The sequence below is a fragment of the Marinobacterium profundum genome (genome assembly GCF_001528745.1).
Classification (GTDB): Bacteria; Pseudomonadota; Gammaproteobacteria; order Pseudomonadales; family Balneatricaceae; genus Marinobacterium_A; species Marinobacterium_A profundum.
The window spans coordinates 1-56,495 of the sequence record NZ_BCNS01000111.1 but is presented as its reverse complement, the minus strand read 5'-3'; the positions used below and the strand labels follow the sequence as shown (position 1 = coordinate 56,495).

General features: G+C 57.5%; 56 protein-coding genes and 1 tRNA gene (1 of these 57 running past the window's edge). 43 read left to right on the top strand and 14 right to left on the bottom strand.

The genetic code is table 11. The annotated features are described in order from the left end of the window. From MPRO_RS11850 to prpF, 6 genes are all read left to right on the top strand, one after another. Nucleotides 1–114: the final stretch of an alpha/beta fold hydrolase gene (locus tag MPRO_RS11850; RefSeq protein WP_067292367.1), read on the top strand. The gene continues 759 nt to the left of window position 1, outside the view; only the last 114 of its 873 coding nucleotides appear in the window; its start codon lies off the left edge, out of view; its stop codon occupies nt 112–114. A gap of 185 nt (nt 115–299) precedes the next feature. Further along, complete coding sequence (locus MPRO_RS11845) at nt 300–980, top strand: GntR family transcriptional regulator (RefSeq protein ID WP_102136302.1); 681 nt, start codon at nt 300–302, stop codon at nt 978–980. Nucleotides 981–1,104: 124 nt separating this feature from the next. Next, nucleotides 1,105–1,998 (top strand): methylisocitrate lyase, encoded by an 894-nt coding sequence (gene prpB, locus MPRO_RS11840; protein ID WP_067292361.1) that lies wholly within the window; start codon nt 1,105–1,107, stop codon nt 1,996–1,998. A gap of 101 nt (nt 1,999–2,099) precedes the next feature. Continuing rightward, a complete protein-coding gene (gene prpC, locus MPRO_RS11835) occupies nt 2,100–3,233 on the top strand; it encodes a bifunctional 2-methylcitrate synthase/citrate synthase (protein ID WP_067292357.1) in 1,134 nt (377 codons plus the stop codon). Nucleotides 3,234–3,359: 126 nt separating this feature from the next. Then, nucleotides 3,360–5,954, top strand: coding sequence for a Fe/S-dependent 2-methylisocitrate dehydratase AcnD (gene acnD / locus MPRO_RS11830; RefSeq protein ID WP_067292354.1), 2,595 nt, complete (start codon nt 3,360–3,362; stop codon nt 5,952–5,954). A 95-nt stretch (nt 5,955–6,049) separates the two neighbouring features. Further along, entirely contained in the window at nt 6,050–7,240 is a 1,191-nt protein-coding gene (prpF, locus tag MPRO_RS11825) for a 2-methylaconitate cis-trans isomerase PrpF (protein WP_067292351.1), read from the top strand. 121 nt (nt 7,241–7,361) lie between these two features. Here prpF and ppsR read toward each other — a convergent pair whose 3' ends face one another. Further along, a complete protein-coding gene (ppsR, locus tag MPRO_RS11820; RefSeq protein WP_067292347.1) occupies nt 7,362–8,171 on the bottom strand; it encodes a posphoenolpyruvate synthetase regulatory kinase/phosphorylase PpsR in 810 nt (269 codons plus the stop codon). Between the two features lie 244 nt (nt 8,172–8,415). Between ppsR and ppsA the strand changes: the two genes are divergently transcribed. Next, a complete protein-coding gene (gene ppsA / locus MPRO_RS11815) occupies nt 8,416–10,770 on the top strand; it encodes a phosphoenolpyruvate synthase (RefSeq protein ID WP_067292385.1) in 2,355 nt (784 codons plus the stop codon). A 258-nt stretch (nt 10,771–11,028) separates the two neighbouring features. On the opposite strand, the gene MPRO_RS11810 is transcribed toward ppsA, so the two are convergent. Further along, nucleotides 11,029–12,006 (bottom strand): LysR family transcriptional regulator, encoded by a 978-nt coding sequence (locus MPRO_RS11810; protein WP_067292344.1) that lies wholly within the window; start codon nt 12,004–12,006, stop codon nt 11,029–11,031. Nucleotides 12,007–12,129: 123 nt separating this feature from the next. On the opposite strand from MPRO_RS11810, the gene ydiJ reads away from it, so the two are divergent. Next, nucleotides 12,130–15,201, top strand: a complete 3,072-nt coding sequence (gene ydiJ / locus MPRO_RS11805; protein ID WP_067292341.1) for a D-2-hydroxyglutarate dehydrogenase YdiJ — start codon at nt 12,130–12,132, stop codon at nt 15,199–15,201. Between the two features lie 132 nt (nt 15,202–15,333). On the opposite strand, the gene MPRO_RS11800 is transcribed toward ydiJ, so the two are convergent. After that, entirely contained in the window at nt 15,334–16,107 is a 774-nt protein-coding gene (locus MPRO_RS11800) for a ferredoxin--NADP reductase (protein WP_067292337.1), read from the bottom strand. A gap of 117 nt (nt 16,108–16,224) precedes the next feature. Here MPRO_RS11800 and MPRO_RS11795 point away from each other — a divergent pair, with 117 nt between their 5' ends. After that, nucleotides 16,225–17,103, top strand: coding sequence for a LysR family transcriptional regulator (locus MPRO_RS11795; protein WP_067292333.1), 879 nt, complete (start codon nt 16,225–16,227; stop codon nt 17,101–17,103). Between the two features lie 83 nt (nt 17,104–17,186). After that, the gene (chrA, locus tag MPRO_RS11790) at nt 17,187–18,350 is read left to right on the top strand and encodes a chromate efflux transporter (protein WP_067292330.1); all 1,164 of its coding nucleotides are present in this window, start codon (nt 17,187–17,189) and stop codon (nt 18,348–18,350) included. A gap of 9 nt (nt 18,351–18,359) precedes the next feature. On the opposite strand, the gene MPRO_RS11785 is transcribed toward chrA, so the two are convergent. Beyond that, nucleotides 18,360–18,833, bottom strand: a complete 474-nt coding sequence (locus MPRO_RS11785; RefSeq protein ID WP_067292327.1) for a YaiI/YqxD family protein — start codon at nt 18,831–18,833, stop codon at nt 18,360–18,362. Nucleotides 18,834–18,990: 157 nt separating this feature from the next. Between MPRO_RS11785 and MPRO_RS11780 the strand changes: the two genes are divergently transcribed. Both MPRO_RS11780 and MPRO_RS11775 read left to right on the top strand, forming a co-directional pair. Further along, on the top strand, nt 18,991–19,482 hold the full coding sequence (locus MPRO_RS11780) for a putative 4-hydroxy-4-methyl-2-oxoglutarate aldolase (RefSeq protein ID WP_067292323.1): 492 nt from the start codon (nt 18,991–18,993) through the stop codon (nt 19,480–19,482). 202 nt (nt 19,483–19,684) lie between these two features. Next, nucleotides 19,685–20,710: an NAD(P)/FAD-dependent oxidoreductase gene (locus tag MPRO_RS11775; RefSeq protein WP_067292319.1), complete on the top strand. Its 1,026-nt coding sequence runs from the start codon at nt 19,685–19,687 to the stop codon at nt 20,708–20,710. Between the two features lies 1 nt (nt 20,711). Here MPRO_RS11775 and MPRO_RS11770 read toward each other — a convergent pair whose 3' ends face one another. Further along, complete coding sequence (locus MPRO_RS11770) at nt 20,712–21,140, bottom strand: RrF2 family transcriptional regulator (protein ID WP_067292381.1); 429 nt, start codon at nt 21,138–21,140, stop codon at nt 20,712–20,714. 119 nt (nt 21,141–21,259) lie between these two features. On the opposite strand from MPRO_RS11770, the gene MPRO_RS11765 reads away from it, so the two are divergent. After that, nucleotides 21,260–21,916, top strand: coding sequence for an HAD family hydrolase (locus MPRO_RS11765; protein WP_067292316.1), 657 nt, complete (start codon nt 21,260–21,262; stop codon nt 21,914–21,916). A gap of 12 nt (nt 21,917–21,928) precedes the next feature. Next, a complete protein-coding gene (locus tag MPRO_RS11760) occupies nt 21,929–22,936 on the top strand; it encodes a S49 family peptidase (protein ID WP_067292312.1) in 1,008 nt (335 codons plus the stop codon). 64 nt (nt 22,937–23,000) lie between these two features. Here the strand turns inward: MPRO_RS11760 and MPRO_RS11755 are convergent, their stop codons facing one another. Next, on the bottom strand, nt 23,001–23,579 hold the full coding sequence (locus MPRO_RS11755; RefSeq protein WP_067292309.1) for a Maf family protein: 579 nt from the start codon (nt 23,577–23,579) through the stop codon (nt 23,001–23,003). A 126-nt stretch (nt 23,580–23,705) separates the two neighbouring features. Here MPRO_RS11755 and MPRO_RS11750 point away from each other — a divergent pair, with 126 nt between their 5' ends. The 19 genes from MPRO_RS11750 (at nt 23,706) to MPRO_RS11660 (ending at nt 38,539) form a co-directional block, all read left to right on the top strand. Further along, complete coding sequence (locus MPRO_RS11750) at nt 23,706–24,230, top strand: YceD family protein (protein ID WP_067292307.1); 525 nt, start codon at nt 23,706–23,708, stop codon at nt 24,228–24,230. 18 nt (nt 24,231–24,248) lie between these two features. After that, on the top strand, nt 24,249–24,431 hold the full coding sequence (rpmF, locus tag MPRO_RS11745) for a 50S ribosomal protein L32 (protein WP_067292304.1): 183 nt from the start codon (nt 24,249–24,251) through the stop codon (nt 24,429–24,431). A gap of 2 nt (nt 24,432–24,433) precedes the next feature. Further along, nucleotides 24,434–25,450 (top strand): phosphate acyltransferase PlsX, encoded by a 1,017-nt coding sequence (gene plsX, locus MPRO_RS11740; protein WP_082708692.1) that lies wholly within the window; start codon nt 24,434–24,436, stop codon nt 25,448–25,450. 144 nt (nt 25,451–25,594) lie between these two features. After that, nucleotides 25,595–26,527, top strand: coding sequence for an ACP S-malonyltransferase (gene fabD / locus MPRO_RS11735; RefSeq protein ID WP_067292300.1), 933 nt, complete (start codon nt 25,595–25,597; stop codon nt 26,525–26,527). Nucleotides 26,528–26,547: 20 nt separating this feature from the next. After that, entirely contained in the window at nt 26,548–27,291 is a 744-nt protein-coding gene (gene fabG / locus MPRO_RS11730; RefSeq protein ID WP_067292297.1) for a 3-oxoacyl-ACP reductase FabG, read from the top strand. 167 nt (nt 27,292–27,458) lie between these two features. Continuing rightward, complete coding sequence (gene acpP, locus MPRO_RS11725) at nt 27,459–27,692, top strand: acyl carrier protein (RefSeq protein ID WP_067292294.1); 234 nt, start codon at nt 27,459–27,461, stop codon at nt 27,690–27,692. Nucleotides 27,693–27,782: 90 nt separating this feature from the next. Next, on the top strand, nt 27,783–29,021 hold the full coding sequence (gene fabF, locus MPRO_RS11720; protein WP_067292291.1) for a beta-ketoacyl-ACP synthase II: 1,239 nt from the start codon (nt 27,783–27,785) through the stop codon (nt 29,019–29,021). A gap of 54 nt (nt 29,022–29,075) precedes the next feature. Continuing rightward, nucleotides 29,076–29,921: an aminodeoxychorismate lyase gene (gene pabC, locus MPRO_RS11715; RefSeq protein WP_082708690.1), complete on the top strand. Its 846-nt coding sequence runs from the start codon at nt 29,076–29,078 to the stop codon at nt 29,919–29,921. Beyond that, a complete protein-coding gene (gene mltG, locus MPRO_RS11710; RefSeq protein WP_067292288.1) occupies nt 29,915–30,949 on the top strand; it encodes an endolytic transglycosylase MltG in 1,035 nt (344 codons plus the stop codon). Before pabC ends, mltG begins: the two co-directional genes overlap by 7 nt. Nucleotides 30,950–30,952: 3 nt before the next feature. Next, a complete protein-coding gene (gene tmk / locus MPRO_RS11705; RefSeq protein ID WP_082708688.1) occupies nt 30,953–31,594 on the top strand; it encodes a dTMP kinase in 642 nt (213 codons plus the stop codon). Continuing rightward, nucleotides 31,587–32,597 carry a DNA polymerase III subunit delta' gene (locus MPRO_RS11700; protein ID WP_067292281.1) on the top strand — a complete coding sequence of 337 codons (1,011 nt, stop codon included), beginning with the start codon at nt 31,587–31,589 and terminating at the stop codon, nt 32,595–32,597. The genes tmk and MPRO_RS11700 overlap by 8 nt, the downstream gene beginning before the upstream one ends. Before the next feature lie 22 nt (nt 32,598–32,619). Further along, nucleotides 32,620–32,970, top strand: a complete 351-nt coding sequence (locus tag MPRO_RS11695; RefSeq protein WP_067292278.1) for a PilZ domain-containing protein — start codon at nt 32,620–32,622, stop codon at nt 32,968–32,970. 29 nt (nt 32,971–32,999) lie between these two features. Continuing rightward, entirely contained in the window at nt 33,000–33,794 is a 795-nt protein-coding gene (locus MPRO_RS11690) for a TatD family hydrolase (RefSeq protein WP_067292275.1), read from the top strand. A gap of 199 nt (nt 33,795–33,993) precedes the next feature. After that, nucleotides 33,994–35,094, top strand: a complete 1,101-nt coding sequence (locus MPRO_RS11685) for a malate dehydrogenase (RefSeq protein WP_067292271.1) — start codon at nt 33,994–33,996, stop codon at nt 35,092–35,094. A gap of 208 nt (nt 35,095–35,302) precedes the next feature. Beyond that, nucleotides 35,303–35,953: a class I SAM-dependent methyltransferase gene (locus MPRO_RS11680; protein WP_067292268.1), complete on the top strand. Its 651-nt coding sequence runs from the start codon at nt 35,303–35,305 to the stop codon at nt 35,951–35,953. A gap of 111 nt (nt 35,954–36,064) precedes the next feature. Then, the gene (locus MPRO_RS11675; RefSeq protein WP_067292265.1) at nt 36,065–37,099 is read left to right on the top strand and encodes an MBL fold metallo-hydrolase; all 1,035 of its coding nucleotides are present in this window, start codon (nt 36,065–36,067) and stop codon (nt 37,097–37,099) included. A gap of 162 nt (nt 37,100–37,261) precedes the next feature. Further along, entirely contained in the window at nt 37,262–37,495 is a 234-nt protein-coding gene (locus MPRO_RS11670; protein WP_067292262.1) for a DUF1223 domain-containing protein, read from the top strand. 145 nt (nt 37,496–37,640) lie between these two features. Continuing rightward, nucleotides 37,641–38,075 (top strand): DUF1223 domain-containing protein, encoded by a 435-nt coding sequence (locus MPRO_RS11665; protein WP_067292258.1) that lies wholly within the window; start codon nt 37,641–37,643, stop codon nt 38,073–38,075. A 44-nt stretch (nt 38,076–38,119) separates the two neighbouring features. After that, a complete protein-coding gene (locus MPRO_RS11660; protein WP_067292250.1) occupies nt 38,120–38,539 on the top strand; it encodes a secondary thiamine-phosphate synthase enzyme YjbQ in 420 nt (139 codons plus the stop codon). A gap of 22 nt (nt 38,540–38,561) precedes the next feature. Here MPRO_RS11660 and MPRO_RS11655 read toward each other — a convergent pair whose 3' ends face one another. From MPRO_RS11655 to MPRO_RS11630, 6 genes are all read right to left on the bottom strand, one after another. Beyond that, nucleotides 38,562–39,491, bottom strand: a complete 930-nt coding sequence (locus MPRO_RS11655; protein WP_067292247.1) for an NAD(P)-dependent oxidoreductase — start codon at nt 39,489–39,491, stop codon at nt 38,562–38,564. Nucleotides 39,492–39,499: 8 nt separating this feature from the next. After that, nucleotides 39,500–39,835 carry a TusE/DsrC/DsvC family sulfur relay protein gene (locus MPRO_RS11650; RefSeq protein ID WP_067292245.1) on the bottom strand — a complete coding sequence of 112 codons (336 nt, stop codon included), beginning with the start codon at nt 39,833–39,835 and terminating at the stop codon, nt 39,500–39,502. Between the two features lies 1 nt (nt 39,836). Beyond that, nucleotides 39,837–40,124 carry a sulfurtransferase complex subunit TusB gene (gene tusB, locus MPRO_RS11645; RefSeq protein ID WP_067292241.1) on the bottom strand — a complete coding sequence of 96 codons (288 nt, stop codon included), beginning with the start codon at nt 40,122–40,124 and terminating at the stop codon, nt 39,837–39,839. 2 nt (nt 40,125–40,126) lie between these two features. Further along, nucleotides 40,127–40,492 carry a sulfurtransferase complex subunit TusC gene (gene tusC, locus MPRO_RS11640; protein ID WP_067292238.1) on the bottom strand — a complete coding sequence of 122 codons (366 nt, stop codon included), beginning with the start codon at nt 40,490–40,492 and terminating at the stop codon, nt 40,127–40,129. Between the two features lies 1 nt (nt 40,493). Further along, complete coding sequence (gene tusD, locus MPRO_RS11635) at nt 40,494–40,886, bottom strand: sulfurtransferase complex subunit TusD (RefSeq protein WP_067292234.1); 393 nt, start codon at nt 40,884–40,886, stop codon at nt 40,494–40,496. 181 nt (nt 40,887–41,067) lie between these two features. After that, nucleotides 41,068–41,733 carry a Bax inhibitor-1/YccA family protein gene (locus tag MPRO_RS11630; RefSeq protein ID WP_067292231.1) on the bottom strand — a complete coding sequence of 222 codons (666 nt, stop codon included), beginning with the start codon at nt 41,731–41,733 and terminating at the stop codon, nt 41,068–41,070. A 120-nt stretch (nt 41,734–41,853) separates the two neighbouring features. Between MPRO_RS11630 and MPRO_RS11625 the strand changes: the two genes are divergently transcribed. The 7 genes from MPRO_RS11625 to MPRO_RS11595 all read left to right on the top strand — a co-directional run bounded on the left by MPRO_RS11625 (nt 41,854) and on the right by MPRO_RS11595 (nt 50,253). Further along, nucleotides 41,854–41,941 (top strand) — tRNA-Ser (locus tag MPRO_RS11625). Between the two features lie 42 nt (nt 41,942–41,983). After that, nucleotides 41,984–42,718, top strand: coding sequence for a pseudouridine synthase (locus MPRO_RS11620; protein WP_067292227.1), 735 nt, complete (start codon nt 41,984–41,986; stop codon nt 42,716–42,718). Between the two features lie 267 nt (nt 42,719–42,985). Further along, a complete protein-coding gene (gene mtnN / locus MPRO_RS11615; RefSeq protein WP_067292224.1) occupies nt 42,986–43,741 on the top strand; it encodes a 5'-methylthioadenosine/S-adenosylhomocysteine nucleosidase in 756 nt (251 codons plus the stop codon). Nucleotides 43,742–44,289: 548 nt separating this feature from the next. Further along, nucleotides 44,290–46,167 carry an ABC transporter ATP-binding protein gene (locus MPRO_RS11610; RefSeq protein ID WP_067292221.1) on the top strand — a complete coding sequence of 626 codons (1,878 nt, stop codon included), beginning with the start codon at nt 44,290–44,292 and terminating at the stop codon, nt 46,165–46,167. Continuing rightward, complete coding sequence (locus tag MPRO_RS11605; RefSeq protein ID WP_067292218.1) at nt 46,164–48,080, top strand: ABC transporter substrate-binding protein; 1,917 nt, start codon at nt 46,164–46,166, stop codon at nt 48,078–48,080. The genes MPRO_RS11610 and MPRO_RS11605 overlap by 4 nt, the downstream gene beginning before the upstream one ends. Continuing rightward, complete coding sequence (locus MPRO_RS11600) at nt 48,080–49,081, top strand: ABC transporter permease (RefSeq protein WP_227819874.1); 1,002 nt, start codon at nt 48,080–48,082, stop codon at nt 49,079–49,081. Before MPRO_RS11605 ends, MPRO_RS11600 begins: the two co-directional genes overlap by 1 nt. Further along, a complete protein-coding gene (locus MPRO_RS11595) occupies nt 49,078–50,253 on the top strand; it encodes an ABC transporter permease (RefSeq protein ID WP_067292215.1) in 1,176 nt (391 codons plus the stop codon). Before MPRO_RS11600 ends, MPRO_RS11595 begins: the two co-directional genes overlap by 4 nt. Before the next feature lie 42 nt (nt 50,254–50,295). Here the strand turns inward: MPRO_RS11595 and MPRO_RS11590 are convergent, their stop codons facing one another. Further along, the gene (locus MPRO_RS11590; protein ID WP_067292212.1) at nt 50,296–50,793 is read right to left on the bottom strand and encodes a TlpA disulfide reductase family protein; all 498 of its coding nucleotides are present in this window, start codon (nt 50,791–50,793) and stop codon (nt 50,296–50,298) included. Nucleotides 50,794–50,924: 131 nt separating this feature from the next. On the opposite strand from MPRO_RS11590, the gene MPRO_RS11585 reads away from it, so the two are divergent. Together MPRO_RS11585 and MPRO_RS26085 are read left to right on the top strand one after the other, a co-directional pair. Further along, complete coding sequence (locus tag MPRO_RS11585) at nt 50,925–51,791, top strand: NAD(P)-dependent oxidoreductase (protein WP_067292208.1); 867 nt, start codon at nt 50,925–50,927, stop codon at nt 51,789–51,791. An 89-nt stretch (nt 51,792–51,880) separates the two neighbouring features. Beyond that, nucleotides 51,881–52,039: a hypothetical protein gene (locus MPRO_RS26085; RefSeq protein ID WP_173645508.1), complete on the top strand. Its 159-nt coding sequence runs from the start codon at nt 51,881–51,883 to the stop codon at nt 52,037–52,039. A 387-nt stretch (nt 52,040–52,426) separates the two neighbouring features. Here the strand turns inward: MPRO_RS26085 and MPRO_RS11580 are convergent, their stop codons facing one another. Then, nucleotides 52,427–53,494 carry a 3-deoxy-7-phosphoheptulonate synthase gene (locus tag MPRO_RS11580; RefSeq protein WP_067292205.1) on the bottom strand — a complete coding sequence of 356 codons (1,068 nt, stop codon included), beginning with the start codon at nt 53,492–53,494 and terminating at the stop codon, nt 52,427–52,429. 296 nt (nt 53,495–53,790) lie between these two features. On the opposite strand from MPRO_RS11580, the gene dsbD reads away from it, so the two are divergent. Continuing rightward, on the top strand, nt 53,791–55,656 hold the full coding sequence (gene dsbD / locus MPRO_RS11575) for a protein-disulfide reductase DsbD (protein WP_245635088.1): 1,866 nt from the start codon (nt 53,791–53,793) through the stop codon (nt 55,654–55,656). Nucleotides 55,657–56,495 lie beyond the last annotated feature (839 nt).

Sequence of the window (56,495 nt, the reverse complement as noted above, 5' to 3'; positions counted from 1 at the left end):
CACTACTTTCTGGTGGCCGGCACCGATCATTCGCTGCCGTTTCAGAAGCCTCGCCAGATTGCCGCAAGCATGCAGGCCGAGCTACTGCGTTATATGGAATCTGCTGACACTTAGGCCTGATTTATGGCGTGGCAAGTGGTTTTTAATAGGTATATATACCTATAGTGTCGACACTTTATATCAATTCGACTGTTGACCTCTGTTTTAAGCGGCGTTATGGTGGCGTTACTTAAACATTGTCGACAGTCTTCAGTTCTCGAGTCCCTATGACAGACAAAACGATTGTACGGTCAATTCAGATGGAAACCCGAACACTGGCAGATCGCGTCTGTGAGGAAATTGTCACCGCGATCGTCAAGGGTGAGATGCCACCGGGTTACAAGATCAGCGAGCCTGAGCTGGCTCGTGTTTATGGCATCAGCCGTGGGCCGCTGCGTGAAGCCATGCGGCGCCTCGAAGGTCTGCGGCTGATTGAGCGCAAGCCCCATATTGGTGCCCGGGTGGTTAAGCTGTCAGCCAATGAGCTGGTCGAGATCTACCGGGTGCGCGAAGCCCTTGAAGGCATGGCGTGCCGGCTGGCAGCCGAGTTCATGACCGACGCCGAAATCCAGGGACTGCGGGATCTGCTGGATGCACATGAGCGTTCGGTGGAAGAACTCGAAGGTCGCGCCTACTTTCAGAAGGAGGGCGACTTGGATTTCCATTTCCGCATCGTGCAGGGCAGCAAGAATGCCAAGCTGCTTGAAATTCTCGGCAGCGATCTTTACCACCTGGTACGTATGTACCGCTATCAGTTCAGTGTCTCCAGTTCGCGTCCCAAAAGGGCACTCAAGGAACACCGCCAGATCGTGGATGCGATCGATGCGCGGGATCCCGAACTGGCGGAGTTGCTGATGCGTCGTCACATCAGTGCGGCCCGTCGCAATATCGAAAACAAACTCGAAGCAGTGAACTCAACTGCAGGTGAAAATCATGGCTGACAAATTGACCGCAGACGGTCGCTTTCGCCAGCCAGTGTCCGACAGCAAACCGTAGCTCGGGCATCGCGTTACCTTAAAGTCGAAGACAAACGGGATAACCCGAATCAGAATCTGGGAGAAAAACATGGCTGACAAACTTACCGCTGGCGGACGCTTTCGCAAGGCTCTGGCTGACAACAAGCCGCTGCAGATCGTTGGCACCATCAATGCCTATCACGCCATGATGGCCACCCGCGTCGGACACCAGGCTATTTACCTCTCCGGGGGCGGCGTGGCCAACGCGTCCTACGGTCTGCCGGATCTGGGCATGACCTCACTGAATGACGTGCTGGAAGATGTGCGTCGCATCACCAATGCAGTGGAAACACCGCTGCTGGTGGATATTGATACCGGCTGGGGCGGCGCCTTCAATATTGCCCGCACAGTGCGGGAAATGATCAAGGGCGGCGCGGCGGCGGTGCATATCGAAGATCAGGTGGCGCAAAAGCGCTGCGGTCATCGTCCCAACAAGGAAATTGTATCGCTGGAAGAAATGGTCGATCGCGTCAAGGCGGCGGTGGATGCCCGTACCGATGACGACTTCTTCATTATTGCTCGTACCGATGCCTTCCAGCAGGACGGCCTGAACGCAGCTGTTGAGCGTGCCCAGGCCTGTCTGGAAGCCGGTGCCGATGGCATCTTCGCAGAAGCCGTGCATACGCTGGAAGACTACCGCGCTTTCACCGACGGTATTAAGGGTGCGCACCTGCTGGCCAATATCACCGAGTTTGGTGCCACGCCGCTGTTTAACAAGCAGGAGCTGGCTGATAACGGTGCCAGCATGGTGCTCTACCCGCTGTCTGCCTTCCGGGCGGCCAACAAGGCGGCACTGAATGTGTTCGAACACCTGCTGCACGACGGTGACCAGCGCGCCGTGGTCGACAGCATGCAGACCCGCATGGAGCTGTATGATTTCCTGAACTATCACGATTTCGAACAGAAGCTCGACGCGCTCTTTGCCGAAGGCAAGAACAAGTAATAGTAACGCGGGCGAGTGGGGCTGCGGCCCGCTCGCAGCGCGTTCAATTCTAGTATCCGGACAGCGCTAAAGCGTTGCCCCTAATAATAAGGAGAGACAGGATGGCTGAAGCAAAACAACTGGGCGGCGCCGGTCTTCGTGGGCAGTCTGCCGGCGCAACTGCGCTCTGCACCGTGGGTCAGTCCGGTGCCGGTTTGACCTACCGTGGCTATGATATTAGCGAACTGGCCGACAAGGCGCAGTTTGAAGAAGTAGCCTATCTGCTGCTGTACGGAAAATTGCCTAACCGCGCTGAGCTAGATGCTTACATCACCCGGCTCAAGGGTTATCGTGATCTGCCCCAGGCGCTCAAAGCCGTGCTGGAGCAGATCCCGGCGGATGCTCATCCGATGGATGTAATGCGCACCGGCTGCTCGATGCTGGGTAACCTGGAAACCGAACACAGTTTTGCGCAGCAGCATGATCACATTGATCGCATGCTGGGCTGCTTTCCATCGATCATCTGTTACTGGTACCGCTACAGCCACGATGGCGTGCGCATTGATACCAGCGCGCCTGAGGTCGACTCCATAGGTGGTCATTTCCTGACGCTGCTGCGCGGTGAAAAGCCTAACGCGCTGCACGAGCGCGTCATGAACGTGTCGCTGATTCTGTACGCCGAGCACGAGTTTAATGCCTCGACCTTTGCGGCTCGCGTCTGTGCCTCCACCTTGTCCGATATCCATTCCAGTGTTACGGCGGCCATAGGTACGCTGCGCGGTCCATTGCATGGCGGTGCCAACGAGGCGGCCATGGAAATGATCGAGAACTGGACCTCGGCGGACCAAGCCGAGCGTGAAATCATGGGCAAGCTGGAGCGTAAGGAAAAGATCATGGGTTTTGGCCACGCGATCTACCGTGAGTCCGACCCGCGCAATGCCCTGATCAAAAAATGGTCCAAGCTGCTGGCTGATGAAGTGGGCGATACGGTGCTGTATCCGGTTTCCGAGCGTTGCGAAGCAGTGATGTGGCGCGAGAAGAAACTGTTCTGCAACGCCGACTTCTTCCATGCCTCGGCCTATCACTTCATGGGTATACCGACCAAGCTGTTTACACCGATCTTTGTCTGCTCCCGCGTCAGTGGCTGGACCGCCCACATTATCGAGCAGCGTGCCAACAACCGCATTATCCGCCCCAGCGCCGATTATACAGGCCCTGATCACGCGGACTGGATTGCGATCGAAGATCGCACCTGATATCCCTGGCGCTCGTACTGCGGGCGCCCTGTTCACTTTTATGCTCAGACAGGCAGTCGCCGGCAATAATCCCTGAAGGGTGCTGGCGCTACCTGGCACAGAGCCACTCGATGGAGTCCCGGCGCCATGAACACTCAATACCGCAAACCCCTGCCCGGCACTGATCTGGATTATTTCGACACCCGTGCCGCCGTCGAAGCGATCCAGCCTGGCGCCTACGCTCAACTTCCCTATACCTCCCGCGTGCTGGCTGAAAACCTGGTGCGCCGTTGTGATCCTGCAACCCTGACTGACTCGCTTAAACAGTTTATCGAGCGCAAGCGTGACCTGGACTTTCCCTGGTTCCCGGCCCGCGTGGTGTGTCACGATATTCTGGGTCAGACGGCGCTGGTGGATCTGGCCGGCCTGCGCGATGCCATCGCCGAGCAGGGGGGGGACCCGTCCAAGGTCAATCCCGTGGTGCCGACCCAGCTGATTGTCGATCATTCTCTGGCAGTGGAGCACGGCGGTTTTGAAAAGGACGCCTTTGACAAAAATCGCAGTATCGAAGACCGTCGCAACGAAGACCGTTTCCACTTTATCAACTGGACCAAAAAGGCGTTCAAGAACGTCGACGTGATTCCGCCCGGCAACGGCATCATGCACCAGATCAACCTGGAAAAAATGTCGCCGGTTATCCAGGCCCGTGATGGCGTGGCCTTCCCGGATACCCTGGTGGGTACCGACAGTCACACGCCCCATGTCGATGCCCTGGGCGTTATTGCCATCGGTGTTGGCGGTCTTGAAGCCGAAAGTGTGATGCTCGGCCGTGCCTCCTGGATGCGCCTGCCCGACATCATTGGTGTCGAGCTGACCGGTCGGCGTCAGCCCGGCATTACGGCCACCGATATAGTGCTGGCGGTAACCGAGTTCCTGCGGGCCCAGAAGGTCGTATCGTCCTACCTGGAATTCTTCGGTGAAGGTGTGGCGGCGCTGACTCTTGGCGACCGTGCCACCATCTCCAATATGACGCCGGAATTTGGCGCCTCTGCGGCGATGTTTTATATCGATGAACAGACCATCGACTACCTGCGTATTACCGGCCGTGAAGACGAGCAGGTCAAGCTGGTGGAAAACTACGCCAAAACCACAGGCCTCTGGGCAGACAGCCTGGTGGATGCGCAGTACGAGCGTGTGCTGAAGTTCGATCTGTCCAGCGTAGGCCGCAATATTGCTGGCCCCTCAAACCCCCATGCACGGGTTCCCACCTCCGAGCTTGCCGCCCGCGGTATCTCCGGCACGGTGGAAAATGAGCCGGGCCTGATGCCGGATGGCGCCGTGATCATCGCCGCCATTACCAGCTGCACCAACACCAGTAACCCGCGCAATGTCATTGCCGCAGGGCTCCTGGCGCGCAACGCCAATGCCCGTGGCCTGAGCCGCAAGCCCTGGGTCAAAACCTCCCTGGCGCCGGGCTCCAAGGCGGTGCAGTTGTATCTGGAAGACGCCAAACTGTTGCCGGAGCTGGAGCAGTTGGGCTTTGGTATCGTCGGTTTTGCCTGCACTACCTGTAACGGCATGAGCGGTGCGCTGGATCCCAAGATTCAGCAGGAAGTGATTGACCGCGACCTGTACGCAACGGCGGTACTCTCAGGTAACCGCAATTTCGATGGCCGTATTCATCCCTATGCCAAGCAGGCCTTCCTGGCTTCACCGCCGCTGGTGGTGGCCTACGCCATCGCCGGTACCATCCGCTTTGATATCGAAAAGGATGTGCTGGGCATCGACAAGGATGGCCAGCCGGTGACGCTGAAAGATCTGTGGCCGAGCGACGAAGAAATTGATGCGATTGTGAAGGCAAGCGTCAAGCCGGAACAGTTTCGCCAGGTATACATTCCGATGTTTGCCGTCGAGGAAGACAATGGCGAGCAGGTGACACCGCTGTACGACTGGCGCCCGCAGAGCACCTATATCCGTCGTCCGCCCTACTGGGAAGGCGCCCTGGCCGGTGAGCGTACAATGCGTGGCATGCGCCCGCTGGCAGTGCTGGGTGACAACATCACCACCGACCACCTGTCGCCCTCCAATGCGATCCTGCTGGACAGCGCCGCCGGTGCCTACCTCGACAAGATGGGCCTGCCGGAGGTGGACTTCAACTCCTACGCCACGCACCGCGGTGACCACCTGACGGCGCAGCGTGCAACCTTTGCCAACCCGAAACTGTTTAACGAAATGGTGCAGGAAAACGGCAAGGTGAAGCAGGGCTCCCTGGCCCGTATCGAGCCAGAAGGCAAGGTCTCCCGCATGTGGGAGGCGATCGAAACCTATATGGAGCGCAAACAGCCGCTGATCATTGTGGCCGGTGCAGACTACGGTCAGGGTTCGTCCCGCGACTGGGCGGCCAAGGGTGTGCGCCTGGCCGGGGTTGAGGTGATTGTGGCCGAAGGTTTTGAGCGCATTCACCGTACCAACCTGGTGGGCATGGGCGTGCTGCCGCTGGAATTCATGCCCGGCGAGAATCGTCATAGCTACGCCATTGATGGCACCGAAACCTACGATGTTATTGGCGAGCCCACACCCCGTGCGGCGCTAACGCTGGTGATCAATCGTCGTAACGGTGAACGGGCCGAAGTGCCGGTGCGTTGCCGTCTGGATACCGCCGAAGAGGTGTCGATCTATGCCGCCGGTGGTGTGCTGCAGCGCTTTGCGCAGGACTTCCTTGAATCCACTGTTAGCGCCTGATCGTTACTCAAAGGGTTTGTGGGGCGCGCTTGTGCGCCCCGCAGGCTCGTCAGGATCTTTTTAACCACGGGACCGTTTTCAAAGGAACAGCTGCCATGGCTCATGTTGCTCAAGTAAAAATTGCCGCCACCTATATGCGTGGCGGCACCAGCAAGGGCGTGTTTTTCAATCTTAGCGATCTGCCGACGGTTGCCCAGGTGCCCGGCAAGGCGCGCGATGCGCTGCTGCTGCGGGTAATCGGCAGTCCCGATCCCTACGGCAAGCAGACCGATGGCATGGGGGGCGCGACCTCCAGTACCAGCAAGACTGTTATTCTGTCCAAAAGTACCCAGCCGGATCACGATGTTGATTATTTGTTCGGCCAGGTGTCCATCGACAAGCCCTTCGTCGACTGGAGCGGCAATTGCGGCAATCTCACCGCGGCGGTGGGCTCTTTTGCCATCAGCAGCGATCTGGTTGAGGCCAGCCGTATCCCTGAAAACGGCGTCGCCGTTGTGCGCATCTGGCAGGCCAATATTCGCAAGACCATTATCGCCCATGTACCTATGACCAATGGTGCCGTGCAGGAGACCGGTGATTTCGAGCTCGACGGTGTTACCTTCCCGGCGGCGGAAGTACTTGTCGAATTCATGGATCCGGCTGATGGCGAGGGGGCCATGTTCCCGACCGGCAATCTGGTGGATGATCTGGAAGTGCCAGCCGAGGTGGTCGAGGGTGGTGTAATCAGGGCAACCCTGATCAATGCCGGTATCCCCACCATCTTTGTAAATGCGGCTGATCTTGGCTACAGGGGTACCGAGCTGCAGGATGCGATCAATGGTGACGAACAGGCCCTGGCCCGGTTTGAAACTCTGCGTGCCCATGGTGCGTTGCGCATGGGGCTGATTTCAAGTCTGGAAGAAGCCGCCACGCGCCAGCATACGCCCAAGGTCGCTTTTGTGGCGGGGCCTGCGGCCTATGTGTCTTCCAGCGGCAAGCAGGTCGCGGCAGAGGATGTGGACCTGCTGGTGCGGGCGCTGTCCATGGGCAAGCTGCACCATGCCATGATGGGTACAGCCGCCGTGGCCATAGGTACCGCAGCTGCGGTACCGGGCACCCTGGTCAATCTGGCCGCTGGCGGCGGTGCGCGCAGTGCAGTGCGCTTTGGGCATCCGTCGGGCACGCTGCGCGTTGGTGCACAGGCGACTCAGGTTGCGGCTGACTGGGTGGTGCAAAAAGCCTCCATGAGTCGCAGCGCCCGGGTGCTGATGGAAGGCTGGGTGCGCGTACCGGGCGACGCATTCTGAATATGCGGGTTTCGTATATTTACGCAAAGGCGCTCTGAGGGCCCAGGCAGCAAGGCTTCGCTCGTTAACTATTAACGAACGAGGCCTTTTTTGTGGTCGGGCGCTTCGGGCCCATTTAGAGCTATCGCCCCAGCCGTGCTTCGGAGATGATACGGGTGGCGATTTCTTCCACCGAAAAGGTGGTGGTGTTGATGTAGGGTATCTGTTCCTGGCGAAACAGTCGCTCAATGGTGCGTACTTCCAGGGTGCACTGATCAAGGGAGGCGTAGCGGCTGTTGGCGCGGCGCTCGTGGCGAATGGCCGCCAGCTGAAAGGGGTCTATGGTGAGGCCATACAGCTTGGCACGGTGGGGCTCCAGTGCGTCGGGCAGGCTTTGTAGCGTCATGTCTTCTTCAGTGAAGGGGTAGTTGGCCGCGCGAATGCCGTATTGCATCGCCATATAGAGGCAGCTGGGCGTTTTTCCCGAGCGTGATACGCCCACCAGAATGATATCGGCGCGGTCGTATTGCTGGGTGCGGGCACCGTCATCATTGTCGATGGCGAAATTAACCGATTCTATCCGGTCCTTGTAGCGGTTCATTTCCTGGATGCCGTGGGACTTGCCAACCGTATAGGTAGAGTGCACGCCCAGCTCTTTCTCCAGTGGTTTGATAAAGGTCGCGAAGACATCGATCATCATGCCATTGCACTGCGCAATGCAGGCGCGTATGTCCTCGTTGACGATGGTGTCCAGAATGATGGGTCTAAGCTGATCCTCTTCAATGGCCGCGTTAATCTGCAGCGCCACGGCGTGGGCCTTTTCAAGGGTGTCTATATAGGGCAGCGTGATTTTTTTGAACTCGATGCCATCGAACTGCGACAGCAGGCTGTTGCCCAGAGTTCCGGCGGTAATTCCGGTGCCGTCGGAGATAAAAAATGCGGTACGTTTCATGGCGTGCGTCCAGGTTTTTGAGGCCGCTGGGGGATGGGTCTGGCGGCATGCAAGCCGCTGAATTTTGGCACTATAACAGATTTTCACGTAGTTAAATTACATCCCCCGTGGCGGGGCTTTTCTGGTAAAACTGCAGTATTATTTCGGCTGATTCCGTAGATTGCGCGCGGTTTGGCAGTACTTACGAAGGGCAACAGGAGAACGCATTTTGCAGCATTATGTACAGCGCCTAGACCAGGTTGGCATGGCGGACGTCGACACGGTAGGCGGGAAAAATGCATCTTTGGGTGAAATGATCAGCCAGCTGAGTGCGGCCGGTGTTCGGGTTCCTACGGGGTTTGCCACCACGGCCCAGGCGTATCGTGATTTTTTGGCGTTTGAGGGTCTTTCGCAGCGCATCCAGGATGCGCTCGAAACACTGGATGCCGACGATGTGCAGGCGCTGGCGGTTACCGGCCGCAAGATCCGACAATGGATTCTCGAAGCGCCGCTGCAGCCGGAACTGGAGCGGGCTATCGAAACCGCCTTTGGCGAGATGACCCAGGGGCACGCGGAAATGGCAGTGGCGGTACGTTCATCCGCCACGGCGGAAGATCTGCCGGATGCCTCTTTTGCTGGCCAGCAGGAAACCTTTCTGAATATCCGCGGGCTGGATAACGTCAAGCAAGCTATCCGTGAAGTCTTTGCCTCTCTGTATAACGACCGCGCCATCTCCTACCGCGTGCACCAGGGTTATGATCATATAGATGTTGCTCTGTCCGCCGGTATTCAGCGCATGGTGCGCAGCGAAACCGGTGCTGCGGGCGTTATGTTTACGCTGGATACAGAGTCCGGCTTTCAGCACGCGGTCTTTATCACCTCCGCTTATGGGCTGGGCGAAACAGTGGTGCAGGGCGCGGTGAACCCCGACGAGTTCTACGTATTCAAGCCGACGCTGAGCCAGAAGGTGCCCTCTATCCTGCGCCGTAATCTGGGGTCCAAGGCCCTCAAGATGATTTATACGGCGGATGGTCGTGCCGGCAAGGCGGTGGCAACCGTTGAAGTGCCCCAGGCACAGCGCAATGAATTCTCCATTACCGATGCCGATGTAGAAGGTCTGGCGCGAATTGCGGTGATTATCGAAAATCACTACGGTCGGCCTATGGATATCGAGTGGGCCAAGGACGGTGATGATGGCCAGTTGTATATAGTGCAGGCGCGGCCGGAAACGGTTAAAAGCCGGGCCCAGAGCAATGTGATCGAGCGTTACCTGCTCAAGGAAAAGGGCAAGGTGCTGGCCCAGGGGCGCTCCATTGGGCATCGAATCGGTTCTGGTCCGGTGCGTCTGGTGAGTGATCTGAGTCAGATGCATCTGGTGCAGCAAGGTGATGTGCTGGTCACCGATATGACAGACCCGGACTGGGAGCCGGTTATGAAGCGTGCGGCGGCTATCGTAACCAATCGCGGCGGTCGTACCTGTCATGCCGCAATCATTGCCCGCGAACTTGGCATTCCTGCCATCGTCGGTTGTGGCGATGCCACTGAGCTGCTCGCCGAAGGTCAGTCGGTGACGGTGTCCTGCGCGGAAGGGGATACCGGCTGGGTTTACGAGGGGGAGCTGAGCTTCGAGCATCAGACCAATAGCGTGGTGTCCATGCCGCCGTTGCCATTCGATGTGATGATGAACGTTGGCAATCCGGACCGTGCCTTTGATTTTCAGGCGCTGCCCAACGCGGGTGTTGGCCTGGCGCGGCTGGAATTCATCATCAATCGCATGATCGGTGTACATCCCAAGGCATTATTGAATTTCGACAGTCAGGCGCCGGAGTTGCAGCAGACCATAAAGCGCCGCATCGCTGGCTACGCAGGGCCCGTGGAGTTTTACATCGAAAAATTGGTGGAGGGCATTTCGACCCTGGCGGCGGCTTTCTATCCGAAAAAGGTCATAGTGCGCATGTCGGACTTCAAGTCCAACGAGTACAGTCATCTGATTGGTGGCGCGGAGTTCGAGCCCAGCGAAGAAAATCCGATGCTGGGATTCCGCGGTGCAGCGCGCTATATCTCTGAGTCGTTTCGCGACTGCTTTGAGCTGGAGTGCCGGGCGCTGAAAACCGTGCGCGATACTATGCGTCTGACCAACGTCGAGATCATGATTCCCTTTGTGCGCACGCCAGGTGAGGCGCGTCAGGTGGTGGAGCTGCTGGCCGATAACGGACTGCGCCGGGGCGAAAATGGACTGCGCCTGATCATGATGTGCGAGATTCCCTCGAACGCACTGCTGGCCGACCAGTTCCTGGAGTACTTTGACGGTTTCTCCATCGGTTCCAACGACCTGACCCAGCTGACCCTGGGGCTGGATCGTGATTCTGGCGTGATTGCGCACCTGTTTGACGAACGCAACGAGGCGGTGAAAAAGTTGCTGTCCATGGCAATAGAGGCCTGCCGCCGCCAGGGCAAGTATATAGGTATCTGTGGCCAGGGCCCGTCGGATCATCCGGATCTGGCCCAGTGGCTGATGGAGCAGGGTATCGACAGTGTGTCCCTGAATCCGGATTCGGTGCTGGATACCTGGTTCTTCCTGGCCAATCACCTTAAAGACGCAGCGCAGACTCAGGCGTAACAGCCGGTCAGGCATGTGCGGCTATCGTACCAGCTAGGATAGCCGCGCTTTAATGGCGGGCAACAGTGAGCTGTCAGGCTGTACGGCGTGATCGGTATGGATGTTTGGCAAAATTTTCCGCAATGATTCAGCGGCCTTAGGGCCGTTTTTTTTTGCCAATATATTTTATACCGTTATCTTGTGGTGCTGTCGCAGCCGTACCTTTCTGGCTGTGCAGTTATTCGGCCGCTATCCAGCCTGTTTGCTCGGCGGATCTATTCAGAGTACGCATTCGACATGGGCGGGCAGAGGCATGGCGGCGAAGGTTTGTTGCAGCAGTTGCAGCATGGCGTGGGCGGCGGGGCTGAGGGAGCGGCCACGACGGTGGATAATGTAAAGATCGCGGTAGATGGCCGGTTCCGACAATGGCCTAAAGGCGAGGTGTTCAAAGGAGCGGGTGCCGGCGGCCAGGGCCGGCAATACGGACAGACCGATACCAGCTTCCACCAGTGCAGCCAGGCCTGCGGGGTTGGAGACTTCGATGGCAGGGCGATCGAGTCCCAGGCGGATGGCGTTGCCGGCGGGTGTTTGCGCCAGCTGGGCGCGGATACCGGTATCGGCCGAGAGCATCAGCAGTTCTTCGTCTGCCAATGCCTGCCAGGGTAGCGGTGTTTCAGTGGGGAGCGTGACGCCTGGCGAATCGCACAGAGTGAGTTGTTCAAAACGGTGGCCGCGGCAGAATACCACGCCAAAGCGATCACGCAGAATGGGGGTATAACTCAGGTCGGGCTGATCGGAGTGATTACCCCCCACGCCGAAGTCCACATCGTTTGCCAGTACATGCTGTTCGATGCCGGCGGCGCTGTCGTCGCGCAGCAGAATGCCGATATTGGCATGGCGCGCACGGTAGGCCTGCACCACCGTCGGCAGCAGGCAGGCGATGGTGGAGGGCGATGCGGCTATGCCCACCTGGCCATGCTGATATTCCGCCACGGCCTGCAAGTCAGACAGGGCGGTATCAAAATCCGATAGCAGTCGCTCGGCCACCGGCAGAAAACGTTCACCTTCGGGATTGAGCAGGACCCGTCGGGTCGTGCGATCCAGCAGGATCAGACCGCTTTGTTGTTCCAGCTGTTTAATGGTGGCGGTGAGGGATGACTGGGTCAGGTGCAGGTGCTTGGCGGCCTGGGTAAAACTGCCTTGATGGGCCACTGCGACAAAGGCGCGCAGATGCCGGATCGAAAGATTATTCGCCATTAGTTATTAATCTATAAAATTTTAGCGTTTGAATGATAAATGCTAATTCTGCATCATAGCGTCCATACAGACAATCCCGCGCATCCACGCACCCGGGATGCGATAGCGAGGACCCGCGAGCCCATGATTCCGCACATCAGCCATACCGATACAACGGCTCCGCTCTATCTGGAGTTTATCGAGCAACTGCAGCAGCAGGGATTCGGGGGTGATACCAGCCCGGATTACGCTAACCGGGTGGTGCAGTCCACTGACAACAGCATTTATCAGATATTGCCCCAGGCCGTGGTTTACCCCGCTTCCGTTGAGGATCTGATGCTTATTGCACGGCTGTCCAGCCAGGCGCGTTTTAGCCGCCTGCGCATGAGCCCGCGGGGCGGCGGTACCGGCACTAACGGTCAGTCCCTTAGTGATGGTCTGATTGTCGATACCTCGCGCCACATGAATCGAATCATTGAGATCAATGCTGAAGAGCGCTGGGTACGGGTGCAGGGCGGGGTGGTTAAGGATCAGCTCAATGCAGCTCTCAAACCCTATGGCCTGTTTTTTGCGCCTGAGCTGTCAACCAGTAACCGCGCCACCATTGGCGGCATGATCAACACCGATGCCAGTGGTCAGGGTTCCTGTCTGTACGGCAAAACCCGCGACCATGTGCTGGAGCTGCGCTCGGTGCTGCTCGACGGCAGTTTCTGGGAGTCCAAGCCGCTGAGTGACGCCAAGCTGCAGAAGATACAGGCGCGGGAGGATCTGGTCGGTGCGGTACATCGATTGGTGGATGGAATTTACTCGGATAAAAAGGAGCTGATTGAGGCTCGCTTTCCCAAGCTCAACCGTTGCCTTACCGGCTACGACTTGGCCCATATCCGTGACGAAAAGGGGCGTTTTAACCTGAATTCAGTGCTCTGCGGCTCGGAAGGCTCGCTGGCGTTTATCGCCGAGGCCAAGCTCAATGTGCTGCCTATCCCCAAGTACTCCGCGCTGGTTAACGTCAAGTACGATAGTTTTGAAAGCTCTCTGCGTGATGCCAAGGCACTGATGGCCTGGGGGCCGACATCGCTGGAAACCGTGGATTCGCGGGTACTGAATCTGGCCATGGGCGATATAGTGTGGGATTCGGTGAGTGATTATTTCCCGCACCATGAAGGCGAGCCAACGATTCAGGGTATCAATCTGGTGGAGTATACCGGCGACGATGAGGCGCAGCTGAGGGCTGATGTCGCGGCACTGGTGGCGCACCTGGAGCAGGTCAGTGGTCAGCCGGGCCGGAGTTTCGGTCATACAGTGGTGTTCGGTGCCGCCGAGATCGGCAAGATCTGGGGCATGCGTAAAAAGGCCGTGGGCCTGCTGGGCAATGCCGAAGGCGATCGGCGGCCTATTCCCTTTGTGGAAGATACGGCGGTACCGCCGGAAAATCTGGCGGACTTCATTATGGAGTTTCGTGCCGTGCTGGACGCCCGGGGTCTGACTTACGGCATGTTCGGTCATGTGGATGCGGGTGTGCTGCATGTGCGCCCGGCCATCGACATGAAGGATCCGGCGCAGGAGAGCCTTGTGCGCGAGGTCACCGATGAAGTGGTGCGCCTGACGCAGAAATACAAGGGTCTGCTCTGGGGTGAGCATGGCAAGGGGGTTCGTTCGGAATATTCGCCCGAGTTTTTCGGCGAGCTCTATCCCGAACTGCAGCGCATCAAGGGCGCTTTCGATCCACACAATCAGCTCAACCCCGGCAAGATTGCAACACCGATGATCGATGGCGCCGAGTTGCTTAAAATCGATGGCGTGCCCACCCGCGGCCAGCATGACCGTCAGGTTGGCGAGGCGGTACGCAAGAGTTACGATTCCGCCATGAACTGTAACGGCAATGGTGCCTGCTTCAATTACGATCCCAATGACGCCATGTGTCCGTCCTGGAAGGGCACCCGCGAGCGAATCCACTCACCCAAGGGGCGTGCGTCCCTGGTGCGTGAATGGTTGCGCCTGATGTCCAATCAGGGTGTGGATCTGAATGATGCCAGCGCCCAGGTGCGCCGCTCGTCCTTTATTGGTGGTCTGCCACAGCGTATTCGCAACAGCCTGCGCAAGCGCCGCGGCGAGTATGATTTTTCCAATGAGGTGCATAGCTCAATGATGGGCTGCCTGGCGTGCAAGTCCTGCGTGGGGCAGTGCCCGATCAAGGTCAATGTACCGGACTTTCGCGCGCGCTTTCTGGAGGTTTATTACGGCCGTTACCTGCGTCCGTTGAAGGATTACGTCGTGGGCAGTCTGGAATACATGATTCCGACTCTGGCGCGCTTTCCTGGGCCCTATAACTGGGTCATGGACAACATGCTGGTGAAGCGCTTCTTCAGAAGTCAGATTGGCATGGTTGACAGTCCGGCTATCTCGACGCTGGATCTGCAGTCCAGCCTGCGCCGCCGTGGCATTGAGCTGGCAACGCCTGAACAGGTGGCCGGTCTGTCCGAGGCCCAGCGCAGCAAGGCGGTGGTTATAGTGCAGGATGCCTTCACCAGCTACTTTGAAACGGGGCTGGTACTGGATCTGGTGGATCTGCTCAGCCGGCTCGGTTTTTATGTGCTGGTGGCGCCGTTTCGTCCCAATGGCAAGCCGCTGCATGTGCACGGCTTTATGGGAGCCTTCGAGAAAGCGGCGCAGCACAATGCGCAGATGCTCAATGCGCTTGCCGCCAGCGGTTTGCCACTGGTGGGGATAGATCCCTCCATGACCCTGACCTACCGACAGGAATACGCCTATGCGCTGGCCGCCGACAAGCTGCCACCGGTACGGCTGGTGCAGGAGTGGCTGGTAGAGCAGCAGGCGGTGCTGGAAGCGGCGGCTAAGGGTATGCCGGCGGCGCACTTCAAACTGCTGGCCCACTGTACCGAGAAAACCTCCGCGGCGCCGTCCATTCGCAACTGGCAGCAGATATTTTCGGCCATGGGGCAGCGTCTTGAGCTGCTGGCGGTGGGCTGCTGTGGCATGTCCGGCACCTACGGTCACGAGAGCGCCAATCTTGAAACTTCGCGACGTATCTATGATTTGAGCTGGCGCGAGCCTGTGAACGATGCCCAGAACCACGACCGTCTGCTGGCGACGGGCTATTCGTGCCGTAGTCAGGTGAAGCGGCTGGACGATCAGGAAGTACCGCATCCGGTGCAGGCCCTGCTGGAACAGCTGTGCCAGGCCAGGGTTGATTAGCCGTTAATTTTTAGACGAGCTTGGCTGCGAAGCACCAACGAAAAGGCGCCCGTGTTTTGCACGGGCGCCTTTTTTGCAGGGGATTGTTAAAGTCAGCGTCTTGCGAGGCGCGCGCCGGCTTTTTCTGCAGCCTTATTTTTCAACGAAGGCGCGTTCGATCACGTAGTGGCTCTGTTCGCCATGGCGTGATTCGCTGAAACCCCAGTCATTCAGAATGTCACAGGTTTCCTTCAGCATGCTCGGGCTGCCGCAGATCATGAAGCGGTCATCCTCAAGATTAGGTTGTGGCAGGCCCAGGTCGCTGAACAGCTTGCCGCTGCGCATCAGGTCGGTCAGGCGACCCTGATTACGGAAGGATTCGCGGGTGACCGTTGGGTAGTACAGCAGCTTCTCGCGGATTTCCTCGCCGAAAAATTCGTTGTTCGGCAGTTCTTCCAGTATGGTCTGCTGATAGGCCAGCTCCGATACCGAGCGTACGCCGTGGGTCAGAATCACGCGGTCGTAGCGATCATAGATTTCGGGGTCGCGGATAATGCTCATAAAGGGTGCAAGACCGGTACCTGTGCTGAGCAGATACAGGTTGCGCCCGGGCAGCAGGTGGTCGGCCACCAGAGTGCCAGTCGGCTTGCGGCTGATAAGCACCTCGTCACCCACCTGCAGACGCTGCAGGTGGGAGGTCAGTGGGCCGTCCTGTACCTTGATGCTGAAGAATTCCATTTCGTCTTCGTAGTTGGCACTGGCAATACTGTAGGCGCGCATCAGCGGGCGGCCTTCGAGCTCAAGTCCGATCATGGTGAAATGGCCGTTCTTGAAGCGAAAACCCGGATCACGGGTAGTGGTGAAGCTGAACAGTGTTTCGTTCCAGTGGTGTACGGCGGTAACCGTTTCGCGATTGTGATTGCTCATGCTGCCTTGTCCTTCACCCTGTGGTGATGCTTATAACTTAATGATTGCAAGATTACCTCTATCTATAACCATTTGTAAAAATGGATTTATCAATAACCTTTATCGGTTTTAGCGATTATGAAGTACACCCTGCGTCAACTTCAGGTGTTTCTGGCCGCGGCTCACAGCCAAAACATCACCCGTGCGGCCGAGGAGCTGGCGATGTCGCAGTCTGCCGCCAGCGGTGCTCTGCGTGAGCTCGAAACCCACTTTGATATCCAGCTGTTCGACCGTGTCGGCAAGCGACTGCAGCTGAATGAGCTGGGACGCCTGCTGCAGCCCAGGGTCGAGGCGCTGCTGGCCCAGGCGCTAGAGCTGGAGACGGCGCTGTTGCAGCACGCCGAGGCGGGGCCGCTCAAAGTGGGCGCCACCCTGAGTATCGGTAATTACCTGGCCGTGGAGATCATGGCGCGTTACATGACGGACCATCCCGATGCGAGGGTCACGCTGGATGTCGAGAACACCGCCGCCATCGCCGACAAGGTGCGCAACTTCGAGCTGGATATCGGCCTGGTGGAAGGTGAAGTCCAGCACGCGGATCTCGAAGTCATTCCCTGGCGCGAGGATGAGCTGGTTGTGTTCTGCGGTGCGAGTCATCCGCTTGCCCGTGAAGGTGCGCTCAGTGATACGCAGCTGCTGGCGGTGCCCTGGATACTGCGTGAAGCCGGCTCAGGTACGCGCCAGGCGTTTGATCGTGCGCTCTATGGTCTGATGCCGCAGATGCATATTTTGCTGGAGCTGCAGCACACTGAAGCGATCAAACGGGCGGTGCAGGCAGGGCTTGGCGTTGGTTGCCTGTCCAGGGTGACGCTGGAAGATGCCTTTAGTCGCGGCGATCTGGTACCGCTGGAGGTGCCGGGGCGAGACTTCAGGCGCTTGTTTTACTTTGTCATGCATCGGCAGAAATACCGCAGTGCGGGCCTGGTGCGCTGGATTCAGTTATGTCGCGAGGCCTGAGGGTCTCGGTGGCGCTGACATGAGTTCGTAACACGGGCGTGCTACAAAGCGCCTTTTAGGCAGATCTCGACGGATTCATCTTCATGTGGCAGATTTTTGTGCAGTTCCTGATGCTGGGCTGCGTCAGTTTTGGTGGCCCTGCCGCCCATATTGGTTACTTTCGCCATCACTTTGTACAGCGCCTGGGCTGGATGGATGAGCGCAGTTTTGCCGAGCTGCTGGCGCTGTGCCAGTTTCTGCCGGGGCCGGCGTCCAGTCAGCTGGGCTTCGCCATTGGTTATCAGCGCGCAGGTACATTGGGTGGTTTCTGCGCCTTTTTGGGGTTTACGTTACCCTCAGTGCTGTTGATGCTTTGCCTGGCCGCAGGTGGTGGCTGGCTGCTGGATCAGGCCTGGTTCGATTCTGTACTGCATGCTTTGAAGCTGCTGGCGCTGGTGGTGGTAGCCGATGCTCTTTGGGGCATGGCGCGGTCTTTCTGCAATGGCCGGCTTGTGCTGGCTATCGGGCTGTTCGGCGCCATGGTGGCGTTGCTGCAGCCGGGTATAGGCCCGCAGCTGGCGGTGCTGGTGCTGGCCGCGGCGCTCGGTGCCGTTATGCTGCGAAGCGTGGCTGCGCCCGCTCAGACGGAGGCTAAGGTGCCAGTGCCTGAATCCAAAATACCGCGCAGGCACCGCTGGGCACTGGTGCTCTTTATAGGTCTGCTGGCGTTGTCATGGTGGGCTCGCGAGTCAGCTCTGGCGACGGTTGCGGCAGACTTCTTTCAAACCGGCAGTCTGGTGTTTGGCGGTGGCCACGTGGTGTTGCCCTTATTGCAGGCGCAGCTGGGCGCGGATCTGGCGTCATCGCAGTTTTTGCTCGGTTACGCCGCTGCCCAGGCCGTGCCGGGCCCCATGTTTACCCTGGCGACCTTTCTGGGATACGAGCTTGCGCCGCAAGCGCCAGTGCTGGGGGCGCTGCTGGCAACCCTGGCTGTGTTTCTGCCTGGATTCCTGTTGCTGATTGCCGTGCTGCCCGATTGGCAGCGCTGGGTGGCCAGGCCCGCGCTTGCCGGGGCCGTTGCGGGTGTTAATGCGGTGGTGGTGGGCTTGTTGCTGGCGGCGCTGTATCAGCCGGTGTTTGTCAGTGCCGTCACCGGCGGGCGAGATCTGGCGCTGGCGCTGGCCGGGCTCTATCTGTTGCGCGGCTTGGGGCTGGGGGTCATTGCCCTGGTGCCGCTGGCGATCATCACGGGCCTGCTCCTGCTCTGATAGGGTGTTTTAGGGGCGAGGCGGGTTGCTCCCGGCCGCGGTGGCGCGCGCAAGAAAACGATCGAGCTGGTTGGCAAAGGCCTGTCGGTCGGTGTTGCCCAGGGTTGCAGGCCCGCCGGTCTGAACGCCGGAACTGCGCAGGCTTTCCATAAAGTCCCGCATCGACAGGCGCTGGCGGATGTTTTCCTTGGTATAGAGCTCGCCTCTGGGGTTGAGCGCCCAGGCGTTGTTGTCGATGACCTCGGCCGCCAGCGGAATGTCGGCGGTAATGACCAGATCGCCGGGCTGCAGTTTGCTGACGATGGTGTTATCGGCGACATCAAAACCGCTGGCCACCTGTATTGAATCAATCAAACTGCCGGGTGGTGTGCTCATGAACTGGTTGGCGACCAGTGTCATTCGCGTATGGGTGCGCTGTGCAGCCCGAAACAGAATGTCCTTGATCATTTTGGGACAGGCGTCGGCGTCGACCCAGATATGCATAGTAAGTTTCCTGTCAGCGGTGAAGAATTGAGCCAGTATGGTCGTCATTATCCGACGTTATCCTGCCTTGGTGGTAGTGCATTTATCCGCTTGATCACCGATCATGGCGTTTTGCTGTAGTCGCTGAGCGGCCGATATATACCCCAAGGAGTTTCTGATGGACGATCTTTTGCCCGAGCTGTGTGACCATTTTGAAGAGCTGGTACAGGTAGTTGAGCCCATGTTCGGCAGCTTTGGCGGCCGTGGTGCCTTCGGTGGCGAGATCGTCACCATCAAGGCGTTTGAGGATAATTCCAGGGTGCGCGAACAGGTTGCGCTGCCCGGGGAGGGCAAGGTGCTGGTTGTCGATGGTGGTGGCTCCATGCGCCGCGCCATGCTGGGCGACATGCTGGCCGAGAAGGCGGCGGATAATGGCTGGGAAGGCATCGTGATATATGGCTGCATCCGCGACGTTAACGCCATCGCCGATCTGGATCTGGGCGTACAGGCGCTTGGCAGTCATCCGCTAAAAACCGAGAAACGGGGGCTGGGGGATGTCAATGTACCGGTCACCTTTGGCGGCGTAACCTTCCGTCCGGGAGAATATGTTTACGGTGACAATAACGGTCTGTTGGTGAGCCCGCAGAAGCTCGAGTTGCCGCAGGACTGATTTTCACCCAGGGCGTCTGCAGCCTGCTGCTGGCGCCCATGCCCTCCGTTTGCGCCTGCTCTCTGCTATGTTCGCCGTCTACGTCTGTCCGCTGTCTACACTGGGGGTGTTCATGCTGAATTCAACAACCGGGTGCATGCTGATGTCTGTGACGGTTTTACCTGGCGCGGGTCTCGCGGTTCGGACAATGGGAGGCATGTGAATGAAAACGGCTGATGTTCTGGTGATAGGTGCGGGCCCCTGCGGTCTGTTTCAGGTGTTCGAGCTGGGCCTGCTGGGGCTCAGCGCCATAGTGGTGGAGGCACTTGAGCAGCCCGGAGGCCAGTGTGCCGAGCTCTATCCTCAAAAACCCATTTTCGATATCCCCGCCATTCCCGAAATCAGCGGTGCCCAGCTGACGCAAAATCTGCTGCGTCAGATCGCACCCTTCAAGGCGCAGTTCTGTTTTGGTGAGCGTATTGAGCAGCTTGAGCCGCGGGGCGAGCGGTTCTGGCTGCGTGGCGACAAAGGCTCCGAGTTTGATGTGGCCGCCGTGGTGATCGCAGCCGGTGCCGGTGCCTTTCAGCCGGTGCGCCTCAAGCTGGAGGGGATCGAGGCGCTCGAAGGTGATCAGCTGTTCTATGCCGTAAAGGATAGGGCCCAGTTTCAGGATAAGGATCTGCTGGTTCTGGGTGGGGGTGACTCGGCGCTGGACTGGGTCATGGCACTGGTGCCTGAGGCTCGCTCAGTGGTTCTGGTGCACCGATCCGAGCGCTTTCGGGCCCAGCCTGCACTGGTGGAAAAGATGCAGGCACTGTGCGAGCAGGGGCGCATGCGCTTTGTCGCGGGGCGGGCAAGCGATTATCGCTGCTCTGATGGGCGCCTCACGGCGGTTGAGCTGACCGACAGTGAAGGGTGCACCCATTGGCAGGAAGTTGATTGTCTGCTGGTGTTCTTTGGCATGGTGCCAAACCCTGGGCCTGTAAAAGACTGGGGCCTGGCGATGGATGCCAATCAGCTGCAGGTGGATACCGAGCGCTTTGAAACCTCGCTGCCTGGCGTATTCGCCATCGGTGATATCAACAGCTATCCCGGCAAGAAAAAGCTGATTTTGAGCGGATTTCATGAAGCGGCGCTGGCTGCCTTTGCCATCAAGTCGCGACTGGAGCCCGGCAAGAAGGTACATCTGCAGTACACCACCACCAGTCCGTTGCTGCGTCGGCGCCTGGGCGTGGACACTGATTTTTGACTTAGCCTGTTTTGCTGATCAGTTGTTGCTGCATCTGGGGGCTGTTGAGCATGTCGGCCAGGCTGTATTGGGCCAGGCTTGCCATAAAGGCACGCTGGGCTTCGGCCAGAGCGCTTTGAAGGTTGCAGATGCCCGCCAGGCGGCAAGGCTGCGACTCACAATCAATCAGCGGGCTGGTGCCCTCGCTCTGACCCACAATGGCGCCGAGGTTGATGTCGGCAGGCGCCAAGTTTAGTTTGAGTCCGCCGTTTTTTCCGCGATAGGTTTTAAGGTGTCCGCTTTTGGAGAGCGCATGCACCACCTTGCGCAGGTGTTCCACCGATATCTGGTAGAAGTCTGCAATCTCGTGCAGGGTCGTCAGACGCTCGTTATTGATGGCGACATAAAACAGTACCCGCAGGGTGTAGTCCGTAAAGCGGCTCAGTTGCATGGTGCTATCCTGAAAAATGTTTTCCAAATATACGTTGGGTGACCACTGGGCTGCAACCTTGCGCCGGCCGAAGCATTGCTGCATTCTTTGCCGCCTTGGGACTAGATGGGGTTGCTGTTGTGTATAAACTGCTGATTTTCGATTGGGATGGAACCGTCATCGATTCTGCTGCTCGAATCATCTCGAGCATGCAGCGTTCGGCACTGGATCTTGGGCTGGAGCCACTGGATGCTGAGGCAGTCCGCAATATTATCGGGCTGGGGCTGCCCGAGGCGATACGGGCACTGATACCTGGTATTGATGCTGCGGGCATCGAGGGCATGCGCGAGCGCTATGCCCATTACTATGTCACCGGCGATGATACGCCCACTCATCTGTTTGCCGGCGCCCGCAGCAGTCTGGAAAGCTTGCACCGCAAAGGCTATCGGCTGGCGGTGGCGACTGGCAAGAATCGCCACGGGCTGGATCGGGTATTTGCACAGACCGGGCTCGGCAGTCTGTTCGAGCTGTCGCGCTGCGCTGATGAAACCACCTCCAAGCCAGATCCGCACATGCTGCATGAGATACTGCAGCAAGCGGGGGTTGATGTGTCTGAGGCGCTGATGGTGGGTGATACCGAGTATGATCTGGAAATGGGTCATAGAATCGGTATGGGGACTGTGGCCGTGAGCTATGGCGCTCACCATATAGACCGGCTCAAGCCCTGGCGGCCGGTGCTGGAGATCGACAATTTTCCGGAGCTGGAACGCTGGCTCGACGAACAGACATTATCCTGACAGGAGCACTTTGTGGCCGATAATCCCTGGGACGAAAAAATGGATGACAAGTTGCAAGCGACCGTAGACAAGGCGCAGGACGGCAGCAAGCGTGAATGGCGCCTTATCGAAAAATTGCTGATGGGGCTGCACGCCGAGCAGCGCCGTAGCCGACGCTGGGGTATTTTCTTCAAGCTGCTGACTTTTGGCTACCTGTTCGGAATTCTTGCGATCTTCCTGGTGGGCAAGGATCTGGGGCACGAGGTGCTGACCAAAGAGCACACGGCCATCATTGATGTGCGCGGCCCCATCGCCGATGGTGAAGAGGCCAGTGCCGACAATATAGTCGGGGCTCTGCGTGCGGCCTTCAAGGAGCCGAAGTCCCAGGCTGTGATCATGCGCATTAACAGTCCTGGCGGCAGTCCGGTGCAGTCGGGCTATGTGTATGATGAAATCAAGCGCCTGCGCGGGCTCTATCCGCAGAAGAAACTCTATGCCGTGATCAGCGATATAGGCGCTTCGGGGGCCTACTATATGGCGGCGGCGGCGGATGAGATTTACGCCGACAAGGCGAGTCTGGTCGGCTCCATTGGCGTGACCTCGGCGGGCTTTGGCTTTGTGGAGTTGATTGACAAACTCGGCGTTGAGCGCCGTTCGCTGGTCTCCGGTGAACACAAGGCGTTCCTAGATCCGTTCAGTCCGCTGAAAGACAGCGAACGGCGTTTTTGGGAAGAAGTGCTGGGCACCACTCATCAGCAGTTTATTGATCAGGTGCGTGCGGGGCGCGGTGATCGGCTCAAAGATGATGACCGTCTCTTCAGTGGTCTGATCTGGACCGGTGAGCAGGCGTTGAAGCTGGGGCTCATTGATGGGCTTGGCAACAGCAGCATGGTTGCGCGGGATATTGTCGGGCAGGAGGAGCTGGTTAAATACGGCTCCAAGCTTTCAGCTCTGGAGAAGCTAATCGACCGACTCGGGGTGAGCGTTTCCAGGTCCCTGGCCACAGAGCTCGGCCTGGGGAGTATGGGCACGCTGCGCTAAGCGAATATAGAACGGCATAGATAAGAAAGGGAGGCTTAGGTCTCCCTTTTTGCGTGACGGCGTTTTACAACACCTGAACACCGGCATTTTCCAGCATCCGTACCAGGCGGATTAGCGGCAAGCCGATCAGGCTGTTGGGGTCGTCGCCCTCCAAACGCTCAAAGAGCGCGATGCCAAGCCCTTCGGCCTTGAAACTGCCAGCGCACTGATAGGGCTCTTCTCGATCCAGGTAACGTTCGATCTGTTGCTCGCTGAGAGCGCGAAAATGGACACGAAAGTCGATCGCATCGATCTGACTGTGCTGGCTGTTGCTGTTCAGCAGGCACAGGCCGGTGACAAAGCGCAGGCTGCGACCCGATGCGCGCAGCAGTTGGGCGCGGGCCTTGTCGCGCGTTAGGGGCTTGCCGATAATGTCGCCATCAAGCACGGCGACCTGGTCGGAGCCAATAATGAGGGCATTAGGCGTTGTTCTGGCGATGGCGCGGGCCTTCTCCAGTGCCAGGCGCCGCACCAGGTCTTCGGCATGCTCGCCGGGCTGTGGGCTTTCATCAATATCGGGGCTGATGCATTCATAGGGGAGCTGTAATTTGTCGAGAAGGGCGCGTCTGTAGACGGAACTCGAGGCCAGGATCAGTTTATTCATCAGTGAATGCCATTTCAGCGTTACAGGGGGTTCTATACGTCGTAGAATACCAACCCGAATTAATCATGTGGAAGCCCTCTGTTTTTCTTTGACAGTCAGGGGTTTGCACCCTAGAATTGCGCGCTTATGTCGTACGGACCATTACCGAAAAAAGTTGACCCGCGAAAGCTTGCCGAACGGGAAGTACGTATTCAGGGGCTTGCCAGTCTGAATGGAATGCCACGCTTGTCGTCTTACCTCGTTGAGGAAGAAGGCGATATCATTGTGGATCTTCTGTTTTCACTGGACCCTCAACGAATCCGTACAGTTTCGGGCAATGCACAAGGCAGGGTCCACATGACGTGTCAGCGCTGTCTGGAGTCCGTCGAGATTGATGTTGAGGCCAGCTTTAATCTGGCAGTCGCGCCCAGCGAGGAAGTGGCTAAAACATTGCCACGTCATTATGATCCGCTGATCGTTGAGGACGAAGACATCGAACTCTGGTCTGTCGTGGAGGAGGAGTTGATTCTTAACCTTCCGGTAGTGCCTTTTCATGTCGACTGTAGTATTCAGACCTCTTTCGGGGAAATCGCCCCAGAAGATGGGAAGTCAAAAAAACCTAACCCGTTCAGTGTATTGGCCAAGCTGAAGGCCGACGCTGACAAGAGTTGAACTAGGAGTTATCTCACCATGGCAGTACAGAAGAACAAAAAGTCCCGGTCTAAGCGTGACATGCGTCGTTCCCATGACGCTCTGGGCACCCCGAGTCTTTCTGTTGAAGCCACCACTGGCGAAACTCATATGCGTCACCACGTGAGCGCCGATGGTTTTTACCGTGGTCGTCAGGTTATCAACAAGCAGGACGAAATCTAAGCTTGTCCGGCTTTTGTACCATTGCGATTGATGCGATGGGCGGGGACTTCGGTCCCCGCGTTACGGTTCCCGCCACCGTTGAGGCGCTTGAACGATACCCCGGTCTGACCATTAAGCTGGTTGGCCAGGCTGATACTTTTACCCCCTATTTGCAAAATCTTCCCGCATCCGTGCGCGAGCGGCTGCAGCCTGTTCAGGCTGATGGCGTTATTGCCATGGATGAAAAGCCGTCCCATGCGTTACGCAAAGGTCAGAACAGCTCCCTTAGTGTTGCCCTGCAGCTGGTTGCTGATGGTCAGGCGAATGCCTGTGTCAGTGCCGGCAATACAGGCGCGCTGATGGTGATTGGGCGACATCTGCTGCGGATGCTGGAGGGGATAGATAGGCCGGCTATAGTGACGGCGGTGCCCACGCTTGAGGGGCACTGCTATATGCTCGATCTGGGCGCCAATGTTGACTGCTGTGCCGAGCATTTGCTGCAGTTTGCCATCATGGGCTCTGTCATGACTCAGGCGGTCGATGCTATTGCTGCCCCCCGTGTTGGCTTGCTGAATATTGGTCAGGAAGCGATCAAGGGCAATGAGCAGGTCAAGCTGGCGTCCGCGCTGATCGAGGCGCATGGTCGCCTGAACTATATCGGCTATATCGAGGGCGACGATATTTTCGCAGGCAAGGCCGATGTGGTGGTGTGTGACGGTTTTGTCGGCAATATTGCGCTCAAAAGCAGTGAGGGTGTATCGCGTCTGGTGGCGAGCCGGTTGAGTGCGGCCTTTGGGCGTACCTGGTATAGGCGTCTGCTGGCCTGGCTGGCGCAGCCAATACTGCGTGAGCTTGGGCAGCAGCTGGATCCGTCGCGGCGTAACGGTGCCAGTCTGCTCGGGCTCCAGGGAATAGTGGTCAAGAGCCATGGCGGTGCTGATCGTGCCTGTTTTGGCTTTGCTATTGACGAGGCTGTGGCCGAGATAAAGATGGATGTGCCGCGCCGAATCAGCGAGCAGCTTGCTGCATCCCTGATCTGAGTGCCTATACTGAGTCTCGATACGCCGTTTTAAGGCGCTTTGCAGGGCGGTTCGGCCTGCCAAGGTTCGCGTATTAATGTAAACTACGGCTCCATTATGCCCCTAGGGCGGTCATCGCAATTAGATTGCAAAGATGAGGAATCCATGTCGCAAGCGCTTGCTTTTGTTTTCCCCGGACAGGGTTCCCAGCATCTTGGTATGCTGGCTGAACTTGCCGAACAGTATCCCGTTATTCAGGAGACCTTTGCCGAGGCGTCCGAGGCGCTGGGGTATGACCTCTGGGCGCTGGTGCAGCAGGGCCCTGAAGAAGAATTGAATAATACCGAAGTTACCCAGCCTGCATTGCTCAGTGCTGCTGTGGCGCTGTGGCGCCTGTGGCAGCAGCGTGGCGGTGCTACGCCTGCGCTGATGGCCGGTCATAGCCTGGGTGAGTACAGTGCCCTGGTGTGTGCAGGTGTACTTGGCTTCGCCGATGGCGTGCGTCTGGTGCAGTTGCGTGGTCGCCTGATGCAGCAGGCCGTGCCTGCTGGTACGGGCGCCATGGCGGCCATTCTCGGGCTGGATGATGCGGCTATAGCCGTGGCCTGCGAGAGCGCAGCTCAGGGGCAGGTGGTATCTCCGGTCAATTTCAACTGCCCAGGTCAGGTGGTGATCGCCGGTGAAAAAGCTGCCGTTGAGCGTGCGATGGAAGCCTGTAAGGCTGCTGGCGCCAAACGGGCGATTCCGTTACCGGTGAGTGTGCCATCCCACTGTGCGCTTATGCGCCCGGCGGCAGCAGGTATGGCGCCTGTACTGGCCGATATTGTCCTGCAGGCGCCGCAAATTCCGGTGCTGCAGAATGTGGATGCGGCTGTTCCGGCTACCCTTGAGCAGATCAGGGAGAATTTGCTGGCGCAGCTCTACAGTCCGGTGCTCTGGACGCGCACTGTTCAGGCCATGGTGGATGCCGGTGCTGAAACCGTGGTGGAATGCGGCCCCGGCAAGGTGTTGTCCGGCCTGAACAAGAAGGTGCATAAAGCACTCAATGTGGTTGCGATCAACGAACCTGCAGGCCTTGCCAAGGCGCTGGGCGAATAAATATCGATAAGGGACAGCAGATGAGTATCGAAGGTAAAGTGGCGCTGGTGACCGGTGCTACCCGTGGTATCGGCAAGGCAATTGCTCATGAGTTGGGCGGTCAGGGTGCCATAGTAGTGGGTACGGCAACCAGCGAGTCGGGTGCGCAAACCATTAGCGCCTACCTCGGTGAAGCCGGCTTCAAAGGCGCTGGCATGGTGCTGGATGTCTCCAGTGCTGAGTCCGTTGAGCAGGTGATTAAGCGTATTCAGGAAGAATTTGGCGCTGTGCAAATTCTCGTCAATAATGCTGGTATCACCCGTGATAATATACTGATGCGCATGAAAGAAGACGAGTGGGATTCGGTTTTGAATACCAATCTCACCTCGGTTTATCGTGTCGTCAAGGCGTGCCTGCGTGGCATGACCAAAGCGCGCTGGGGTCGTATCGTCAGTGTCAGTTCAGTGGTCGCGTCCATGGGCAATGCGGGGCAGGTGAACTATGCTGCTGCCAAGTCCGGCATGGAAGGCTTTACCCGCGCCCTGGCGCGTGAGGTAGGTTCACGCAATATTACGGTTAACTGTGTCGCGCCGGGCTTTATCGATACCGACATGACCAGTGGTCTGGCAGATGAGCACAAGGCGCATTTGCAGGCACAAATTCCAATGAATCGTCTCGGTCAGCCCGAGGAGATCGCTGCCGTGGTGGGCTTTCTGGCCGGCCAGGGGGGCGCCTATGTCACAGGCGAGACAATCCAGGTCAATGGCGGGATGTACATGGCCTGATTTCGACTTCTGTCACAAAGAATTGTTTTTTCCGGCAATTTGTTGATAATTGGCCGTCAGTTTACGGTGATAATAAACGCTGTCACGCTTGCTAGGGCATGGCGGTATCTATAAAATCCCGATTCGCATCACAGGGTGCACGGGTTGAAAAGAATATAGGAAGAGTTATGAGCAACATTGAAGAGCGCGTAAAGAAAATCATCGCAGAACAGCTGGGCGTTAAAGGCGACGAAGTGACCAACGAAGCCTCTTTCGTTGAAGATCTTGGCGCTGACTCTCTGGACACGGTAGAGCTGGTTATGGCTCTGGAAGAAGAGTTCGAAACTGAGATTCCTGACGAAGAAGCTGAAAAAATCACCACCGTACAGCTGGCAATCGATTACATCACCACGCACCAGTAATCGATACGTTTAAGAACAAGTGAAAAGCCGCATCTATCGCAGTATAGTGCGGCTTTTCTTTTTTACGGCCAGAGTAACTGGAGGATCGCAATGTCTCGCAGGAGAGTGGTGGTTACCGGCATCGGAATGCTGACACCGGTGGGGAATACGGTTAAAGAAACCTGGGACAACATCCTTGCTGGCAAAAGTGGCGCAGCTCCGATTGACCACTTCGACGCATCTGCGTTTGCGACACGCTTCTCAGCCCCTGTGAAGGGGTTTGATGTTAGCCAGTACATGAGTGTTAAAGACGCCCGCAAAATGGACCTGTTCATCCAGTACGGCATGGCAGCCGCGACTCAGGCGATTGACGACTCTGGTCTGGAAGTGAACGACGAAAATTCACACCGCATCGGATGTGCGGTGGGCTCGGGCATCGGTGGTCTGTCGATGATCGAGAAAAACCACGATATTTTGAACGAAGGCGGCCCGCGCCGCATATCGCCGTTTTTTGTGCCGGGCAGCATTATTAACATGATTGCCGGCAATCTGGCGATCAAGTACGGCCTGCGCGGCCCGAACATTGCCATCACCACGGCCTGCACCACGGGCACGCACAACATTGGTCATGCCATGCGCATGATTCAATACGGCGATGCGGACGTGATGGTTGCCGGTGGTGCCGAAATGGCCAATACCCCGCTGGGTATCGGTGGTTTTGCCGCTGCCCGTGCGCTTTCTACCCGTAATGACGACCCGACGGCGGCAAGCCGTCCCTGGGACCGCGACCGTGACGGCTTCGTGCTGGGCGACGGTGCCGGTATTGTGGTACTGGAAGAGTACGAATACGCCAAGGCTCGCGGGGCGCGGATTTATGCAGAAATCGTGGGCTTTGGCATGAGTGATGATGCCTTCCACATGACTGCGCCGCCAGTGTCCGGTGAGGGCGCCGCCCGTGCGATGGAAAATACTCTGCGTGATGCGGGTATGAATCCGGATGAGCTGCACTACATCAATGCCCACGGTACTTCGACGCCGGCGGGTGATGTGGCGGAATCCAACGCCGCCAAACGCGTGCTCGGCAGTTCAGCTTCTGTCGTGCGCATGAGTTCAACCAAATCGATGGTCGGACATTTGCTGGGTGCGGCTGGTGCGGTAGAGGCAATTTTCTGCCTGTTGGCCATCCGTGACCAAGTGGCGCCGCCCACCATCAACCTGGACAACCCGTCCGAAGGTTGCGATCTCAACTATGTGCCCAATGTGGCCCAGGAATGCCGGATAGACACTGCGCTGTCCAATTCCTTCGGTTTTGGCGGCACGAACGGCACTCTTGCGTTTCGCAAGATTTGATCCGCAGTCGCGCGTTCCTGTCCTGCGGGTCAGGGGCGCCGTCTGTGCCTGTCTATGACTAAGTCCCCCTTCATGCTGATCAACGGCGTTGCCACCGATACAGTCGCGGTAACTGATCGCGGTCTGGCCTATGGCGATGGTCTGTTCGAAACCGTACAGTTGCGTGCGGGGCGTCCGCTGTTACTGGATTTGCACCTTGAACGTCTGCGCAGCGGTTGCGAGCGTCTGGCGATCGATACTCGAACGCTGTTTGTCGATTTGCAGCAGGATCTGCAACGCCTCAAAAGCCTGTGTCCCATGCAGAGTTTCGGTGTGCTCAAAATCTTGGTGACTCGCGGTGCAGGCGGGCGCGGATACCTGCCCCAGGCCGGTATGACGCCGACGCGTATTCTGATGCTCTCCGTTATGCCGGAATATCCGCACAGTCCTGCTCAGGTCGGCGTGCGGGTGCGCTGGTGTGACATGGCCCTGGCGCTAAGCCCGCGGCTGGCGGGTATCAAGCATCTGAACCGGCTGGAGCAGGTGCTGGCGCGCAGTGAGTGGGACGATCCTTATATTCGCGAAGGCTTGTTGTGTGACACTGAGGGTTTTGTGGTGGAAGGCACCATGAGCAACCTGCTCTGGGTCCGCGGTTCACGCCTCTATGCGCCACTGCTGGATCGCTGTGGTGTGGCGGGCGTGGTGCGCGGGCGCCTGTTGCAGCTGGCCGTTGCCGCCGGAATTGAAGTGGTGGAAGGGCGCTTTGGCAAAATTGAATTTGAGCAGGCGGATGAAGTCATGCTGTGTAACAGCCTGATCGATATCTGGCCGGTGGTCACACTGGGCGCGCGGCACTGGTCGGTGGGTCCGGTTACTCGACAGCTGCAATCGCTGCTAGCAAAGGATTATCTTGCGTGTTGAAAAAATCTATAAGCCTGGTGGCCGTCGGCGCCTTTCTGGTTCTGCTGCTGAGCGCCATTGGCTGGCAACGAATCAATGCCTATATTGATAGTCCGCTGCCGGTGGATGAGTCCCGCACGCTGCTGATTGAGCGGGGACAGGGGTTTAATCAGATCGTTGCCGATCTTGAGGCTGCAAGTCTGGTGCAGCGGCCGATATTTCTGCGCATTTATGCTCGTATTAACGGCCTGGCCCACAGTGTCAAAGCCGGTGAATACGAGGTAGAGCCGGGTCTGACCCTGCGCGGTCTAATGCAGAAAATGATCGATGGTGACACCCTGCGTCACTTCTTCACCGTCGTGGAGGGCACCACCTTCGCGCAGTTGCGTGAGCAGTTGGCGGCCAACAGGGTGTTGTTGCAGACTCTGGGCGAACTGGACGACAGCGAAGTCATGGCGCAGCTGGATGAGCCGGATAAGCACCCTGAAGGCATGTTCCTGGCTGAAACCTACCAATTCCTGCGGGGCATGTCGGATCTGGATCTGTTGCGTCGCGCCCGTACCTCGCTGGATGAAGCCCTGGCCCAGGCCTGGGAAGATCGTGCGTCTGAGCTGCCCTATGATTCTGCGTACGAAGCGCTGACCATGGCCTCGATCATCGAAAAGGAAACCGCGGTGGCGCAGGAGCGTCCGCGCATCAGTGGAGTCTTCGTGCGTCGGCTGCAGCAGGGCATGCGGCTGCAAACCGATCCGACGGTGATCTATGGCATGGGGGCTGAGTACAAGGGTAATTTGCGCCGTTCTGATTTGTTGAAAAAAACGCCCTATAACACCTATGCGATCGAAGGGCTGCCGCCCACGCCTATTGCAATGGTGGGAAAGGACGCCATCGAGGCGGCGCTTAACCCGGAAGCGGGCCCCTGGCTGTTTTTTGTGGCAAAGGGAGACGGCAGTCATCATTTCTCGGCCCGTCTGTCCGAGCATAATTCCGCCGTGCGCCGCTATCAGCTGCAGCGGCGCGAAGACTACCGCTCGACGCCGGGAGGCTGAAGCATGACTCTAATGCGAGGACGCTTTATTACCGTTGAGGGCACCGAGGGAGCTGGCAAAAGCAGCAATATCGAGTTTGTTCGCGCTGAGCTTGAGGCTCGCGGTATCGAGGTTGTGGTCAGTCGCGAGCCAGGTGGCACACCGCTGGCCGAAGAAATCCGTTCACTGCTGCTCAGTCCGCGGGATGAGCGCGTTTGTGAGGATGCCGAGCTGTTGCTGATGTTTGCCGCCCGTGCCCAGCATATTGCTGCGCTGATCAAGCCTGCGTTGGCACGCGGTACTTGGGTGCTCTGTGATCGCTTTACCGATGCGACCTTTGCCTATCAGGGCGGCGGTCGCGGTGTTGATGTGCAGCGTATCCGCACGCTGGAATCGCTGGTGCAGGGCGCGCTGCGCCCGGATTGCACCTTCCTGCTGGACTTGCCGGTGGAGCTGGGGCTGGAACGGGCCCGCAAGCGATCACAACCGGATCGGTTTGAACAGGAAAAACAGGCATTTTTCGAGCGCGTGCGCGCAAGCTACCTGCAGCGGGTCGAGGCCGAACCCGAGCGCTTTGCCGTTATCAATGCTGCGCTGGACATGGAGCAGGTGCGCCAGCAGTTATTGCCCCATCTGGACCGTCTGCAGGCGCTTCGCCATGGATGAGGTTGCCGTTCGGCGCAGCGCGGAGATCTACCCCTGGCTGCGGGAGCGCTGGGAGTACTTCACTCGTCTGCACAAACAGCAGCGTCTGCCCCACGCTCTGATGCTCAATGGCCCTGTGGGGATTGGCAAGCGGGACTTTGCCCAGGCGCTGTCACGCTATTTGCTGTGCCAGAGGCCTGGTGATGAGGCCGCCTGTGGTGCTTGTCGCAGCTGCGTGCTGTTTGACAGCGGTGGCCATCCGGACCTGTTCCAGCTCAGCCCGGAGGAGGCCGGCAAGCCCATCAAGGTGCAGCAGGTGCGTGATCTCACCGGCTTTTTGCACAGCACGGCGCAGCAAGGCGGATATCGAGTGGTGATTCTGGAGCCTGCTGAGGCGATGAATGCGTCATCCGCCAATGCCCTGCTTAAAACGCTGGAGGAGCCCGGGCGCGATACCATACTGTTGCTGGTGACGCATCGTTTGGGGCAGGTGATGCCAACGATTCGCAGTCGCTGTCAGCGGGCCGACTGTCATCTGCCGGAGTCGGATCAGGCGCAGGCCTGGTTATGTGCGCAATTGAATATTGAGCCGCAGAAGGCCCAGCAGCTGCTGAGTATCTGTCTGGGGTCGCCGTTGCGCGCTCGCGAGTATATCGAGCAGGACCTGATGGCGCTGCGACGTAAATTTATCGAGGGTCTGGGCGATATTCTAAAACAGCGTCGTTCGGCGCTGGAGGTCGCGCAACAGCTGGCCAAAGAAGATCTGGAGCTTTTGCTGGGATGGTTGTATGGTTGGCTTTTAGATATTGTGCGGGTTCTGGGAACGGGTGATGAAAGTTGTTTACGTCATCTGGACGCAAATAATATGTTGCTGGCTGTATCGCGCAAAGCCGATGCTCAGACCGTATATGCACTTTCTGACCTGGTTCATACCGAACGGGTCAGCCTGATGCAGCGCTTGAACCCCAACCGTCAATTGCTGCTGGAGCGGATATTGTTGCGTTGGTCTGCGCTGGTTAGATGAAACTGAGTAGGAGCTTAGCTCGATGTCCTTAGTGCCGCGCATCAGTCATGGTATTTTATCCTTGGCTATAGAAACCAAGGAAGATCTATACAAGGCCTTTATGCCGTTTGTTACCAATGGCGGCCTGTTTATTCCTACGCCCAGGGCTTATCAGCTCGGCGAGGAAGTCTTCATGCTGTTGAGCCTGATGGAAGAGCCGGACAAGCTGCCGGTCACCGGCAAGGTTATCTGGGTAACGCCCAGGGTTGCTCAGGGCGGCCGTGTACCGGGTATCGGTATACAGCTGTCGCCTGACGATAATACCCTTGTGCGAAAGGTAGAAACCTATCTTGCCGGTACTCTTAATTCCGGGCGCCGCACGCACTCTCTGTAAAATCATTTCTCCCGAGCCTATTTCGTCTGATGTTTATTGATTCACACTGCCATCTCGACAAGATTGACCTTGCGCCCTACGACAACGATTTCGATGCCATGCTGGCGGCCACCCGTGCCAGTCAGGTCGGTACTCTGCTTAGCGTTTCGGTGAGCATGCAGGACTTCCCCGCACTTTATAAAAGTATCGAGCCCTACGAGGGTATATATGCCTCCGTCGGTGTGCATCCGCTGCATTCAGATGAAGGTCTGGTGGAGGTCGAGGCTCTGGTGCGAGAAGCCGCGCGGGACAAGGTCATCGCCATCGGCGAGTCTGGTCTGGATTACTTTTACAGCGCAGAGTCTGCCGAGCTGCAAAAGGCGAGCTTTGTGAAGCATCTGCAGGCGAGCGCTCAGACCGGGCTGCCGCTGATCGTGCATACGAGGGATGCCCGTGCGGACACTCTGGCTCTGATTGAAGAGCACGGTGACCCTGGTGTGGCCGGCGTGCTGCACTGCTTTACTGAAAGCTGGGAAATGGCGGCGGCGGCGATGGAGATGAATTACTTCATTTCGTTTTCGGGCATCGTGACTTTTCGCAATGCTGAAGACCTGCGTGATGTCGTGCGCAAAATGCCCCTGGAGCGACTGCTAATCGAAACCGATTCGCCTTATCTGGCGCCGGTGCCGCACCGTGGCAAAAAAAATGAGCCGCGCTTTGTATGCGAAGTGGCCCGTTGTATTGCCGATATCCGAGGTGTTTCTGTAGAAGAAATTGCCGCCGCCTCGAGTGAGAATTTTTATCGCTTGTTTCGTCGTGCCGCCAGAGTTCCATTATCGAACTGAGCTGTTTTAACGCGTTTTAGCCGCAGTGTATTGCTGATGCCCGTATTGCCGTAGCGGCGAATTGTCTGGGCCTGCCGGGCCCCCAGTTGTGGTTTGTTATAAAAGAGTCGGGTGCGGAACTGTCATTACCCATTCGACTTTGGTATTAGTAGAGCTATATCAGACTTTACTATTCCTGCATTCCAGATTGGAGCTCCAGATGAGAAGACCAGTACGAATTGCCATTACCGGTGCGGCGGGCAGCATTGCGAATAATTTGCTGTTCAAAATTGCCGCCGGTGAAATGATGGGCAAGGATCAGCCGGTAATTTTGCAGTTGATCGAAGTGCCCCAGGCGATGGAAGCGCTGCGCGGTATTGCGATGGAGCTGGAGGATTGCGCCTATTCGCTGCTCCATACCATTACGCTGCATGACAATGTCGAAGATGGCTTCAAGAATACCCATTTTGCGTTGCTCATCGGTGCCAGGCCGCGAGGTCCTGGCATGGAGCGCAGCGACCTGCTGGAAGTCAACGCCGAGATCTTTACCCGCCAGGGGCGGGCGCTGAACAACTTCGCCAACCGCGATGTGAAAGTACTGGTGGTGGGCAATCCTGCCAATACCAATGCCCTGATCGCCAGCCGTAACGCACCGGATCTGAGCCCGTCGCAGTTTACCTCGCTGACACGTCTCGATCAGAACCGTGCCCGCGGCATTCTGGCCAACCATACCGGGGCCAGTCCTCGGGATATCCGTCGTGTCGTGATCTGGGGTAACCATTCCCCGACTCAGTACCCGGATCTGCATCAGGCGACCATTCTGGATCGCGCTGCCATGGATCAAATCAGTTTTGACTGGTATACCAGCGAATACATTCCCAAAATTCAGTTTCGCGGTGGCGAGATCATCAAGGCCCGCGGCCAGTCCAGTGCGGCCTCGGCAGCCCAGGGTGTCGTCGACCATATGCGCGACTGGGTTCTGGGCACCGAAAGCGGCGAGTTTGTCAGCATGGGTATTGTCAGTGATGGCAGTTATGGCATCGAGAAAGGCATTATCTATTCCTTCCCTGTGCGTTGTGACTATGGCCGCTACCAGATAGTGCAGGGGCTCGACATCAGTGAGTTTAGTCGTGAGCGCATGAGTGCCACCGAGGCCGAGTTGCTGGAAGAAAAGGCCATGGTGGAGCATCTTTTGCCCAGGGAAACAGCAGCTTCCCATGAGAATCTGAATATATGCCTGCGCTCGGGCGTGACCCTGTACGCCGACGGCACCGGGCCTGATGGTGCAAGCAAATACCTTACGACCAATAGAATCGGATGATCTAGGAGGCTGTCCGACAGGTTGCTGACGCCAGCGCCCGCCTGATGCTCACAGAGTATGAGGCGGGCGCTTTTTTGTGGGCTGGCACAAGCGATCCTTGAAACAGGGTCAATAGTCAGGGTGACGCAGAAGGAGTACTGTAAGGCCTTAGCGCAGCGCGCAGGATTGCTTCCATGCGGCTGTGCATTTAACAAAATCAGGGACACCTATGTCTGCGTTACGCGTGCGATACCAAACTCTGGAGTTTGGTGGTGTCGATATTCATATCCGTTCCCTGCGAGATAATCAGCAGTTTCTTGATGTTGATCAGATAGCTGAAAAACTGGGTATCTCATCTGCGTCATGGCCATTATTTGGTATCGTCTGGCCGTCCGGCCAGGTACTGGCGCATCTTATGTTTGATTATGACATCGCCGGCAAGCGCATTCTGGAGGTGGGCTGCGGTATCGGGCTGGCCAGTCTGGTGCTGAATCATCGTCAGGCGGATATTACCGCAACCGATTATCATCCCGAAGTGGCTGCTTTTCTCGGTGCTAATGTGTTATTGAATGCAGGGCGTAGCATTCCCTTTGTACGTACCGGGTGGGGTGATCCACAGTCGCTGCTGGGTAAGTTTGACCTTATAGTGGGGAGCGACCTGCTGTATGAGCATGAGCATGTGGATATGCTGGCCGGTTTTATCAATCAGCATGCCGCGCCGAGCTGTGCCGTGGTACTGGTGGATCCTGGCCGTGGCAACCATGCCCGTTTTAGCAAGAAAATGATCAGCCTGGGTTACAGTCACAGTCAGGCGGCACCGGTGACGGTGGATTATCTGCCACAACCGTTTCGTGGTCAGGTATTGAGCTATAGGCGTTAGTTCCACGCGCTTCCTGGTGTGTGCTTTGTGCTTCTGCCTGTTGCGATCGGGCGCTGACGACTAAAGTTGTAGTATTCGACAGCGTTAGCCTTGAGCGGGCGGGAGGCGACTATGATCTTTGAGCAGGTTGCAACGGGGGGCTGTCAGTCCTATCTGGTGGGTTGTAGCGACACTTGTTCGGCGGTGTTAATTGATCCCGAGATTAGCCAGGTCGATCGTTATCTTGCTATCGCTGCCCGGGACGGGCTGCGCATTCATTACGTGATCGACACCCATACCCACGCCGACCACTTCTCTGCCACGCACACAATTGCGCAGCTGCTCAAGGTACCGGTCGTAATGCACCGGGACAGCCCGGCTCCTTTTGCTGACCTGCGGCTGCAGGATGCTGATCTGCTGCGCGTCGGTAATTTGCGTCTGCAAGCGCTGCATACCCCCGGTCATACGGCGGATTCCATGTGCCTGCTGCTGGAAGATCGCATCTTTACCGGGGATACCCTGCTGATTGGCGGAACCGGGCGCACCGATCTGCCCTCGGGTGATCCTTCTGCGCTCTATGACAGCCTGTTTAACGGCATCCTGAAGCTGGATCCGTCGTTGCGCCTGTTCCCGGCCCATGATTACAAGGCGCGCGGCTCAAGTACTATCGCAGAGGAGCTGGCGAACAATCCGCGGTTGCAGCGGACCGAACGAGCGGCCTTTATCGAGATGATGGAACATCTGGATTTGAATGCCCCCACGCACCTCACCGAAGCGCTGCGTACCAATATGAGTGGCGGCAAGAGTGTGGCGCAACTGCTAGCTGAGGCGGCCGCCAAAACGCCATTTGTTTCGCTGCCTGAGCTGCGTGCCCGCATCGTTGCCGGCAGTGCCGATCTGATTGTGCTGGATGTGCGCGAGCGTGATGCCTTTGATGCAGGTCATGTGCCGGGTGCCATGAATCTGCCGCGGGGGCAGCTGGAGTTGCGGGTCAATGATGCGCTGCCAGATCCGACCCGCCGTATCGTGACCCTGTGTCAGTTTGGCAAGATCTCGACGCTGGCGGCAGCGACCCTGCGTGAGCTCGGTTTTTTGCGCACCTCGGCGCTGGATGGCGGCATGGCGGCCTGGAAAGAAGCGGGTTACCCGCTGGAGAAAACGCGCTGAAATTCCGGCTGCGCGATTGTGGTTGCGGCTGGGTAGAAAGTGGTGAGCGGTTGCGGTGCTTGAGGAGGTGGGGGATGAGCATTGTTAGCGGCTGCCTTTGGGTGCTGGCGTTCAGCGGTGCGGTACAGGCTCAAACCTTCGAATCTGACCCGCAGGGCGCCGATGATCTTGTGGAGCTCTATACCTCGGAAGGGTGCAGCAGTTGCCCGCCAGGCCGATGCCTGGTTGAGTTCGCTGGTCGATGACCCCCGGTTGTTTCGCAGCTTGTTCCCGGTGGCTTTCCATGTCGATTACTGGAATCGCCTGGGCTGGCCGGATCGTTTTTCGTCCGCGCGTTTTACCGAGCGTCAGCGCACTTATGTACAGCAGGGTCATGTTATTAACCCGGCGGGTTAATAACATGAAGCAGGGATGCTTCATCATTGGTCGCAGGCCAATGCGAACGCCAGAAAAGCCAGCAAGTCCATGCACTTGCGCTAGTTTTTCTGGCGTGACGGACAAATAGGGAGGGAACCTATTTGTCCACCGGGTTGATAGCCAGGTGTACACACCTGGACTGGTGGTGAATGGGCAGGAGTGGCGCGGCTGGCTGCAGGGGCAGCGCCGCTGGCAGGTGGCGCCGGTGATGGCGGGGGCTTTGGCGCTCGATTATCAGTCGGGTCGGCTGGAGGCACGTTACAGCGCCGGTGTTGCAAAGGTCGGCAATGTGGGTAAAAGCACGCTGCACCTGGCGCGCCTGGGTATGGCATTAGAGGCTGAGGTCGGGGCGGGTGAGAACAGAGGGCGCAGCCTTTCCCATGACTTTGTAGTGCTCGATTATCACCGGCTGGAGTCTGTTGGCGGTGACTGGGCGCTGGATCTGGGGGTCATGCCTGATCAGGGGCAAAGTCGTTCCGTACTGGTCGCCTGGGTAAGTCAGGGCTCTGATCTGCAGCCGCTGCAAATAGCTGGCGGCTATATTGAGCCTGACTTGTAACAGGATTCGGTTTGGATGGGTCTTTTCTTTAAGCAGGAATAAGGATGTGGATTCAGCGTGAAATTCGGCTGCGACCCCGAGAGCGTGGCTTTCATCTGATCACCGACGACATTGTACGTGAGCTACCGGAACTTGGTTGCCTGCAGCTGGGTCTGCTGCATCTGTTCATCAAGCACAGCTCCGCGTCGCTGACGCTCAACGAGAATGCGGACCCCGCGGTACGGCGGGATCTGGAGGCGTATTTTTGCCAGCTGGTGCCGGAAAATGCTGCCTGGTGCACCCATCTGGACGAAGGGCCGGATGACATGCCGGCCCATGTCAAAGCCAGCCTGCTGGGATCCAGTTTGATGATTCCCGTGACTGCGGGGCGCCTAAATCTGGGTATCTGGCAGGGAATCTATTTGTGCGAGCACCGGGCCCGTGGCAGCAGTCGACACCTAGTGCTCACCTTGCAAGGAGAGTGAGCATGGGCCTCTGCCGCCAGGGTCAGGCTTCGGGCGTGCCGTCAGGCTTGGTGGTTTCCCTGTCATTCAGGCGTGCCGGGGTGTTGAGCGCTTCCAGCTGCAACAGGAGTCCGCTGTGATCTACACCCTCAAGGCCGCGTTCAACCAGTTGGCCAAACTGGGCGAAGGCCTGCTCGGTCAAGGGTAATTGCAACCCTTGGGTGCTGGCGGTATCCAGAATGGTCTGCAGGTCCTTGAGTTGCACCCGGGCGGTTCCGCCTGGCATAAAGCTGCGATCAATCATGCGCTGACCATGCAGTTCCAGTATGCGGCTGCCGGCGAAACCGCCCAGCAGGGCTTCACGCACAGCGGCCGGGTCTGCGCCGCCTTGTGCGGCCAGCAGCAGGGCTTCTGCCACGGCGCCGATGGTAATGCCGACAATTGCCTGGTTGGCACACTTTGCCAGCTGACCAGACCCTGCCGGACCTATGTAGGTGGCGGCCTTCCCAAGGCAGGCGAAGAGCGGGCCTGCACGTTCAAAGTCGCCCCTGTCGCCGCCGGCCATAATGGACAGGCTAGCCTGTTCCGCGCCGACGGTACCGCCGGATACGGGGGCGTCAAGATAACCATGGCCGCGTTCGGCCAATTGCGCGCTGTGACGCTTGGCCAGTTCAGGCGGGATTGAGCTCATGTCGATAATTAGCGCGCCAGGCTTGAGTGCCGCCAGTGTCGTATCACTGAAGACGACCGCATCCACGACTGGGCCATTTTCCAGCATGCTGATAACGATATCGGCATCTTTGACCGCTTCATGGGGCTGACTGCAAGGTACCGCGCCCTGGCTGCGCAGCGCGTCGGCCTTGCTGAAGGTGCGATTCCAGGCGTTGAGCGGATAGCCTGCACGCAGCAGGTTGAGGGCCATGGGGTGGCCCATAAGGCCGATTCCAAGAAATGCGATGCGGGGTTTGTTCATTATTGTTGTCACAGGCAGTTGGTTGGCTTGGGTAATCCGGCCAGGCGTGCCGCCAGCTTTGCCGGGCTGTCGGGAAACAGCTTAAGCAAATAGATGCTGCGGCCCTTTTCCGGTCCCAGGCTCAGGCTGACAGCCTTGACCAGTGGGCGCATGGCCGGTGCATGCTCAAAGCGCTGGTAAAAGTCGCGCAGCAGATAGAGTACTTCCCAGTGGGCGTCGCTCAGCGGCAGCGGAATCTCGGCGGCCAGGGCTTCGGCGACCTGTGGCGACCATTGCGAGAGATCGCGCAGGTAGCCTTCGTTATCCAGTTCAATGCGCTGTTCGTTCAGTTGCAGGTGCGTCATGTCAGTACCAGCTGATGACCCGGGTATGTTCGCAGCACAATTGCACGAAGCCGGCATCATCCGCCTGTGCAATGTTACTTGCGAGCCGGCTGTCGAGGCCGCGTGCAGCGACATCGGCGGCAAGTGCGCACAGAGTGACGCCGGCAGGCCATGCAATTGGCTGCCCCGCCAGGGCGCAATAGACGCCGTCTTCGATCAGCAGCAGGGTGTCGCCACTGCTGCAGGCGCGCAGGCAATCGGCTAGCAGAGCGGTATTGGAGGGAGCGCGATTCAAAGTATGCAGGGTCATGGTCAAAAACTCAGTACCACATCGTGGTTGCGAATCAGTTGTGCAATGGCGTTACTGTCGAGCAGCTGGACCGGCAGCAGGCAGTCATCAGGGCCGAGTCCGCGGCTGCGCAGGGCGCTGTCGCAGACATACAGCTGATCAATATCGTACATTGGCAGGGCGCTAAGTGTTGCGCCCAGGTTCTTCTGCTGGATGCCCGCGGGCTGTTGCGCTTGCAGCAGCTGGTAAACACCGTCATCGAGAAACAGCATACTGACGGGCTGCTCGAATACCGCAGTGGTCAGTGCTGTATCCAGCGCATCCCGGGCATGGCTGCTGCCATAGGGTGGGCGGCGACTGATGATGAGAAAACGCTTGTTTGTACTCATGTCAGGCTCCGAAAGTGATCAGTCGATCGGACACTATGGCCGCCTCGGCCAGCTGACCAAGACCCGAAAGCTCAAAGTCTTGCTGCAGGTTGTGGCCAGGCTTTTCATAGCGGCGAGCTTCGTTGGCGTCCAGCAGGCCACGACGCACGGCGGCGGCGATGCACACAACCAAATCAAGCTTGTGGGTCTGCGCCAGTGCCTGCCAGCGGGCGGGCAAGTTGGGTTCGTCCTGTGGCGGTGCCGCCAGAGCTGTGGCGCCATGCACGCCATCGCCATAAAAGAATACGCGGTGAATGCTGTGTCCCTGGGCAAGGCAGGCAACTGCAAAGCGATAAGCCGTTTCTGCGCCCTGATGGCTGTGGGGTGCAGCATAAACCAGCAATGAAAAAATCATTTTCAACCTGTCGGGCAGAGCCTGTTAAATGAAACAGGCGTCAGTTCATGTTCGCAGTGCCAAGGCGTTACTGTTTCGAGCAACTCCCTGATTCAGAATGCAAAAGCCCCGCTATCTTAGCAAAGATAGCGGGGCTTGGCAGTCGCTTTGCCTGTTACCGATCAGTGATCGGTGCCAGGGTTCAGTCGCTGCTGGTAACGCCCAGAATATGCAACAGGCTGAGGAAGATATTGTAGATGGATACGTAAAGCGTAACCGTCGCGGAGATGTAGTTGGTTTCGCCGCCGCGCACGATCGACTGTGTTGTCAGCAGTATGGCACCGGCCGAGAACAGAATGAACATCGCACTAATGGCCAGCGCCAGCGCCGGCATCTGCAGGAAGATGTTGGCGATAACGGCGACGATCAGCACCACAAAGCCTGCCATCATCATGCCGCCAAGGAAGGACAGGTCCCGCTTGGTGGTGAGGGCGTAGGCCGAGGTGGTGAAGAAGGTCAGGGCGGTGCCGCCCAGGGCCATCATGACGATTTCAGAACCGCCGCGGGCCATGACCATGTTGATGATCGGGCCGAGCGTATAGCCCATGAAGCCCGTCAGCAGGAACACGAACAGCAGACCCAGCGAGCTGTTGCGGTTCTTTTCGGTCAGGTACAGCAGGCCGTAAAAGCCCACCAGTGTGATAATCAGGCCCGGACGGGGCAGGGCCATGGCTGCAGCAACACCCGCAATAATGGCAGACCATGCCAGCGTAATACCCAGCAAAAAGTAGGTGTTACGCAAAACCTTGTTGGTTGCCAGAGCGGATGAACTGTATGCATCGTTATTGATGGTACGAACGTTACGCATGGTTTCCCTCGATTGATTTCAGTCCGATTAGGGACATCATGCCCTTTATGTATGAATTTACAAGTCTTTCAACTATTTGACTTACCGATTATTCCACGTACACTATGCGCCGCAAGACTTGGTGGGGTGGCTGAGTGGCCGAAAGCACCGGTTTCGAAAACCGGCGAGTCGTAAGGCTCCCAGGGTTCAAATCCCTGCCCCACCGCCATCTCCTTGTGTTCTGGATCCCGCCTGAGTCTGATAAAACACCATGTCCGAGCTGAAGATCCTGTTTGAGGACGAATACCTCGTCGCTATAGACAAGCCTTCGGGGCTGTTGGTTCACCCGAGTTGGATTGCCCCTGCCTATACCCCCAATGCCGTTGCCCTGTTGCGTGATTACCTGCAGGACACTGTCTACACCATCCATCGTCTGGACCGTGCCACTTCGGGCGTCATCTTGTTTGCCAAGCAAAAGCAGGCTGCCCATGACATGAATCTGGCCTTTGCCGAACGTCAGGTACGCAAAACCTACTTGTGTGTTACCCGTGGCTATACGCCGGAAGAAGGTCTGATCGATTACGCGCTTAAGCCGATTTTCGACAAGAAAGCCGACCCTTTTGCGGATCCGGACAAGCCTGCCAAAGATGCGCAGAGCGAATTTCGCCGCCTGGGGACTATTGAGCTGCCCTTCGCAGTGAGCCGTTATCCCAGTGCCCGCTATTCCCTGGTGGAGGTGAAACCTCGCACCGGGCGCAAGCATCAGATACGGCGCCACATGAAGCATATCTTCCATCCGCTGGTCGGTGATACCGCCCATGGCGATGGCAAGCACAATCGTCTGTTTCGTGAAAAATTCGATCTGCACCGTCTGCTACTGATGGCAACTGAGCTTGAGTTTACCCACCCGGTCAGCGGTGAGGTTGTTAGTCTGCAGTGCCCGGTCGATGCCGCCTGTGATCGATTGTTCCAGCGTTTCGAGTGGGATGGTCTTTATTTACGCTGAGGCAATTGGACGCACTGGTTTGCAGATATCGGTTGTCTTGTCTCTTCTGTCTGGCTTTGCTTCGCCGCACTAAACCTGGGTTTTAAGTTGCTATTTGGCGACAAAAGTCGCAAGTTTGCTGTGTTTGCTTACCGAATTTTCCGAACAGGGCAGAAAAACCCGCACTGGTGCCATTAAAGCGGCCTGCACTATTCTTTCTGCAGGGTAAATTACGTATTCTTGCCCCGCGAAAACATAATTCACAGAGAACGACGGTAGTTACGATAGATGAGCACGCGGCTGGCTGACATACTCAAGCAAAAGAACGGATTACGCATCGGTATTATTGGTGCCATGGATCAGGAGGTCGAGCTGCTGAAGTCGGCCTTGCAGCAGATCGAGGAGCACCAGCATGCGGGCTATTCGTTCTTTACCGGTCAGATGCACGGGCAATCCGTTGTGCTGCTCAAATCGGGTATCGGCAAGGTCAATGCTGCGGTGGGCACGGCGCTGCTACTGCAAGTGTTCAAGCCGGACTGTGTCATTAACACTGGGTCTGCCGGTGGTTTTGATGCCGGGCTTGAGGTCGGTGATATCGTCATTTCGACTGAAGTGCGGCACCACGATGTCGATGTCACGGTGTTCGGTTATGAGCCCGGCCAGGTGCCAGGCTTGCCCGCCGCATTCGAGCCTGATCTGCTTTTGGCGCAGACTGCCGAGCAGTGCATCGGTCAAATGCAGGGCATGAAAACCGTGCGCGGCCTGATCGCAACCGGTGACAGCTTTATGAGTTGTCCCAAGCGGGTGGCCAAAACCCGGGCGCTGTTTCCGACGATGAAAGCAGTTGAAATGGAAGCTGCGGCGATCGCCCAGACCTGCCACTGCTTTGATATTCCCTTTATTGTTATTCGGGCCCTGTCCGATATCGCTGGCAAAGAATCGAACCTGTCGTTTGATCAGTTCCTTGAAACAGCCGCCACCCATTCGGCGCAAATGGTAATGGCTATCGTCAAGAGCCTTTCGGCTCAGGCAGCCAGAGCCTGATTCATAGATTCTGCAAATAGATTTTCAGCTCCACAAACACCACGCCAATGTGCAACAGGCGGTGTTTGTGGAGCTGTTTTCGTTGGGGCGCTGAATATTTAATCAAAGCGCCTCAGTGCTGACTGCCTGTTTCAGGGATGTTGTGAACTGATCAGTTCTGGATCTTGGAAATAGCGCTGCGTTCGCAGCTTGTCCCCTCCCATTTGTGCGCCTCTCAATAGCCCCATTAATACTGAAAATGCCTCTGTTTGGTGCGTTTAGTGTCTGAATGGGTATTGTCACAGTATTCCCTGTATCTTTAATGCAGCATTTGTCTGCGCACAGCGGTCACCGTCGCGCCTGATGATGGTTTGATGTGTCATAATGTCGCTTGCTTGCGACGATATATGTCTATTGAATACAATGCGGCTATATAACAATAACAGCTAAACTTTGGTCAGCTTCTGATTAGGTCAAGAGCACTCGTTCTCAGGGTGCCATGCAAGCCAGTACAGGCAGTTTATTGATCAGAATCTCTTTAGTGATGCGGTATATCAAGAGGCCTGGCTTTGAGTGATTTATTGACGGTAAAGGATCTTCGTGTCTCATTCCGCCTGCCGGAAGGTGTCATCGAGGCGGTCAAGGGTGTGTCATTCAGCGTGGCGCCCGGTGCATCTGTGGCGCTGGTTGGCGAATCGGGCTCCGGCAAGTCGGTGATCAGCCAGGCAATCATGGGGCTGTTGCCAAAAGCCGGTGTCATTGATTCCGGTGAAATTCTGTTTCGCGATCCGGAAACTGGTCAGACGGTCGATATCGCCGCGCTACACCGCGACAGCGCTCATATGCGCTCTATTCGTGGCGGGCGTATTTCGGTTATCTTTCCTGAGCCCAGTACCTCGCTCTCGGCGCTGCACACTATTGGTGATCAGATCAGTGAAGCCCTGCGCTTGCACCGCAGTGTTGGTAATGCCGAAGCGCTTGAGCTGACCCGAGACATTCTGCATCTGGCGGGCTTTGCCGATGCCCGTCGTGCCCTCAAAACCTATCCGTTCGAATTGTCAGGTGGCCTGCGTCAGCGCGCCATGATCGCCATGGCGCTGGTGTGCCATCCGGCGCTGCTGATTGCCGATGAGCCCACCACGGCGCTGGATGTCACCATCCAGGCGCAAATTCTCAAGCAGATCCGCGATCTGCAGCAGGAGCTCAAAATGGCGCTGCTGCTGATCACCCATGATTTGGGCGTGGTTGCCAATATGGCCGAGGAGGTCGTGGTGGTGTATCACGGCGAGCTGATGGAAGCTGGCACCCTGGATCATATATTTCGCCAGCCATCCCATCCGTATCTGCAGGCGCTGCTCAAGGCGGTGCCGCGTTTTGGCATGCGTCCGGATGAGCGTCTGGTACCTATTCGCGAAATTCGCCCCAATACGGACAACCTGCACACCCCCAAGCACCCGTTACCCGCTACTGCGGATTTGGACAAGCCCATCCTGATCGTGCGCAATATTCGCAAGCAGTTCCGCATTCGTTCGGCGTCTGCAGGGTCCGCGTCCAATATTCTCGCGGTGGATAATGTCAGCTTTGATATTAAGCGCGGCGAGTGCCTCGGGCTGGTGGGGGAGAGCGGCTGTGGCAAGACAACGCTAAGCAAAATTCTGATGCGGGCGCTGGATCCGGATGAGGGCAGTGTCAGTTTTTACGACGGGCATCGGGATATGGACCTTGCGTCCCTCAAGGGGCAGGACTTGCTGGATTTTCGCCAGCGCATGCAGTTCGTGTTTCAGGATCCGTTCTCGTCACTCAATCCACGCATGACGATTCTCGATATTATCACCGAGCCTCTGGTTATCCACGGCATTGGTACGCACCAGGAGCGTCAATCACTGGCGCGGGAGCTGATGGAGCTGGTTGGGCTGGATGTGCGCTATCTGCAGCGCTACCCCCACAGTTTTTCGGGTGGGCAACGCCAGCGTATTGGTATCGCCCGCGCTCTGGCACTGAGCCCTGATCTGATTATCTGTGATGAGCCCGTGTCTGCGCTGGATGTTTCGGTGCAGGCGCAGATACTGAATCTGCTGAAAGATCTGCAGGCGCAGCTAGGGCTGACCTACCTCTTTGTCAGCCATAATCTTGCTGTGGTTGACTATATTGCGGATCGTATTGCTGTCATGTGTCGTGGGCAGTTGGTGGAAATTGCCCCCAAAGCGCAGCTATTTAGTCGCCCTTTGCATCCTTATACCCAAACCCTGCTTAGCGCGGTGCCTGATCCCAATCCGGATCACCTGCTAGACTTCGAACGACTGATGCTTGATCGTGCGTCCTGTCCGGAAGACTGGCCCATGCCATTTACCCACCATCCGGATGCCCCCGCATCCCTGATTGAATTTGAGAAAGGTCATTTTGTCCGTGTTGTGGCCGGTACGCGCCCCGAGGAGCTGGTAGCATGAAATTTTTTGACTGGCGTTGTGGTCTGGTTCTGCTGTCGATGCTGGGTGGCAGCTTCGGCGTCATGGCGGCCGGTTATTCCCAGGCGCCTTCGCTGGATGCGCGAGTGGCCAGCGGTGACTTGCCGCCGGTAGAGGCGCGCTTGCCCCAGGTGCCTCTGAAGATGGACTTCGCGGCTAACGGTCAGCAGGTGGGGGAATATGGTGGCCGGTTGTCGATGCTCATGGGCAAGGAAAAAGACACCCGGCGCATGACCGTTTATGGTTATGCGCGCCTGGTACGCTATGACGAAAAGCTTAACCTGGTGCCGGATATCATTGAATCTGTGCATGTGGATCGGGATAGGGTCTTTACCTTCCATCTGCGCCCCGGTCACCGCTGGTCCGATGGCTCACCCTTTACCTCGGACGACTTTCGCTACTGGTGGCAGGATGTCGCCAACAACGATCAGCTCTACCCGGTGGGGCCGCCTGCCGAGCTGATGATCAACGGCAAGTTCCCTGAAGTCAGCTTTCCGGATGCCGTTACGGTGCGCTACGCCTGGAATGACCCTAATCCAGAATTTCTGGCCCATCTGGCGTCTGCCACGCCGCTGTACCTGTATGCACCGGCGCACTACCTGAAGCAGTTTCACATCAAGTACACCGAAGCCTACAAGCTCGCCGAGCGGGTGCTGGATGAAGGCAAGCGTGACTGGGCCGCGCTGCACACCAGCATGGGCCGGCTTTACCGGGCCGACAATCCCGACCTGCCGGTGCTGCAGCCCTGGCATCAGACTACAGCAAGCCCCAGCAGTCGCTACCTGTTTGAGCGCAATCCGTTTTTCCACCGTGTGGACCCAGAAGGCAAGCAGCTGCCCTACATTGATACCGTCATAATGGGGATCACGGAATCCAAGCTGATATCGGCCAAGGCCGCCACCGGAGAAACCGATTTGCAGGCGCAGTATCTGCGCTTCAACGATTTCACGCTGCTAAAGCGCAATGAAAAGGACTACAAGTACCGGGTCACGCTCTGGCCTATTGCCAAGGGTGCGCACCAGGCGCTCTATCCCAACCTGAACCACAACGACCCCGTCTGGCGTGCGCTGTTTCGCGATGTGCGTTTTCGCCGCGCGATATCAATGGGTATAGACCGCCATGAAATCAATCAGGTGATCTACTTCGGTATGGCAGTCGAGGGACAGAACACGCTGCTGGAGCGCTCGCCGCTGTACAAGCCGGAATACCGCACCAGCTGGACTCAGTTTGATATCAAGCAGGCCAATAAGCTGTTGGATGAAATAGGCCTGACCGAGAAAGACATTAGCGGTACACGCAAGCTGCCGGATGGGCGCTTGCTGGAAATCATTGTAGAAACCTTTGATGGCACCAGCGAGCAGGCCGACGTGCTGCAGCTGATTGCCGACAAGTGGCGCCAGTTGGGTATCAAGCTGCATATCAAACCTTCCAATCTCGATAACGTGCGCCGCCGTGTCTATGCCGGTGAAACCCTGATGACGATTTCATCGGGGCTTGAAAACGGTATCGCCACGGCGGCCAATTCGCCCCACGAGCTGGCGCCCGTGCAGCAGGATTATTACCAGTGGCCCAAGTTTGGCCAGTTCAGGGAAACCCATGGCGTGGCGGGGCTTGCGCCCGATTTTCCTGAAGCCCAGCAGCTAATGAGCTTGCTGGACGACTGGTACCGGGTGGACTCTACCGAACAACGCCGTGATATCTGGCAGCAGATGTTGCAGATTAATGCCGACAACCTGTTCAGTATCGGTATTCTGGCCGGCGTCATGCAGCCTGTTACCATTAACAGCCGTCTGCATAATGTGCCGGACAAGGGGATCTGGAACTGGGATCCCGGCGCTCACTTTGGTCTCTATTCGCCCGATACTTTCTGGTTCGAGCAGGGCGCGGCGCACTGATGATGCTGAGATATGTCTTTCGACGAGTGCTGATGATGATTCCGACACTGATCGTGATCAGTGTGCTGGTGTTTACCATCATCCAGTTGCCGCCTGGCGACTATCTGACCACCATGGTCAACGAGCTGCAGGCTCAGGGCGAGAACGTCAATCAGGAACGGGTTGCCTACCTGCGCGAGCAGTACGGTCTTGATCGCTCCGGTGTTGAACAATATTTCCACTGGGTTTGGGGCATGCTGCACGGCGACATGGGGCATTCCTTCGAACATGACAAGCCGGTCAATGAGGTGGTGGGGGACCGCATGTATCTGACCATGCTGGTGGCCTTCGTGACGACACTGTTCGTCTATGTGATGTCGTTCCCCATTGGTGTCTATTCCGCCGTACGCCAGTACAGCATTGGTGATTTCACACTATCGTTTATCGGTTTTATCGGTCTTGCGACCCCCAATTTCCTGCTCGCGCTGGTGCTTATGTATATGGCGAAGGCCTACTTTGGCACCGATATAGGCGGTTTGATGGATGCCCAGTACATTGATCAACCCTGGACCACGGACAAGGTTATGTCGGTGCTGGCGCATCTCTGGGTGCCGGTGCTGGTAATAGGCACCTCGGGCACCGCTGGGATGATTCGGCGTTTGCGGGCCAACCTGCTGGATGAGCTGCACAAGCAATATGTAGTGACCGCCAAGGCCAAGGGGCTGGGGCCGATCAAGGTACTGGTCAAGTATCCGTTGCGCATGGCGCTGAACCCCTTTATCGCCGATATAGGTAACCTGTTGCCTGAAATGATCTCAGGTGCGGTTATCGTCTCGGTGGTGCTGGGGCTTGAAACCACAGGACCCATGCTGCTCAAGGCGCTGCAGTCGCAGGATATGTATCTGGCGGGTAGCTTTTTGATGTTTATTTCGTTGCTAACGGTTTTTGGCACCCTGATTTCGGACCTTGCGCTGGCGGTACTTGATCCGCGCATTCGGCTCGATGGGGGGCGCAATCGATGAGCCGCGAGCCGTTGGAGCACTACGTAAATCCCGCGCCATTTAATCCCTATGCGGCGCTCGAGCTGACGCCTGAGCAGGAACGTTACTACATGGCGTCGCAGTGGCGCCTGGTCTGGTGGAAGCTCAAGCGCCATCGCCTGGCGGTGATCAGCGGCAGCTTTCTGGCGCTGATGTACTTGATCGTGATCTTTGCCGAAGCCGTAGCGCCTTATCAGCTGGAGGCGCGCCACGTCGATTATCTGTTCGCGCCGCCGCAGGAAGTGCACCTTTTCGATGAGGGCGAGTTCCGCGGGCCCTTTGTCTACGGCATAGACGTAACCCTGGATATGGAGCGCCTGCAGTGGGTCTATCAGGAGGACCGCAGCCAGGTGAATCCGATTCGCTTTTTTTGTGTTGGCAATGACTACCCGGGCGCCGGTTACGAATTCTGGGGTTTGTTTGACGGTAGCTTCCATCTGGTGTGTCCTTCACCGGACGCGCCCATGTTCCTGCTGGGAACCGATCGCATGGGGCGGGACATGCTGTCACGCATTGTCTATGGCGCGCGAATCTCCCTCACCCTGGGGCTGATCGGTATCTCTATCAGCTTTTTCCTTGGCATCACCATTGGCGGTGTGGCGGGCTACTATGGCGGGGTCGTGGATAATATCGTCCAGCGTATCATCGAGGTCATACGTTCGTTCCCGATGCTGCCGCTGTTGATGGCGCTGTCGGCGATACTGCCTGTGACCTGGCCGCCGACGCTTATATTCCTTGGTATTACGGTCTTGCTGGCGTTGCTCGACTGGCCGGGCCTTGCCCGTGCCGTGCGCTCAAAGCTGCTGGCACTGCGAGAAGAGGACTTCTGTGTGGCGGCGCAGCTGATGGGGGCCAAACCCGGGCGAGTCATTATGAAGCATCTGATGCCCAGTTTTCTGAGTCACCTGATCGCCTCGGCCACGCTGTCCATTCCCACCATGATTCTGGGTGAAACCGCACTGAGCTTTCTGGGTTTGGGCTTGCGCCCGCCGGTCACGAGCTGGGGTGTATTGCTGAACGAAGCCCAGAACATCAATTACGTAGTGCTCTATCCCTGGCTGCTGTATCCGGTTATCCCGGTGATTATGGTAGTGCTGGCGTTCCAGTTCCTGGGGGATGGTTTGCTGGACGCCGCTGATCCGTACAAGCATTAATTAGCACGATAGCGGCGTGACTGAGGCTTTGAGTGGGGACGCTCAGGGCTGCAGCCAGGCCTTGATCTGCGCTATGCGCTCCGGCGAGTCCCATTCGTGGCCGCCGGTTACGGTTTCCAGCAGCGCGCCTTCTCGATCATACAGGTAGCTCATCGGCAGTCCGGGAATGCCCAGTTCCTGAAAAGCGCTGCCCGACTCATCCAGCAGTATCTCAAAGGCCAGCGGCGTATCCAGCTTTTGTCTGAAGCTGGCTATCGCCTCGGGGCTTTCGCCGACGTTCACCGCCACGACCGCCAGATCAGTACTGTCGAAGTGCTGTTGCAGTCGTGTCATGGAGGGCATTTCGCGGATGCAGGGTGGGCACCAGGTGGCCCAGAAATTTAGCAGCAGCAGCTTGCCGCGGTACTGCTCCAATGGTGCAGGATTGCGCTGCAGGTCGGCAAAACTCAATTCATAGACCGATTCCGCAGCGTTTGCGGGTGTCAGGCTGGTTATGGCGATTTCAGTGGCAAGGGCGAGGCCCAGCAGGATCGACTTCATGGCAACATCCTCTGTGTCCGGTGGCCCAGCTTAACAGGCCTGTCCTGTGGCGTCACCGCCGTTACCTTGCTGGTCAGGCGGGGTCTAAATATGGCATAACAGGGGCCCACAAACAGTGCATAGGATATGACATGAAGCTGGCATTTCTGGGATTGGGCACCATGGGGTATCCCATGGCGGGCCATCTGCAAAAAGCGGGTCACGACGTTTGCGTTTATAACCGTACAGGGGCCAAGGCGCAGCAATGGGTCGAGCAGTACGGTGGCACCCTGGCTGATACCCCGGCCCAGGCTGCAGCCGGTGCCGACATCGTTTTCTCCTGTGTGGGCAATGATGCAGATCTGCGTCAGGTAGTTACAGGTGAGCAGGGCGCTTTTGCCGGTATGAAAGCCGGTACGCTGCTGGTGGATCACACCACGGCATCGGCGGACGTTGCCCGTGAGCTTGATCTGGCGGCCCAGACGCAGGGTTTGCGCTTTGTTGATGCGCCCGTGTCGGGAGGGCAGGCTGGCGCGCAGAATGGCCAGCTCAGCATTATGTGCGGTGGGGCGGCGGATGCGTTCGCAGAGGCTGAACCGGTGCTGGCGGCCTATGGCAAATCGATTCGACTGCTCGGCGTTGCCGGTAGTGGCCAGCTGGCGAAGATGGTTAACCAGATCTGCGTCGCAGGCGCGGTGCAGGGGCTGGCGGAAGCGGTGCACTTTGCCAAGCGCTCGGGGCTCGATGGCCGTGCGGTATTTGACGTTATTCGTCACGGCGCGGCGGGATCCTGGCAGATGGATAACCGCCATGAGGCCATGCTCGATGGTGAGTTCGACTTTGGCTTTGCGGTCGACTGGATGCGCAAGGATCTGGGTATTACCCTCGATGAGGCGCGCAACAACGGTGCTCGCTTGCCGTTAACCGCCTTGCTGGATCAGTTTTACGGTGATGTTCAGGCGATGGGGGGCGGGCGTTGGGATACCTGCAGCCTGGTGAAGCGGCTGGAGCAGGATTAAGGCGCCGTTGGCACTGGACTTATGCGGTGCTTTCCTTATAATCCGCAGCCAGATTTGTACAAAAAACACACTAAATGAGGATTGGCTCCATGACTCTGATCGACAAATACAGCCTGGTTTCCTTCGCTCCTAGCGTTCTGATCATTGCAGGCTGCGTGGCTTTTGTTGTTGTAGGTATCAATTTCCTGCGCAAGAACATCGCCCGTGATGAGGCTGCGGCCATGACTGGCAACGCTCAGACTCGATAAGAGCTGCCATCTGTTGTTGTCTGGCCTGCTTTCTGCAGGCTGGGCAGGCTTCCCAAGCCAATTGACGCTTCTCTGCTTCCGCCTTCTATTTCACCCCTGTACCTTACTCTCAAAAGCATTCCCAAAAGTATCGCAGGCTTTGTCTGTGTAGCGTCTTAACATCGGTACAAAATACCCTTGCTCAATTCCGAGTGCGTTGTTGCATCAGGCACTGTCTGGTAAGCGATGTGGCGATGCCATTGCTGTGGGTTTTCATAGGTAGCAGGCAGGGTATAAAGGAGTGGAAGATCGTGTTGACTGTGGGGTTGGGGATTGCAGGGAAGGCGACTGGCCCGAAAGACGTTTCGGGCCAGAGCTGGTGCTTCAAGGCTGTCTCTAATGGTTGTATCAGCGGTTGGGCAGGACATCCTTGAGCTGGGCGTGGATTTTCAGCAGGCTCTTCTCGGTGGTGTCCCAGTCGATGCAGGCATCGGTTACGGATACGCCGTATTTGAGTTCGCTCAGATCCGCCGGAATGGACTGGCTGCCCCAGCCAAGGTTCGATTCGATCATCAGGCCGATAAGGGACTTGTTGCCCTCCTGAATCTGATTGGCGACGTTCTCAGCTACCAGGGGTTGCAGGGCCGGATCCTTGTTGGAGTTGGCGTGGCTGCAGTCGACCATGATGTTGCGCGCCAGTTTGTTCTTTTCCAGTGCCTGTTCGCACAGTGTTACGTTGACCGAGTCATAGTTCGGTTTGCCGCTGCCGCCGCGCAGCACCACATGACCGTACTGGTTGCCCTTGGTGCGAATAATGGAGACTTCCCCGCCCGGGCTTATGCCGAGGAAATTGTGCGGGTGACTGACGGACTGCAGGGCGTTGATCGCCACGGCCAGACCACCGTCGGTGCCGTTCTTGAAGCCAACAGCACAGGAGAGACCCGAAGACATTTCGCGGTGTGTCTGGGATTCGGTGGTACGGGCGCCTATGGCGGACCAGGAAATCAGATCCTGCATGTACTGCGGCGAAATCGGATCCAGTGCTTCGGTGGCCAGTGGCAGGCCCATTTCCGACAGATCCAGCAGCAGTTTGCGCGCAATGTGCAGGCCTTCCTCGATGTCGAAGGAGTCATCCATGTGCGGGTCGTTGATCAGACCTTTCCAGCCCACGGTGGTGCGGGGCTTTTCAAAATAGACGCGCATAACCAGATAGAGGCTGTCTTTGACCTGCTCGGCCAGGGCCTTGAGACGCTTGCCATACTCGATGGCCGCGACCGGATCGTGGATGGAGCAAGGGCCTATGACGACAAAGAGGCGGTGGTCCTTTTTGTCGAGAATGTCACGGATAACCTTGCGGCCTTCCATCACGGTTTCGGCCGCAGCATCGCTGATCGGCAGTTTCTGTTTCAGTGCATCGGGTGTGATGAGTACTGATTGGGAGTCAATATTCAGGTCTTCTACGCGGATATCAGTCATGCCCTTTCCCTGCAGCAGTGCTGTGCTGCTTCTTTATTACTTCTTAGCGAATCTTTTTAACACATTAATCAGGCGGTTATAAGCCCAAGCAGCCCCATGTTCCGGGCTGGTGGTACAATTGTGCCTACAGCTAAGCTATTGATAGCGAACTCATAGGCGCCTGTGTGGTCTATTGGCTGCCATTTCGATCAATCTGTGGAAACTGGAATCCTGTGCACTGTTATTTCTCTGTATTAGTACGTCGCTGTCTTGGGTTCATGCTGCTGTTGCCGCTTGCGTTTGTGGCACAGGCAGGTTTGTTTGACAAAAATCCCTTTGCTGCGGCTGATGGCCCCCTGCAGGTTGACGAAGCCTTCAGGCTGGACGTTGAGCCCCTGGAAGATGGCCGCGTCAAGCTGCTCTGGACCATAGCGCCGGATTACTATCTGTACCGCGATCGCATGGAGTTCAGTAGCACCACGCAGCGCTCCGAGGTGGTGCGGCGCGTTAATGCACCGGCACTGGAGAAAGACGACCCGCTGTTTGGCAAGGTGTGGGTCTACCATGAGTTCGCCGAAGTCGATTTGCAGCTGGCAAGCCTGACAGGAGCGACCACCGATGATACCCTGGCCGTGACCTACCAGGGCTGCTGGGAAGGTGGCATCTGTTACCCGCCTGTGACCCAGGATATAGAGGTGGCGGCTATCGCCGTACTGGCCGCGGCTGATGCTGATGGCAGCGCCAATACCAAAGTCGATCTAGCTAAAGTGGCCGAGCCTCTGGCCCCTGCAGGCAGTGCAGTTGCAGCCCCCGCGACAACGAGTTACGCAGCGAGCGCTGTCACAAGCAGTCTCACAAGCACGGCCGTGCTGGCAGGACCCGTCAGCGAGCAGGACCGTTTTGCCGATCTGCTTAGAAACGCCAGTCTTACAGTTACCCTGGGGGCCTTCTTTCTGGCGGGCCTGGCGCTGGCATTCACGCCCTGCGTCTTTCCGATGATTCCCATTATTTCCAGCATCATTGCCGGCCATGGTACGCGCATGACCACGGGGCGGGCCTTCAGTCTGTCGCTGGTGTATGTATTGGCGGTTGCCGCCACCTATACTCTGGCGGGGGTGCTGGCGGGTCTGTTTGGCGCCAATATTCAGGCGGGCTTCCAGAACCCCTGGATCGTAGCCATCTTTGCCGGCATCTTTGTGCTGCTGGCGTTGTCGATGTTTGGTTTTTACGAGCTGCAGCTGCCGGCGAGCTGGCAGAGTCGACTGACCCGGGCGAGCAACCGTGGCAAACCCGGCAGCCTGCGCGGTGTTGCGCTTATGGGTTTGCTGTCGGCACTGATTGTCGGTCCCTGCATGGCGGCGCCCCTGGCCGGTGCCCTGATCTATATAGGCCAGACTGGTGATCCGGTGCTCGGTGGTCTTGGGCTCTTCTTTCTCAGTCTCGGCATGGGGGTTCCATTGCTGCTGGTGGGTGCATCGGCTGGCAAACTACTGCCCAGAGCCGGAGCCTGGATGACATCGGTCAAGGCGGGCTTTGGTGTGCTGATGCTGCTGATGGCCATCTGGATGCTGGATCGCATCATTGCCGATCAGCTGACCATGGCCTTGACGGCAGTGGTACTCGTGGTCTCGGCGGTCTACATGAATGCGCTGGATCGCCTGCCCGATGTGAATGGCGGCTGGCACCGGCTCTGGAAGGGCGTCGGGCTGGTGTTACTGGTGTACGGTGTTGCGCTGATGGTGGGGCTATTTGCTGGCAGTCGCAGCCTGGTGTACCCGCTGCAAGGGCTCTCTGGCGGCCAGAGCGTTGCTGCCCAGGCGCTGCCGTTTCAAAAGGTAACCTCCATGGCGCAGCTGGAACCCCTGCTGGAGCAGGCGCGGCGCAATGCTCAGCCGGTGATGCTGGATTTCTTCGCCGAGTGGTGTGTGTCCTGTTATGAGCTGGAGTATGTGACCTTCAATGACGATGGCGTGCGCCAGGCGTTGTCCGGCTATCAGCTGATCAAGGTGGATGTGACAGCTAATGACGAGGCGGCCAAGGTGCTGAATCGGGAGTATGGCGTTATAGGTCCGCCGGCGTTGCTGTTTTATGGTGCCGATGGCACCTTGCTGCCGCAGCTGACGGTGGTGGGCGTGATGGGTGCCGATGACTTTGTACGTCATGTCGCCCGGGTGCCGGGTTAAGAGGCTGTTCGAGAATACTCAAGTTACTGCGAACCACCTGAGTTTGGCTGTTTTTTGTGCTGATGCATGGGGTGTAATGGGGTTGCGGGACACGTGCTTTTGCAGGGTCTCTCAGGGTGCTGATGAGCGAAGCGAATCGCACCGTTTACCCAAGTGAATTGTTTCGGGGGCGTACCGTCATGTGGCGTGCTGACGGACGCTTCGAGGCGGTTGAATGTCCGTTTTTCGCCTGTCGGCGACATACTTTCTTTGCTCGTGCAAAGAAAGTATGCAAAGAAAGCACGCCACCCATCAGCCGGCCTGCGGCTGCACTGCGCGCCAGAATCATGCCCCGGACGCCGCTAAGAGGGCATCCATGCCCTCAATCGGCGGCTCGACAGTCCCTGTCTCGCCCCTTCGGGTCTGATCGGAGCATAATCCCGGTGCTCGTCGGCTGCTGAAGCGGATGGGAGCCGCTCTGCCATATCGGTGGGATCCCCAAGTCTGGAATTAGACCACGTCAACGAAACACTTATCTGTCGATCGAGGTTGCTTTGAGTGCTGCCTTACTTCGAGGTGGCCGGATATGGGTCGATGTAAGATGAAAGTGCTCTAGGAGGCTGTCCGACAATACTCAACCTACTGCGAGCCACCTGAATTTGGCTGTTTTTTGTGCCGTTTTGCGTTAAATAGAACCACTATTCGCCTTAAAACACCGCAAAAAACCGCTCAAATCAGTCGGCTCTCGCTACGGCCAGCATTCTCGGACAGCCTCCTAGGAGGCTGTTCGACAATACTCAACCTACTGCGAGCCACCTGAGTTTGGCTATTTTTCGTGCTGTTTTGCGTTAAATAGAACC

Coding starts and splice junctions, on each gene's coding strand:
- MPRO_RS11845 (WP_102136302.1), top strand. CDS start 300: ATGGAAACCCGAACACTGGCAGATCGCGTCTGTGAGGAAATTGTCACC.
- prpB (WP_067292361.1), top strand. CDS start 1,105: ATGGCTGACAAACTTACCGCTGGCGGACGCTTTCGCAAGGCTCTGGCT.
- prpC (WP_067292357.1), top strand. CDS start 2,100: ATGGCTGAAGCAAAACAACTGGGCGGCGCCGGTCTTCGTGGGCAGTCT.
- acnD (WP_067292354.1), top strand. CDS start 3,360: ATGAACACTCAATACCGCAAACCCCTGCCCGGCACTGATCTGGATTAT.
- prpF (WP_067292351.1), top strand. CDS start 6,050: ATGGCTCATGTTGCTCAAGTAAAAATTGCCGCCACCTATATGCGTGGC.
- ppsR (WP_067292347.1), bottom strand. CDS start 8,171: ATGAAACGTACCGCATTTTTTATCTCCGACGGCACCGGAATTACCGCC.
- ppsA (WP_067292385.1), top strand. CDS start 8,416: ATGGCGGACGTCGACACGGTAGGCGGGAAAAATGCATCTTTGGGTGAA.
- MPRO_RS11810 (WP_067292344.1), bottom strand. CDS start 12,006: ATGGCGAATAATCTTTCGATCCGGCATCTGCGCGCCTTTGTCGCAGTG.
- ydiJ (WP_067292341.1), top strand. CDS start 12,130: ATGATTCCGCACATCAGCCATACCGATACAACGGCTCCGCTCTATCTG.
- MPRO_RS11800 (WP_067292337.1), bottom strand. CDS start 16,107: ATGAGCAATCACAATCGCGAAACGGTTACCGCCGTACACCACTGGAAC.
- MPRO_RS11795 (WP_067292333.1), top strand. CDS start 16,225: ATGAAGTACACCCTGCGTCAACTTCAGGTGTTTCTGGCCGCGGCTCAC.
- chrA (WP_067292330.1), top strand. CDS start 17,187: ATGTGGCAGATTTTTGTGCAGTTCCTGATGCTGGGCTGCGTCAGTTTT.
- MPRO_RS11785 (WP_067292327.1), bottom strand. CDS start 18,833: ATGCATATCTGGGTCGACGCCGACGCCTGTCCCAAAATGATCAAGGAC.
- MPRO_RS11780 (WP_067292323.1), top strand. CDS start 18,991: ATGGACGATCTTTTGCCCGAGCTGTGTGACCATTTTGAAGAGCTGGTA.
- MPRO_RS11775 (WP_067292319.1), top strand. CDS start 19,685: ATGAAAACGGCTGATGTTCTGGTGATAGGTGCGGGCCCCTGCGGTCTG.
- MPRO_RS11770 (WP_067292381.1), bottom strand. CDS start 21,140: ATGCAACTGAGCCGCTTTACGGACTACACCCTGCGGGTACTGTTTTAT.
- MPRO_RS11755 (WP_067292309.1), bottom strand. CDS start 23,579: ATGAATAAACTGATCCTGGCCTCGAGTTCCGTCTACAGACGCGCCCTT.
- MPRO_RS11750 (WP_067292307.1), top strand. CDS start 23,706: ATGTCGTACGGACCATTACCGAAAAAAGTTGACCCGCGAAAGCTTGCC.
- rpmF (WP_067292304.1), top strand. CDS start 24,249: ATGGCAGTACAGAAGAACAAAAAGTCCCGGTCTAAGCGTGACATGCGT.
- fabD (WP_067292300.1), top strand. CDS start 25,595: ATGTCGCAAGCGCTTGCTTTTGTTTTCCCCGGACAGGGTTCCCAGCAT.
- fabG (WP_067292297.1), top strand. CDS start 26,548: ATGAGTATCGAAGGTAAAGTGGCGCTGGTGACCGGTGCTACCCGTGGT.
- acpP (WP_067292294.1), top strand. CDS start 27,459: ATGAGCAACATTGAAGAGCGCGTAAAGAAAATCATCGCAGAACAGCTG.
- fabF (WP_067292291.1), top strand. CDS start 27,783: ATGTCTCGCAGGAGAGTGGTGGTTACCGGCATCGGAATGCTGACACCG.
- pabC (WP_082708690.1), top strand. CDS start 29,076: ATGACTAAGTCCCCCTTCATGCTGATCAACGGCGTTGCCACCGATACA.
- tmk (WP_082708688.1), top strand. CDS start 30,953: ATGACTCTAATGCGAGGACGCTTTATTACCGTTGAGGGCACCGAGGGA.
- MPRO_RS11700 (WP_067292281.1), top strand. CDS start 31,587: ATGGATGAGGTTGCCGTTCGGCGCAGCGCGGAGATCTACCCCTGGCTG.
- MPRO_RS11695 (WP_067292278.1), top strand. CDS start 32,620: ATGTCCTTAGTGCCGCGCATCAGTCATGGTATTTTATCCTTGGCTATA.
- MPRO_RS11690 (WP_067292275.1), top strand. CDS start 33,000: ATGTTTATTGATTCACACTGCCATCTCGACAAGATTGACCTTGCGCCC.
- MPRO_RS11685 (WP_067292271.1), top strand. CDS start 33,994: ATGAGAAGACCAGTACGAATTGCCATTACCGGTGCGGCGGGCAGCATT.
- MPRO_RS11680 (WP_067292268.1), top strand. CDS start 35,303: ATGTCTGCGTTACGCGTGCGATACCAAACTCTGGAGTTTGGTGGTGTC.
- MPRO_RS11675 (WP_067292265.1), top strand. CDS start 36,065: ATGATCTTTGAGCAGGTTGCAACGGGGGGCTGTCAGTCCTATCTGGTG.
- MPRO_RS11670 (WP_067292262.1), top strand. CDS start 37,262: ATGATCTTGTGGAGCTCTATACCTCGGAAGGGTGCAGCAGTTGCCCGC.
- MPRO_RS11660 (WP_067292250.1), top strand. CDS start 38,120: ATGTGGATTCAGCGTGAAATTCGGCTGCGACCCCGAGAGCGTGGCTTT.
- MPRO_RS11655 (WP_067292247.1), bottom strand. CDS start 39,491: ATGAACAAACCCCGCATCGCATTTCTTGGAATCGGCCTTATGGGCCAC.
- MPRO_RS11650 (WP_067292245.1), bottom strand. CDS start 39,835: ATGACGCACCTGCAACTGAACGAACAGCGCATTGAACTGGATAACGAA.
- tusB (WP_067292241.1), bottom strand. CDS start 40,124: ATGACCCTGCATACTTTGAATCGCGCTCCCTCCAATACCGCTCTGCTA.
- tusC (WP_067292238.1), bottom strand. CDS start 40,492: ATGAGTACAAACAAGCGTTTTCTCATCATCAGTCGCCGCCCACCCTAT.
- tusD (WP_067292234.1), bottom strand. CDS start 40,886: ATGATTTTTTCATTGCTGGTTTATGCTGCACCCCACAGCCATCAGGGC.
- MPRO_RS11630 (WP_067292231.1), bottom strand. CDS start 41,733: ATGCGTAACGTTCGTACCATCAATAACGATGCATACAGTTCATCCGCT.
- MPRO_RS11620 (WP_067292227.1), top strand. CDS start 41,984: ATGTCCGAGCTGAAGATCCTGTTTGAGGACGAATACCTCGTCGCTATA.
- mtnN (WP_067292224.1), top strand. CDS start 42,986: ATGAGCACGCGGCTGGCTGACATACTCAAGCAAAAGAACGGATTACGC.
- MPRO_RS11605 (WP_067292218.1), top strand. CDS start 46,164: ATGAAATTTTTTGACTGGCGTTGTGGTCTGGTTCTGCTGTCGATGCTG.
- MPRO_RS11600 (WP_227819874.1), top strand. CDS start 48,080: ATGATGCTGAGATATGTCTTTCGACGAGTGCTGATGATGATTCCGACA.
- MPRO_RS11595 (WP_067292215.1), top strand. CDS start 49,078: ATGAGCCGCGAGCCGTTGGAGCACTACGTAAATCCCGCGCCATTTAAT.
- MPRO_RS11590 (WP_067292212.1), bottom strand. CDS start 50,793: ATGAAGTCGATCCTGCTGGGCCTCGCCCTTGCCACTGAAATCGCCATA.
- MPRO_RS11585 (WP_067292208.1), top strand. CDS start 50,925: ATGAAGCTGGCATTTCTGGGATTGGGCACCATGGGGTATCCCATGGCG.
- MPRO_RS26085 (WP_173645508.1), top strand. CDS start 51,881: ATGACTCTGATCGACAAATACAGCCTGGTTTCCTTCGCTCCTAGCGTT.
- MPRO_RS11580 (WP_067292205.1), bottom strand. CDS start 53,494: ATGACTGATATCCGCGTAGAAGACCTGAATATTGACTCCCAATCAGTA.